The organism is Streptomyces coerulescens (assembly GCF_042657965.1).
In the GTDB taxonomy this organism is placed as follows: Bacteria; Actinomycetota; Actinomycetes; order Streptomycetales; family Streptomycetaceae; genus Streptomyces; species Streptomyces coerulescens.
Genome location: NZ_JBHSKM010000022.1, coordinates 241,438 through 294,328, shown reverse-complemented (window position 1 = coordinate 294,328; position 52,891 = coordinate 241,438). Strand labels below are relative to the sequence as shown.

Annotated in this window: 51 protein-coding genes; 37 read left to right on the top strand and 14 right to left on the bottom strand. The window is 71.9% G+C overall.

What is annotated here, in order from left to right:
* Positions 1-4,038: amino acid adenylation domain-containing protein (locus tag ACFPQ9_RS28760; RefSeq protein WP_380859462.1), on the top strand; the 4,038-nt coding region annotated here is incomplete at its 5' end.
* A 62-nt stretch (positions 4,039-4,100) separates the two neighbouring features.
* Here the strand turns inward: ACFPQ9_RS28760 and ACFPQ9_RS28755 are convergent.
* A complete protein-coding gene (locus tag ACFPQ9_RS28755) occupies positions 4,101-5,414 on the bottom strand; it encodes a hypothetical protein (protein ID WP_380859459.1) in 1,314 nt (437 codons plus the stop codon).
* A gap of 158 nt (positions 5,415-5,572) precedes the next feature.
* Between ACFPQ9_RS28755 and ACFPQ9_RS28750 the strand changes: the two genes are divergently transcribed.
* The 3 genes from ACFPQ9_RS28750 to ACFPQ9_RS28740 are packed head-to-tail and all read left to right on the top strand — an operon-like array spanning position 5,573 to position 7,387.
* Entirely contained in the window at positions 5,573-6,055 is a 483-nt protein-coding gene (locus tag ACFPQ9_RS28750; protein ID WP_380859456.1) for a hypothetical protein, read from the top strand.
* 6 nt (positions 6,056-6,061) lie between these two features.
* Entirely contained in the window at positions 6,062-6,451 is a 390-nt protein-coding gene (locus tag ACFPQ9_RS28745) for a BlaI/MecI/CopY family transcriptional regulator (protein ID WP_380859453.1), read from the top strand.
* Between the two features lie 60 nt (positions 6,452-6,511).
* Entirely contained in the window at positions 6,512-7,387 is an 876-nt protein-coding gene (locus ACFPQ9_RS28740; RefSeq protein WP_380859450.1) for a M56 family metallopeptidase, read from the top strand.
* A 53-nt stretch (positions 7,388-7,440) separates the two neighbouring features.
* Here ACFPQ9_RS28740 and ACFPQ9_RS28735 read toward each other — a convergent pair whose 3' ends face one another.
* The 6 genes from ACFPQ9_RS28735 to ACFPQ9_RS28710 all read right to left on the bottom strand — a co-directional run bounded on the left by ACFPQ9_RS28735 (position 7,441) and on the right by ACFPQ9_RS28710 (position 14,441).
* A complete protein-coding gene (locus ACFPQ9_RS28735) occupies positions 7,441-8,808 on the bottom strand; it encodes an aspartate aminotransferase family protein (protein ID WP_380859447.1) in 1,368 nt (455 codons plus the stop codon).
* 52 nt (positions 8,809-8,860) lie between these two features.
* Positions 8,861-10,396 carry a flavin-containing monooxygenase gene (locus ACFPQ9_RS28730; protein WP_380859444.1) on the bottom strand — a complete coding sequence of 512 codons (1,536 nt, stop codon included), beginning with the start codon at positions 10,394-10,396 and terminating at the stop codon, positions 8,861-8,863.
* On the bottom strand, positions 10,393-11,187 hold the full coding sequence (locus tag ACFPQ9_RS28725; RefSeq protein ID WP_380859441.1) for a class I SAM-dependent DNA methyltransferase: 795 nt from the start codon (positions 11,185-11,187) through the stop codon (positions 10,393-10,395). The genes ACFPQ9_RS28730 and ACFPQ9_RS28725 overlap by 4 nt, the downstream gene beginning before the upstream one ends.
* A 74-nt stretch (positions 11,188-11,261) precedes the next feature.
* On the bottom strand, positions 11,262-11,822 hold the full coding sequence (locus ACFPQ9_RS28720; RefSeq protein ID WP_380859438.1) for a class I SAM-dependent methyltransferase: 561 nt from the start codon (positions 11,820-11,822) through the stop codon (positions 11,262-11,264).
* A 183-nt stretch (positions 11,823-12,005) separates the two neighbouring features.
* On the bottom strand, positions 12,006-13,490 hold the full coding sequence (locus ACFPQ9_RS28715) for an MDR family MFS transporter (protein WP_380859435.1): 1,485 nt from the start codon (positions 13,488-13,490) through the stop codon (positions 12,006-12,008).
* Positions 13,491-13,496: 6 nt separating this feature from the next.
* Positions 13,497-14,441 (bottom strand): NAD(P)/FAD-dependent oxidoreductase, encoded by a 945-nt coding sequence (locus ACFPQ9_RS28710; protein WP_380859432.1) that lies wholly within the window; start codon positions 14,439-14,441, stop codon positions 13,497-13,499.
* Between the two features lie 83 nt (positions 14,442-14,524).
* Between ACFPQ9_RS28710 and ACFPQ9_RS28705 the strand changes: the two genes are divergently transcribed.
* Positions 14,525-14,980 (top strand): helix-turn-helix domain-containing protein, encoded by a 456-nt coding sequence (locus ACFPQ9_RS28705; RefSeq protein WP_380859429.1) that lies wholly within the window; start codon positions 14,525-14,527, stop codon positions 14,978-14,980.
* Positions 14,981-15,039: 59 nt separating this feature from the next.
* Here the strand turns inward: ACFPQ9_RS28705 and ACFPQ9_RS28700 are convergent, their stop codons facing one another.
* Positions 15,040-16,284, bottom strand: a complete 1,245-nt coding sequence (locus ACFPQ9_RS28700; protein ID WP_380859426.1) for a cytochrome P450 — start codon at positions 16,282-16,284, stop codon at positions 15,040-15,042.
* Positions 16,285-16,411: 127 nt separating this feature from the next.
* Here ACFPQ9_RS28700 and ACFPQ9_RS28695 point away from each other — a divergent pair, with 127 nt between their 5' ends.
* From ACFPQ9_RS28695 to ACFPQ9_RS28685, 3 genes are all read left to right on the top strand, one after another.
* Positions 16,412-17,542, top strand: coding sequence for a nitroreductase family protein (locus ACFPQ9_RS28695; protein WP_380859423.1), 1,131 nt, complete (start codon positions 16,412-16,414; stop codon positions 17,540-17,542).
* 67 nt (positions 17,543-17,609) lie between these two features.
* The gene (locus ACFPQ9_RS28690; RefSeq protein WP_380859420.1) at positions 17,610-18,815 is read left to right on the top strand and encodes an NAD(P)/FAD-dependent oxidoreductase; all 1,206 of its coding nucleotides are present in this window, start codon (positions 17,610-17,612) and stop codon (positions 18,813-18,815) included.
* A 52-nt stretch (positions 18,816-18,867) separates the two neighbouring features.
* Complete coding sequence (locus ACFPQ9_RS28685; RefSeq protein ID WP_380859417.1) at positions 18,868-19,692, top strand: ester cyclase; 825 nt, start codon at positions 18,868-18,870, stop codon at positions 19,690-19,692.
* A gap of 100 nt (positions 19,693-19,792) precedes the next feature.
* Here ACFPQ9_RS28685 and ACFPQ9_RS28680 read toward each other — a convergent pair whose 3' ends face one another.
* Together ACFPQ9_RS28680 and ACFPQ9_RS28675 are read right to left on the bottom strand one after the other, a co-directional pair.
* The gene (locus ACFPQ9_RS28680; RefSeq protein ID WP_380859414.1) at positions 19,793-21,052 is read right to left on the bottom strand and encodes a cytochrome P450; all 1,260 of its coding nucleotides are present in this window, start codon (positions 21,050-21,052) and stop codon (positions 19,793-19,795) included.
* Complete coding sequence (locus tag ACFPQ9_RS28675) at positions 21,052-22,305, bottom strand: NAD(P)/FAD-dependent oxidoreductase (RefSeq protein WP_380859411.1); 1,254 nt, start codon at positions 22,303-22,305, stop codon at positions 21,052-21,054. Before ACFPQ9_RS28675 ends, ACFPQ9_RS28680 begins: the two co-directional genes overlap by 1 nt.
* Positions 22,306-22,547: 242 nt before the next feature.
* On the opposite strand from ACFPQ9_RS28675, the gene ACFPQ9_RS28670 reads away from it, so the two are divergent.
* The 24 genes from ACFPQ9_RS28670 (at position 22,548) to ACFPQ9_RS28555 (ending at position 41,936) form a co-directional block, all read left to right on the top strand.
* Positions 22,548-22,979, top strand: a complete 432-nt coding sequence (locus ACFPQ9_RS28670) for an SCP2 sterol-binding domain-containing protein (RefSeq protein WP_380859408.1) — start codon at positions 22,548-22,550, stop codon at positions 22,977-22,979.
* A 34-nt stretch (positions 22,980-23,013) separates the two neighbouring features.
* Positions 23,014-23,943, top strand: coding sequence for an LLM class F420-dependent oxidoreductase (locus tag ACFPQ9_RS28665; RefSeq protein WP_380859405.1), 930 nt, complete (start codon positions 23,014-23,016; stop codon positions 23,941-23,943).
* Between the two features lie 47 nt (positions 23,944-23,990).
* On the top strand, positions 23,991-24,263 hold the full coding sequence (locus ACFPQ9_RS28660) for an acyl carrier protein (protein WP_380859402.1): 273 nt from the start codon (positions 23,991-23,993) through the stop codon (positions 24,261-24,263).
* 5 nt (positions 24,264-24,268) lie between these two features.
* Positions 24,269-25,543, top strand: coding sequence for a beta-ketoacyl-[acyl-carrier-protein] synthase family protein (locus tag ACFPQ9_RS28655; protein ID WP_380859399.1), 1,275 nt, complete (start codon positions 24,269-24,271; stop codon positions 25,541-25,543).
* The gene (locus tag ACFPQ9_RS28650; protein ID WP_380859396.1) at positions 25,540-26,676 is read left to right on the top strand and encodes a beta-ketoacyl-[acyl-carrier-protein] synthase family protein; all 1,137 of its coding nucleotides are present in this window, start codon (positions 25,540-25,542) and stop codon (positions 26,674-26,676) included. The genes ACFPQ9_RS28655 and ACFPQ9_RS28650 overlap by 4 nt, the downstream gene beginning before the upstream one ends.
* The gene (locus ACFPQ9_RS28645; protein ID WP_380859393.1) at positions 26,677-27,699 is read left to right on the top strand and encodes a beta-ketoacyl synthase N-terminal-like domain-containing protein; all 1,023 of its coding nucleotides are present in this window, start codon (positions 26,677-26,679) and stop codon (positions 27,697-27,699) included.
* Positions 27,696-28,466 (top strand): alpha/beta fold hydrolase, encoded by a 771-nt coding sequence (locus ACFPQ9_RS28640; protein WP_380859390.1) that lies wholly within the window; start codon positions 27,696-27,698, stop codon positions 28,464-28,466. Before ACFPQ9_RS28645 ends, ACFPQ9_RS28640 begins: the two co-directional genes overlap by 4 nt.
* Positions 28,463-29,464 carry an acyl-CoA thioesterase family protein gene (locus ACFPQ9_RS28635; RefSeq protein WP_380859387.1) on the top strand — a complete coding sequence of 334 codons (1,002 nt, stop codon included), beginning with the start codon at positions 28,463-28,465 and terminating at the stop codon, positions 29,462-29,464. Before ACFPQ9_RS28640 ends, ACFPQ9_RS28635 begins: the two co-directional genes overlap by 4 nt.
* Positions 29,464-30,666, top strand: coding sequence for a beta-ketoacyl synthase N-terminal-like domain-containing protein (locus ACFPQ9_RS28630; protein WP_380859384.1), 1,203 nt, complete (start codon positions 29,464-29,466; stop codon positions 30,664-30,666). Before ACFPQ9_RS28635 ends, ACFPQ9_RS28630 begins: the two co-directional genes overlap by 1 nt.
* Positions 30,660-31,634 (top strand): beta-ketoacyl synthase N-terminal-like domain-containing protein, encoded by a 975-nt coding sequence (locus ACFPQ9_RS28625; protein ID WP_380859381.1) that lies wholly within the window; start codon positions 30,660-30,662, stop codon positions 31,632-31,634. The genes ACFPQ9_RS28630 and ACFPQ9_RS28625 overlap by 7 nt, the downstream gene beginning before the upstream one ends.
* A complete protein-coding gene (locus ACFPQ9_RS28620; RefSeq protein ID WP_380859378.1) occupies positions 31,615-32,445 on the top strand; it encodes an SDR family oxidoreductase in 831 nt (276 codons plus the stop codon). The genes ACFPQ9_RS28625 and ACFPQ9_RS28620 overlap by 20 nt, the downstream gene beginning before the upstream one ends.
* Positions 32,442-33,614: a beta-ketoacyl synthase N-terminal-like domain-containing protein gene (locus ACFPQ9_RS28615; RefSeq protein WP_380859375.1), complete on the top strand. Its 1,173-nt coding sequence runs from the start codon at positions 32,442-32,444 to the stop codon at positions 33,612-33,614. The genes ACFPQ9_RS28620 and ACFPQ9_RS28615 overlap by 4 nt, the downstream gene beginning before the upstream one ends.
* 51 nt (positions 33,615-33,665) lie before the next feature.
* Positions 33,666-33,953, top strand: coding sequence for an acyl carrier protein (locus ACFPQ9_RS28610; protein ID WP_380859372.1), 288 nt, complete (start codon positions 33,666-33,668; stop codon positions 33,951-33,953).
* A complete protein-coding gene (locus tag ACFPQ9_RS28605; protein ID WP_380859369.1) occupies positions 33,950-34,366 on the top strand; it encodes a 3-hydroxyacyl-ACP dehydratase FabZ family protein in 417 nt (138 codons plus the stop codon). Before ACFPQ9_RS28610 ends, ACFPQ9_RS28605 begins: the two co-directional genes overlap by 4 nt.
* Positions 34,363-34,872, top strand: a complete 510-nt coding sequence (locus tag ACFPQ9_RS28600) for a 3-hydroxyacyl-ACP dehydratase FabZ family protein (RefSeq protein ID WP_380859366.1) — start codon at positions 34,363-34,365, stop codon at positions 34,870-34,872. The genes ACFPQ9_RS28605 and ACFPQ9_RS28600 overlap by 4 nt, the downstream gene beginning before the upstream one ends.
* 38 nt (positions 34,873-34,910) lie before the next feature.
* Positions 34,911-35,657 carry a 3-oxoacyl-[acyl-carrier-protein] reductase gene (fabG, locus tag ACFPQ9_RS28595; RefSeq protein ID WP_380859363.1) on the top strand — a complete coding sequence of 249 codons (747 nt, stop codon included), beginning with the start codon at positions 34,911-34,913 and terminating at the stop codon, positions 35,655-35,657.
* A gap of 88 nt (positions 35,658-35,745) precedes the next feature.
* On the top strand, positions 35,746-36,453 hold the full coding sequence (locus tag ACFPQ9_RS28590; RefSeq protein ID WP_380859360.1) for a 2-hydroxychromene-2-carboxylate isomerase: 708 nt from the start codon (positions 35,746-35,748) through the stop codon (positions 36,451-36,453).
* Positions 36,434-37,309: an alpha/beta fold hydrolase gene (locus tag ACFPQ9_RS28585; RefSeq protein ID WP_380859357.1), complete on the top strand. Its 876-nt coding sequence runs from the start codon at positions 36,434-36,436 to the stop codon at positions 37,307-37,309. Before ACFPQ9_RS28590 ends, ACFPQ9_RS28585 begins: the two co-directional genes overlap by 20 nt.
* Complete coding sequence (locus ACFPQ9_RS28580; protein WP_380859354.1) at positions 37,306-39,222, top strand: enoyl-CoA hydratase-related protein; 1,917 nt, start codon at positions 37,306-37,308, stop codon at positions 39,220-39,222. The genes ACFPQ9_RS28585 and ACFPQ9_RS28580 overlap by 4 nt, the downstream gene beginning before the upstream one ends.
* A complete protein-coding gene (locus ACFPQ9_RS28575; protein ID WP_380859351.1) occupies positions 39,219-39,506 on the top strand; it encodes a DUF6059 family protein in 288 nt (95 codons plus the stop codon). The genes ACFPQ9_RS28580 and ACFPQ9_RS28575 overlap by 4 nt, the downstream gene beginning before the upstream one ends.
* Positions 39,503-40,060, top strand: coding sequence for a sigma-70 family RNA polymerase sigma factor (locus tag ACFPQ9_RS28570; RefSeq protein ID WP_380859348.1), 558 nt, complete (start codon positions 39,503-39,505; stop codon positions 40,058-40,060). Before ACFPQ9_RS28575 ends, ACFPQ9_RS28570 begins: the two co-directional genes overlap by 4 nt.
* Before the next feature lie 4 nt (positions 40,061-40,064).
* Complete coding sequence (locus ACFPQ9_RS28565; protein WP_380859345.1) at positions 40,065-40,634, top strand: DUF5134 domain-containing protein; 570 nt, start codon at positions 40,065-40,067, stop codon at positions 40,632-40,634.
* A gap of 5 nt (positions 40,635-40,639) precedes the next feature.
* Positions 40,640-41,254: a TetR/AcrR family transcriptional regulator gene (locus tag ACFPQ9_RS28560; RefSeq protein ID WP_380859342.1), complete on the top strand. Its 615-nt coding sequence runs from the start codon at positions 40,640-40,642 to the stop codon at positions 41,252-41,254.
* Between the two features lie 94 nt (positions 41,255-41,348).
* Entirely contained in the window at positions 41,349-41,936 is a 588-nt protein-coding gene (locus ACFPQ9_RS28555; protein WP_380859339.1) for an NADPH-dependent FMN reductase, read from the top strand.
* Between the two features lie 19 nt (positions 41,937-41,955).
* Here the strand turns inward: ACFPQ9_RS28555 and ACFPQ9_RS28550 are convergent, their stop codons facing one another.
* Together ACFPQ9_RS28550 and ACFPQ9_RS28545 are read right to left on the bottom strand one after the other, a co-directional pair.
* A complete protein-coding gene (locus tag ACFPQ9_RS28550; protein ID WP_380859336.1) occupies positions 41,956-43,638 on the bottom strand; it encodes an IclR family transcriptional regulator domain-containing protein in 1,683 nt (560 codons plus the stop codon).
* A gap of 103 nt (positions 43,639-43,741) precedes the next feature.
* Positions 43,742-45,022 carry a M6 family metalloprotease domain-containing protein gene (locus ACFPQ9_RS28545; protein ID WP_380859333.1) on the bottom strand — a complete coding sequence of 427 codons (1,281 nt, stop codon included), beginning with the start codon at positions 45,020-45,022 and terminating at the stop codon, positions 43,742-43,744.
* A gap of 279 nt (positions 45,023-45,301) precedes the next feature.
* Between ACFPQ9_RS28545 and ACFPQ9_RS28540 the strand changes: the two genes are divergently transcribed.
* Both ACFPQ9_RS28540 and ACFPQ9_RS28535 read left to right on the top strand, forming a co-directional pair.
* Positions 45,302-45,946 (top strand): TetR/AcrR family transcriptional regulator, encoded by a 645-nt coding sequence (locus ACFPQ9_RS28540; RefSeq protein WP_380859330.1) that lies wholly within the window; start codon positions 45,302-45,304, stop codon positions 45,944-45,946.
* Between the two features lie 150 nt (positions 45,947-46,096).
* Positions 46,097-47,638 carry an MFS transporter gene (locus tag ACFPQ9_RS28535; protein ID WP_380859327.1) on the top strand — a complete coding sequence of 514 codons (1,542 nt, stop codon included), beginning with the start codon at positions 46,097-46,099 and terminating at the stop codon, positions 47,636-47,638.
* A gap of 426 nt (positions 47,639-48,064) precedes the next feature.
* Here the strand turns inward: ACFPQ9_RS28535 and ACFPQ9_RS28530 are convergent, their stop codons facing one another.
* Positions 48,065-48,604: a MarR family winged helix-turn-helix transcriptional regulator gene (locus tag ACFPQ9_RS28530; protein WP_380859324.1), complete on the bottom strand. Its 540-nt coding sequence runs from the start codon at positions 48,602-48,604 to the stop codon at positions 48,065-48,067.
* A 118-nt stretch (positions 48,605-48,722) separates the two neighbouring features.
* Here ACFPQ9_RS28530 and ACFPQ9_RS28525 point away from each other — a divergent pair, with 118 nt between their 5' ends.
* The gene (locus ACFPQ9_RS28525; protein ID WP_380859321.1) at positions 48,723-49,508 is read left to right on the top strand and encodes a dioxygenase family protein; all 786 of its coding nucleotides are present in this window, start codon (positions 48,723-48,725) and stop codon (positions 49,506-49,508) included.
* 11 nt (positions 49,509-49,519) lie between these two features.
* On the opposite strand, the gene ACFPQ9_RS28520 is transcribed toward ACFPQ9_RS28525, so the two are convergent.
* Positions 49,520-50,050 (bottom strand): GNAT family N-acetyltransferase, encoded by a 531-nt coding sequence (locus tag ACFPQ9_RS28520; protein WP_380859318.1) that lies wholly within the window; start codon positions 50,048-50,050, stop codon positions 49,520-49,522.
* Between the two features lie 201 nt (positions 50,051-50,251).
* Here ACFPQ9_RS28520 and ACFPQ9_RS28515 point away from each other — a divergent pair, with 201 nt between their 5' ends.
* Positions 50,252-51,250 carry a sigma-70 family RNA polymerase sigma factor gene (locus tag ACFPQ9_RS28515; protein ID WP_380859315.1) on the top strand — a complete coding sequence of 333 codons (999 nt, stop codon included), beginning with the start codon at positions 50,252-50,254 and terminating at the stop codon, positions 51,248-51,250.
* A 310-nt stretch (positions 51,251-51,560) separates the two neighbouring features.
* Positions 51,561-52,220: a TetR/AcrR family transcriptional regulator gene (locus ACFPQ9_RS28510; protein ID WP_380859312.1), complete on the top strand. Its 660-nt coding sequence runs from the start codon at positions 51,561-51,563 to the stop codon at positions 52,218-52,220.
* Positions 52,221-52,891 lie beyond the last annotated feature (671 nt).

The following is a 52,891-nucleotide window of genomic DNA, read 5'->3' as shown; positions in this document are numbered from 1 at the left end:
CTGTCGGAGTGGGCGGCGTTGTATGCCGATCCGGAGTGTGAGCTGCCGCCGATCGATGTCTCGTTCCGCGACTACTGCCAGGCCGTCGAGGCCGCCGGCGAGGACGAAAAGGCACGGGCGTACTGGCTGGACAGGCTCGACACCCTGCCCACCGCCCCCGAACTCCCGCTCCTCGCACCGCGGCAGGGAGAGCCGACGCGGTTCGTACGGCGGACCCGCACGGTGTCCCGGGAGCGGTGGACCCGGCTGAAGGAGAGGGCGCAGGCGCGGGGTGTGACGCCGTCGGTGCTGCTGTGTGCGGCGTACGCGGAGGCGCTGGCGCTGTGGGCGAAGGAGCCGCGTTTCACGCTGAACGTGACGATCGGCGACCGGCTGCCGCTGCACCCGCATGTGGAGCGGCTGATCGGCGACTTCACCAACCTCGTCCTCCTCGAAGTCGACACAGCCGGTGAGGGTTCCTTCGAGGCCCGTGCGCAGGCCCTCCAGCGGCAGCTCTTCCAGGACCTCGAACACCGGGCGTTCGGCGGGGTCCGTGTGATCCGTGAGCTGGCCCGCGAACACGGACCGGCCCATGCCGCGATGCCGGTCGTCTTCACCAGCGTGCTCGGCCACGAGATGCCGGGCGGCTCCGACGGAGTGCTCCCCGGGCTCGGCAGGCTGCTCGACGGTGTCTCCCAGACACCGCAGGTCCATCTCGACTGCCAGGTCCTCGAGATCGCCGGTGAGTTGATGATCAGCTGGGACGCGGTGGAGGCGCTGTTCCCGGAGGGAGTGCTGGACGCCGCGTTCGACGCGTACGTCTCCCTGGCCGAAGCTCTGGGCGACGACGAAGCCGTCTGGACATCGGCCGGCCCGGTGACCACGCCGGCCGAGCACAGGGCGGTGGTGGCGGAGGTGAACGCGACCGAGCGGCCGCTGCCGACCGGACTGCTCCACGAGCCCTTCTTCGCCCGGGCGGCACGGACGCCGCACGCACCCGCGGTCATCTGGTCCTCCGGACGACTCACCTACGGCGAGCTGGCCGGACGCGCCGGGTGGGTGGCGGACCGGTTGGCGGAGCTGGGGGTGCGGCCCGGCGAGCGGGTCGTGATCTCGATGCGGAAGGGATGGGAACAGGTCGCGGCGGTGCTGGGGGTGCTGCGGGCCGGAGGTGTGTATGTGCCCGTCGACCCGGCCCTGCCGGCCGAACGCATCACCTACCTGATCGAACACACCGAAGCCCGGGCCGTCCTCACCCAGCCCGGTCTGATGGAGGAACCCTGGCCGTCGGGCGTCCCCGTCGTGGCGATCACCGCGGAGGGCGCCGGGCTCGGGCCGGGCGGCCACACCGCTTCCCGGGCGGCGACCGACCTGGCGTACGTCATCTTCACCTCCGGGTCGACGGGCGTACCCAAGGGCGTGATGATCGACCACCGCGGCGCCCGCAACACGATCGAGGACATCAACGAGCGCATCGGGCTGACGGCCGAGGACCGTGTGCTGGCGGTGTCGAGCCTGAGCTTCGACCTGTCGGTGTGGGACGTGTTCGGCACGCTCGCGGTCGGTGCCGCCGTGGTGATGCCGGATCCGGGGTCGGAGCGTGACCCGGCACACTGGGGCGACCTCGTCGACGCCCACGGTGTGACCGTCTGGAACTCCGTCCCCGCCCTGTTCGAGCTCTACACCGAGCACCGGGCGCAGCACGGGCCCCGGGCCGGACTGCGGACGGCGATGCTGTCCGGTGACTGGATCCCGTTGTCGCTGCCGGAGCGGGCGTGGGAGACGTTCCCGGGTGTCCGCGTGATGAGCCTGGGCGGGGCGACGGAGGCGTCGATCTGGTCGATCCACCACCCGGTCACCGAGGTGGACCCGACCTGGGCGAGCATTCCCTACGGGACGGCGCTCGCGAACCAGACGATGCACGTCCTGGACGGCCGGCTGCGGGTGCGGCCGCCGTATGCGACGGGTGGGATCTTCATCGGGGGTGTGGGAACGGCGCTGGGCTACTGGAAGGACGAGGAGAAGACGGCGCGGTCCTTCGTCGTGCACCCGGAGACCGGGGAGCGGCTGTACCGTACAGGGGATCTGGGACGGTTCTGGCCGGACGGGACCATCGAGTTCCTCGGGCGTGAGGACCAGCAGGTCAAGGTCAACGGGTACCGGATCGAGCTGGGTGAGATCGACGCGGCGCTGACCGCGCACCCACAGGTCGGCGGAGCCGTCACCATCACCGACACCGCGGGCCAGGGCGGCAAACGGCTGGTGTCCTACGTGACGCAGGACGGCGCCGTGGACACCGCCGCACTCCGGGAGTGGCTCGAGGCCAAGATCCCCTCGTACATGGTGCCGCAGGTGCTGGTGGTGCTGGAGGAGATCCCGTTGACCGGGAACGGCAAGGTCGACCGCAAGGCCCTGCCGTCCCCGTCCCGGACGCAGAACACGGCCGTGCACACACCGGCGGCCACCCCCGTCGAGCACGCCCTCGTCCAGGTCTGGTCGGAGCTGCTCAACCCGTCCGAGCCGCTGTCCACCACGGCGAATCTCTTCGAACTCGGCGCCGACTCCCTGCTCGCCCTGCGCGCCACCGCGGGCGCCGACCGGCACGGGCTGCGTCTGCAGCTCGCCGACGTCTTCGCCCACCCCACCATCACCGGACAGGCGCTGGCCGCGGACTCGGCGTCGGTCGGCGCCACCCGGGACGACCCGGTCGGGCCGACCGGAATGACGCCCTCACAGCACTGGTTCCTCTCCCAGGACCTGCCGCGACGCCACCACTGGAACGACGCTTCCTTCCTGCTGGCGCTGCAGCGGCCGCTCGACCCCGCCGTACTGGCCCGGGCACTCGGCCGCATCCTGGAGCACCATGACGCGCTGCGGCTGCGCTTCGCCCAGGACGCAGGCGGCGGCTGGACGGCCCACGTGGCGCCGTGGGACGAGGCGGAGCAACTGCCCTTCGAGGTCCACGACCTGTCGCACCTGGACAGCCGGGCCCAGAAGAAGCGCAGCGTCGAGATCAGCGACGGGCTCCAGGCCGGCCTCGACCTCGGCCGCGGCCCGCTGCTGCGCATGGCCTACTTCGACATGGGGGACCGGCCGCACTGCGTGCTGTTCCTCGCGCACTGGCTGGCCGTCGACCACTACTCGGGCCGCATCCTCCTGGAGGACCTGCTCGGCTGCTACGCCGATCTGGAGGCCGGTGGTGAGGGGGCGCTGCCGCCGCGTACGACGTCGTTCCGGTCCTGGACCCACGGGCTCGCCGTGTACGCGAACTCCCCGGAGGTGACGGCCGAGTCCGGCCACTGGGCGAGCGAGGCCCGCCGGAGCATCGCGCCCTTCCCGGTGGACGACACGCAGGGCCCCAACTCGCTGGAGTCGCTGGAGAACGTCACCGTGCGCGTCGACCGCGACGTGACCGACGCGCTGGTGCGTCTGCTGCCCCGGCACATCAGGGCCGACCTGTCCGAAGTCCTGTGCTCCGCGGCACTGCGCGCCCTGCACGCCACATACCCGGACGACCCCGGTACCCGGCGGGTGCTCGTCGACCTGGAGCGGCACGGCCGCGACCTCCCGGTGCCGGGTGCCAACGTCAGCCGCACCGTGGGCCGTTTCTCCACGCTGGTACCCGTGCTGCTCGAGCTCGACCCCGCGCTGGCGCCCGACGAGGCGCTGCACCGGGTGCGCGACCAGGTCGACGCCCTGCCGGGCCGCGGAGCCGGGCACGGACTGCTGACGTATCTGTCCGACCGGCCCGAGGCCGAGGCGCTGCGCGGGCTGCCCGTGGCACAGATCGGCGTGAACTACCTCGGCCAGGTCGACGAGGTGTTCCTGCGCAGTGACCTGCTGAGCGTGCCGCGCATGGCCTACGGCAGGCAGCGCAGCGACACTGGCACCCGGTTCCGGGCCGTCGATGTGATCGGGTTCGTGGTCGCGGGCCGGCTCAACCTCACCGTGGGCTTCAGCACCAACCGGCACTCCGCCGCGACCCGCAAGGCGTTCACGGCGGCCCTCACGGACGAACTGGGCCAACTCGCCCGGTGGGTACGGCACTTCGAGGACTGAGGCGACAGGCGTGTGCCCGGGGACGAACCCGTCCCCGGGCACAGCCATGTGCGCGGGACGCGCTATGCGCTGAGCAGCAGTGTCAGCCCGCCCAGCGTCAGGGCGATCATCACCACGAACAACGGCACCTGCGGCAGCACCTTCCGCCCGCTCGGCAGCGCGCCCACGGCGGAGTCATGCGCCGCGATCACGCCGAAGACATGCCCGGTGACGACGGACACCACCTGCAGGAGCGACAGAACGATCGCCGACGGCAGCGCGTAGGCCACGGCGGTGGCGCCGCCGTGGTGGGTGGTGAGCGGTTCACCCGAGACGAAGAAGACGTCGACGAACCGCTGCGCCTCCACCATCAGCACCGAGGCGTAGTGCGCGAACACATAACCCACGGCGACCGGCACCAGGGACGGTGCCATCAGACCGGCGCCCCAGGAGGCACCGCGGGACAGACGCCGCGCGGCCCAGGCGCTCAGGCGCAGCAGGCCCAGCATCAGCAGGGCCGCCCCGAGCAGCCCGGCGGTGCGCGCCGGCGACGTGGGCAGCCCGTCGCTCACCGCCTTCCAGGCGCCGGTGTTGCCGAAGCTGTCGAACGCGGTCAGCGCCAGCATCACCGACACCAGAGCCGTCAGCCCAGGCTGCTCGCGCACCCCGGCCAGCCCGTTGAACGGGTTGCGCAGGACCAGGCGCCCGGACCCGTCACGGGAGCGGCCCAGCGGGGACATGGCGGCGACGAGTGAGGAGTACACCTCGAAGGTGTCCCCGCGCTCGAACCAGCGCGACCCGTACACCGTGGCGGCGATCAGCTGCACCGCTCCGTACGCCCACAGCCACAGCAGCACGGTCGACGTCGACTCGCGCCCCGGCGCGGCGAGTTCGAGCCACCCGAAGCAGAGCAGGCCGACGGCGGCGGGCCACACACCCACACGCTCCGGCAGCCGGCGCAGCCCCACGTCGGGCGGCACGCGGGTCAGCGCACAGACCACCTCGTGCACCGAGCGCAGCGGGTTCAGCAGCCGCCAGACGGGCCCCAGCAGCAGGGAGGCGGGCACGAGTCCGACCCAGAACAACACATAGACCATGCCGATGCCCAGTTGGTGACCGCCGTAGCCGGTCGTCAGAACCGTCAGCGTCAGCAGGGCCAGGGCCGCGCCCACGACCCGCAGCGTACGGCGCAGCAGCGGATGGTCGGCGGCGAGCGTCAGCGGCTCCGGAACCCTCCGCCAGACCCGGCGCTCGTCGAAGCGCCGCTCCTGCCAGCGCAGACGCAGGGCGTCGAAGGACGCGTACAGGGCCGTCGCCCCGGCGATCAGCGCGTAGGTACGGGGGATCGGGCCGGAACCGTGCCCGACCACATGGGCGAGAGTGAGGGCTGAGATCATGAGCCCACCCTGGGTGCCCCCGGGCGTCGTGGCCCAGACTCCGAGGGTCGCGCCTTCGGGTCCGGCGACGGCGAAATGCGGGGTACCCGATCGGGCAGTCCGATCGGACTCGCCGGTGTCGGTTCACGTCGTTAGGGTTCACCGGTCACGGTGGTCGTATGGAATCGACAGGCATGCGGGTGGCCGTCGGACAGCAGAACCTCGGCTCCCCCGGCACCGACCCCCTCGGCTGGCGCAGGTACATGGCCTTCGCCGGCGTGGTGATCTACCTCTTCGGCCAGGCGTACGACACGTATTGGCACGCGCGGAACGTCTCCTTCATCGTGGAACCCCCGAGTTCGCTGTGGACCATCCACCTCGGGATCTGGGTGGGTGCCGTCGTCACCATGGCGGCCGGTGCGACACAGCTGCGTATCTCCGGGTTCCGCGTGGCCGGTGGGCTGCTGGTCGTCGGCGGAGGCGTCGAACTCGCCGGCTACTTCCTGGACATGTGGAAGCACTCCCAGGGAACGTCACTCGACTTCTACCACGACCTGGTGTGGTACGGATTCGGGGTGGTGGTGATCGCCATGGTCCGGCTGGAGGCCATGCGCCGCAACCGTCTCGGTGCCGCCCGCCACGTGGATCGCACGGGACCGTGATGGCTCATGGACGAACACGAAGTCGACAAGCTCAGCAAGATCCTGGGGCCGCTCGGTGCCGAACTCCTCGTCGTGCTGTGGGAGTTCGACCGGCGCCTGACCGTTCGTCAGGTACTGGAGGAGGTGAACCGCGGGCGCTCGGAGCCGCTCGCCTACACCACGGTCATGACCGTCCTCAACCGGCTGAGCAAGCGCAATGTGCTGCGCCGCACGGCGGAAGGCCGTGGTTTCGCGTACGAGGCGATCGTGCGAGACGCGGCCGAACTCGCCGTGCGCGATGTCATCCGGGACCACGGCGTGTCCGCCGTGGCCCACTTCATCGACCAGTGCCAGTCGGAACCACAGCTCCGCTCGCGGCTGATGAAGCTCGTGCGGACGGATTCGGACGACACCTGACAACAGACGTGATGTATCGGTACGGGGGAGTGTTTCGAGTTGGTGAGGCTTCATAACGGCATGCCACGGACCATCACCGCCCGAACGGTGATGGCCGGGTGTGCCCTGATCGGGCTGGTCTCGCTCGATGTCCTGATCTACACGGTGTTACGGCTCTGGCGGCAGCGGCCGGAGGCCGGTCCGGGCCAGGGGGCCGCGGAGACGCTGAACGACGTCGTCCTCGGCGCCGGAGTCGCGGTCGCGCTGGTGACCGTGACGGTGGCCGCAACCGTCGGGGTCCGCGGGCTCCTGGCCACCTGGCGGGCCGGCCGATGGATCGACGAACACGCCCTTCCGCCCTGTGAACGACTGTCAGCGATCGCCCGGCGCGTCGGTGCGGGCGATAACGATGTCAGGCTGGTCCAGCTCGACGTCGACAAACCCATCGCCGTCACGCACGGCCTGCTGCGGCCGGTGGTCGCCATCAGCACCGGTCTGACCCGGCGCACGGCCGACGACGAACTGGCCGCGGTGCTCGGCCATGAAATGCACCACGCCCGGCGCCGGCATCCGCTGGGACGGCTCGTGGTGGAGACGGTCGCCTCGACTCTGTGGTTCGTGCCGGGCCCGCGCGTCGTGGCACACCACGTGAAGACGCGTCAGGAACTGTCGGCCGACCAGGCCGCCCTGGCCTTCGCCGCGCCCAGCGTCGTCGCGAGCGCCCTGGTGAAGTGCCTGCCCGATTCCGGCAGGCCGGGCATGGGCACGGGAATGGGCGGTGACACCGCGCTGGCCGCCCGCATAGAGCAACTGGAGCACGGCTCGAAGCGGTTCGCCAGGTTTCTGCGCTGCTGTCATCTGCGCCGCTTGCTGCTGAGCGTTCTCGTCCTGCTGGGACTGATCATGTACTGCCTGGTGGCGGCCGCCGCCGGGGACGCGTTCACGCCCTTCTGCTGACCCGCCGACCTCTTCCTCCGTCTCCCGCCCGCACGGGAGACGGAGGAACAGGCTCACGCCACGCGTGCGTCCGCGACGGTCAGTGCCTCGTCGATCCTGGCCAGACCCTCCCGCGCGTCCTCCTCGCTGATGTTGCACGGAGGCGTGATGTTCAGCCGGTTGAGGTAGAACATCGCGTTCACCCCGCGCTGCATCAGTGCCCCCATCAGCTCCGCGCCCTGCGGCGTGAGCCGGTCCGGGGTGTCGTAGTTGACGTACATCTCCTTGGTCTTCCTGTCCTTGATCAGCTCCAGAGCCCAGATCGCGCCGATCCCGCGGACCTCGCCGACACAGGGGTGGCGCTCGGCCATCTTCGTCAGCTCCGGCTCGAAGACCTCGCGGCCCAGCCGCGCGGCGTGCTCCACGACGCCCTCGTCGCGCATCGTGTCGATCGCCTCCACCGCCACCGCGCAGGCGAGCGCGTGGCCCGAGTACGTCGTGCCACCGGGGTACGGCGTCTTGCTGAAGGTCTCGACGATCTCGTCCGAGACGAGCACCCCCGACAGCGGTACATAGCCGGAGTTGACCCCCTTGGCGAAGGTCAGCAGATCCGGGCGCACGCCCCAGTGGTCGGCGGCGAACCAGGCGCCGGTGCGGCCGAAGCCGACCATGATCTCGTCCAGGATCAGCATGATCCCGTACCGGTCGCACAACTCCCGCACCCCGGCCAGGTAGCCGTCCGGCGGGACGAGCACACCGCTGCTGGTGCCGCCGACCGGCTCCAGCACGATGGCGGCGATGGTCCGCGCGCCCTCCAGGACGATGATCTGCTCCAAGTGCTCCAGCGCCCGCGCGCACTCCTGCTCCTCGTTCTCGGAGTAGAACGCCGAGCGGTACAGGTACGGAGGGAAGAACCGGACCACGCCCGCCGTACCGGTGTCGTTGCGCCACCGGCGCGGGTCACCGGTGAGCTGGATCGCCGTCGAGGTGGCGCCGTGGAACGAGTGGTGGGCGGCCAGCATCTTGAACCGTCCCGTGTGCAGCCGCGCGAGCCGTACGGCGTGTTCCACGGCCTCGGCGCCGCCGCTGGTGAACAGCACCCGGTTCAGGCCCTCGGGAGCCAGCTCCGCGATCTTGCGGGCGGCGGTGGCGCGCCGTTCCTCGGTGAAGTGCGGGGCGATGGTGCACAGCCGGTCGGCCTGGGCCTTGATCGCGGACACCAGCCGCGGATGCTGATGCCCGAGGTTGGCGTACACGAGCTGGGAGGAGAAGTCGAGATAGCGGTTGCCGGCGTAGTCCCAGAACCACGACCCTTCCGCTCCGGCCACCGGCAGGGCCATGTGCGTGCCCTGCTGCACCCAGCCGCGGAAGACATGCGCGGCGTCGTCGGCGGCGACCGCCTTGGCTGCTTCAAGTCCCTTGCCTGTCTCGGAAGTTGTCATGCGTAGCACGGTAGGGCGGGGCCCTACCTCCTCCTAGTTCCGTTCGGGCGAGCTAATCGGGTACGTGGTGCAGGTCACCGGTGCTTTCGGAGGGGTTCTCCGCGGCCGGCAGGAAGCGGAACGCGGCCGGGTCGGGGCGGGCCGTCAGCCGCTGGTAGAGCGTGGTGCGGTAGGGCCAGTTGTTGGTGAGCACCCCGTCCCCGGTCTTGAACCAGTTGGTGCAGGAGCCGGCCCACACGGTGCCCGCGGAGCCGTCGTCCACCCGGCGCTGCCAGGTGTCCAGCGCGTCCTGCTCGGCCTCCATGCCCCAGCCCTCGCCGTCGGCGGCCCGGGCCGCCAGCAGGGACACGCACCGGGCGATGTGGCCCGCCTGCGCCTCCAGGGTGAGGATCACCGAGTTGTGTCCCAGGTTGGTGTTGGGCCCGTACATCAGGAACAGGTTCGGGAACCCGGGCACGTGGATGCCGAGGTAGGCGCGGGCCCCGCCCCGCCACACCTCGTGCAGGGAGCGTCCCCCGCGGCCGGTCACCGTCATGGGGGCGAGGAACTCCGTGGTGCGGAAACCCGTGGCGTAGACGATCGTGTCGACCTCGCGGTGGACGCCGTCGGCGGTCTCGATGCCCTTCTCCGTGATCCGTGCGATGGGCTCCGTGACCACGTCCACATGGTCGCGGGCCAGCGTCGGGTACCAGTCGGAGGACAGCACGACCCGTTTGCAGCCCACGGCGAAGTCGGGCGTCAGCCGGGCGCGCAGCTCCGGGTCGGGGACGCCGGCCCGCATATGGCGCAGGGCCATCGTGCGCAGCATGGACCCGAGGAGCCGGTTGCCCCGCAGCGCGGGCAGCAGCACCGCCTCCGAGCGGCGGAACAGCATCGAGCGATAGGCGTGGTGGGCGGCCGGCACGGTGCGCAGCAACAGCGACAGCGCCGGGTGGAACCTGGCGTTCGGTTTGGGCAGCACCCAGTTCGCCGTGCGCTGGAACACCTGCAGCCGGCGCACCCGGTCGGCGATGGCGGGCACCACCTGCGCGGCGCTCGACCCGGTGCCGACGACCGCCACGGACCGCCCGTCGAGCGTGTGGGCGTGGTCCCAGTGGGCGGTGTGGAAGGCGGTGCCGGCGAAGTCCTCCGCGCCCGGCAGCCGCGGCACGTTCGGCCGGTGCAGCTGGCCCATGGCGGCGATCACCGCCTCGGCGGTGTGTGTCCGGCCGTCCGCCGTGTGCAGGGTCCAGTGCCCGGACACGTCGTCGTAGCGCACCGAGGTGATCTCCGTGCCGTACCGCACATGCCGCTCCACCCCGTTCTCCCGGGCGCAGGCGCGCAGGTACTCCAGCACCTCCGACTGCCCGGGATAGCGCACCCTGCTGTCGCGATACGGGGCGAACGCGTACGAGTACAGGTGCGAGGGGATGTCACAGCCCGCGCCGGGATAGGTGTTGTCCCGCCAGGTGCCGCCGAGGTCGCCGGCTTTCTCGAACACCGTGAACGAGTCGATGCCCTGCCGCTTGAGCTGCACGGCGGCGGCCAGGCCGGCGAAGCCGGCACCGATCACCGCCACGCGCACGGACGGGCCCTGACGTCCCGTCATGGCTGGACGGTGCCCGTCTTGCGGTACACCGAGACATGCGCCTGGCTCTCGGCGGTGAAGGCGCCGCTCGCCCAGTCCGCGTAGCGGTGCTCCAGGGTGAGCCCGGCCAGCCGGGCCATCAGGTCCAGCTCGCTCGGCCACACGTAGCGGAAGCGCACGGTGTGCTCCCGCTCGGTGTCCGAGTCCTTGAGGCTGTAGTGCGGGTACATGTGCTGCCGGACCGGGTCGTGGCGGGCGATGCCCAGATTGAGGCTGGTGGCGCCGGTGCGCGCCACCTCCATCTGCTGTCCGCTCTGCCGCGCCATCTCGAAGCGCGCGGTGTCGGGGACGAAGCCCTGGAAGACGAAGGCGCCGCCGTCCGGGAGGAGGGCCGCGGCACCGGCGAGGCACCGTATCTGGTCCTCCTGGGTGGCCAGGCTGTAGAGGGTGTTGAAGACGACGTAGACCAGGCCGAACGGGCCCTGTACGTCCGGTGTCACGAAGTCGCCGTGCACCAGCGACACCGTGTCGCTGCCGGGCTTGCCGCGCAGTCCGGCCAGCATCTCCTCGGAGGCGTCGATTCCGGTGACGTCCACGCCACGGGCGGCCAGCGGCAGCGCCACGCGTCCGGTGCCGACGCCGAGTTCGAGGACGCGCCGCTCCCCGGTGTCCTTCGCGACATGTTCCGCGAGGTCGGCGAGGAAACGCACGGTCGGCTCGGTGTCCTCCTGGAGGCGGACGATCCAGTTGTCGTAGATGTCGGCGAGTTCCTCGCCATAGCTGGTGGGGCCGTAGTTCTCCTGAGTGGTCATGCCGGGAGTCAACCTCCGAGGAGAGAAGGGGGGCCAGGCTCCATCGGCCTGGCCATCAAGGGCGGGTGGAGCGGTCAGTCGGCCGAACGGCGCACGGCGAGCCGGGCGAACGGCCGGAAGGGGAGCAGCGCGAAGGGGGGGACCATCTCGTGTTCCACCGCGGCGCCGGCGAACTGGGGGGCCTTGGCCACGGCACCGGTCGGCAGGGCGTCCGGCACCGAGCGGAAGTCGTAGACCACGAACCGGCCCCCCGGCCGCAGCACCCGGGCCACCTCGTCGATGGCGCCGGGGACGTCGTTCCAGTGGTGCAGGCTGAGGGTGGTGACGACCAGGTCCATCGTGCGGTCCTCCAACGGCAGATCAGCCGCGTCGCCGAGATGCACGGTGACGCGGCCGTCCAGCCCCTGGGCGGCCGCCCGGTGCCGGGCCCGGCGCACCATCGAGGGAGCGATGTCGAGGCCGTGCAGCGCCAGGTCCGGGCGCCTGCGGGCGGCGGTGAGCAGGAGGTGCCCGGGGCCGGTGCCGATGTCGAGGACGGCGCCGCCGTCGGGCACGCTCGCGGTCTCCGAGGCGGCCCGGTGGTACAGCCCGCCGAGCAGCCACCCGGAGAGCCGGTCGTACCAGACGCTGCTCATGCCCATCCCGCCGGGTTCCCGGTGGACGTGGCGGTGAACGGGCGCGAGGCGCATGAGGCCGCGGTGTCCCGTGTTCGGCGGACGGCGCATGTCGTTGTCTCCGGTGCGTGGTGGCGGTGAGGAGAGACCGGTGCGCGGCCTCTCCTCACCTGCGGGTGACGGTCTCGGGTTTCCGAAAGGGGGTCAGGCGGTGGAGGGCTCGGCCTCGGTGTCCGTCTTCTCCTGGGCGGGGCCGGGGTCCACGCGGGGCACCAAGGCCAGCAGCAGGAGCAGCAGCACGGCCAGCGGCACGCCCCAGACGAACACGTCCGGGATCGCTTCGGCGGTGGTGGCCGGGGCGACCGGGCCCTCGCCGACCTCGCGGGCCAGCAGGTTGCCGAAGAGCGCCACACCCACGGCCATGCCGAGTCCCCGGATGGAGAGGTTGGCCGCCGTGGTCGCCGCGAGGTCGGGGGGTGCCGCCGCGTTCTGCGACACCACCACGAGGTTCTGCATCAGCAGCCCGAATCCGGCGCCGAGGACCACCATGGCCCCGGCCGCGTAGAGGTAGTCCCGGTCCGGGTCGATCGTGGCCAGCAGCACGAACGCCCCGATCAGCACCACCGCGCCGGCCAGCAGGTACGGCTTGAACCGTCCGCTCTTGCCGGCCTTTCCGCCCGCGATCGCCGACACGACGATGAACGGGACGAAGTACGGGATCAGGGCGAGCCCGGCTCGGGTGGCGCTCCAGTCGTACGCGGTCTGCAGGAAGGTCGGCATGAACACCACCGACCCGTACAGCAGCATGCCGAGGACGGCCGTGGCGGGCAGGATCAGGCGCAGCGCGGGATTGGCGAACAGCCGCATCGGCAGCAGCGGGTTGGCGGCCCGCCTCTCCCACTGGACGAACGCCGTGAACAGCGCGACGCACGCCACGGCGAGACCGATGATCTGCACGGATGCCCAGTCGTACTCCCGGCCGCCCCACTCGGTGACCAGCAGCAGACTGACCACGGCGGCGACCACCAGGACCGCTCCGAAGTAGTCGACACGGTCCGTGGCGCCGGCCCGCGGCAGCCGCAGCGCGACGGCGCACAGCACGACGGACAGCACACCGATGGGTACGTTGATGTAGAAGATCCAGCGCCAGCCGGACCCGTCGGTGATGGCGCCGCCGACCAGCGGCCCGCCGACGCTGGCGAGCGCGAACACCGCGCCCGTGAGCCCCTGGACCTTCCCGCGCAGATGCTGCGGATACAGCTCCGACAGGGAGACGGTGGGGATCACGAACAGCGCGCCCGCGCCGATTCCCTGGACCACACGGGCGGCGATCAGCTGCGGCATCGACTGCGCCATGCCGCACAGCAGCGAGGAGACGGTGAACAGCACGACGGCGGCGATGAACACCTCACGCCGTCCGTAGCGGTCGCTGATCCGGCCGTAGAAGGTGCCGGTCGCCGTGGACGCCAGCACATAGGCGGTGACCACCCAGCTGAAGTTTCCGGCACCGCCGATGTCAGCGGTGATCTCCGGCAGCGCGATGGCCACGACGGTCTGGTCGAGCACGGACAGCAGCATGCCGAGGACCAGGGCGATCGAGGCGAGCGGTACGTTGCTGCGGTGGGTCTGTTCCTGGGCGGCGGTGTCCTGGGTGGACTCTTCCGGCCCAGCGGGGATGCTCTCGGTCATGTGCTCTCACGCCCTCCCGGACGCGAACGGGTTGGGCAGCTTGAACTCGGCGCTGAGCAGGTCCTGGTCGAGTATCGCCCCGGCCACCGTGCCGCTGGCGGCCGCCGCGATCACCGCGGCCATGGGCGCGGGCACCGTGGCGCGGCGCGCCATGTCGCCGGCCGCGTAGACGCCGGGCACGTTCGTCTGCGCGAACTCGTTCACCTCGACGCTGGCGTCGGGGAACGTGGCGCAGCCCAGGAGTTCGGCGAAGGGGGCGCGCTGATGCAGCACGGTCTTGATGAAGACGGCGTCCCGCTCCAGCGTCGTGCCGCCCTCGAAGGCGATGTGGCGCAGTCGTCCCGCCTCGCCCACCAGCGCGGTCAACGGCTCCGTCCGTATGGTGACGTCATTGGACTCCAGCACGTTCTGCAGCATCGGCTCCAGCGGTTCGCCGCCCGTGCACAGCACCATGTCCCCGGTGAACCGGCTCAGTTGGAGGGCGAGCCTGACCCGGTCGGGGCCGGCGCCGAGCACCGCGACGTTCTTGCCCGTGACCTCGTATCCATGGCAGTACGGGCAGTGGAAGGCCGACTTGCCCCACAGTTCGGTGGCGCCGGGCACGGGGGGCATCTCGTCGCGCAGCCCGGTGGCGAGCAGCAGCCGGCGGGACTCCGCCATCGAGCCGTCGGCGAAGGTCACCTCGAAGTGCTCGGCGGTCAGCCGGCGCACCGAGTCCACGGCCACGGGGCGCACTTCCACATGCGGGTAGGCGGCCAGGTTCTCCCGGCCCAGTTCACGCAGGGCGGCCGGCGAAGTGCCTTCGTGGGTCAGGAAGTTGTGCATCGCTTCGGCCGGCGCGTTGCGTCCGTCGTCGTTGTCGGCCAGCAGCACCGTGTGATGGGTCCGGCCCAGGGTCAATGCTGCCGACATCCCGGCAGGGCCTCCGCCGATGATGATGACGTCCTTCATGTCCATGTCGTGTGTCCGCTCCCATGTCGTGTGACGTGACTGATCGGCTTGACCTGGACCCAACTCTGCAAGTTAATGTCAACATGAAGTCAAGTGATGCGGAGCCGACGATGACCATCGGCGAACTCGCCGAACGGTTCGATCTGCGCACCCACGTCCTCAGGCACTGGGAGTCGAGCGGGCTGCTGTCCCCCGCGGAGCGGGTGAACGGCAGGCGCCGGTACACCAAGCGCCATATCGCCCGCGTCGCCATGATCGTTCGGGGCAAGGCCGCCGGCTTCAGCCTCGAACAGCTCCGCGACGTCCTCGACGCGGGGAACGTCGAAACCCGCCAGGCCCTGCTGCACGCCCACTACGAGGACCTGGAGCGGCGCATCCGCGAGATCGAGGCGTCGCGCACGCTGATCGAGCACGCGATGAGCTGCCGTGCGCACGACTTCACCGAGTGCCCCGGCTTCAGCCGGCTGGTGGAGTCGCTGAACGAGGGATCAGAGGCCGCGAAGGCGCACTCGGTGGAGCTGCGCGGGCACGTCCACTGACGCCGGCCGCCGCGGCGGCCGGCGCGAGGAATTCCGCCCGCGGAGGGTGACCGAGCGCCCTACCGGACTCCCGAGAACGACACCCGCATCCGCTCGGGACCCCGCAGAATCACATGCGGGCGGTACTCCAGGGACTCCGTCACCACCTGCGGGTCCTCCACCCGGGAGAAGAACGCCTGCAGCGCGAGGGCCGCCTCCAGCTTGCCCAGGTTCGCACCCAGACAGCGGTGCACCCCGCTGGAGAACGACAGATGGTCCAGCCGCCGGCCGGAGGCGCGGGTGATGTCGAAGCGGTCGGGGTCGTCGAAGACCTCGGGGTCGCGGTTGGCGGCCGCGGCCAGCAGCAGCACATCCATGCCGGCCGGAATCTCGAAATCGTCCAGCTCGATCGGCTCCTTCGCCATCCGGTGCAGGATCTGCACCGACGGCTCGAACCGGAGGATCTCCTCCACCGCCGGGAATGCGAGGGAGGGGTCCTCCCGCAGCAGAGCCAGCTGGTCGGGGTGGCGCAGCAGGGTCAGGATGCCGTGCGAGATCAGGTTGGCGGTGGTCTCGTGCCCGGCCATCACCAGCAGCGCCAGCGTGGCGAGCAGCTCCTTCTCGGAGAGCCGGTCGCCCTGCTCCTCCGCCTGCACCAGACGCGCCAGCAGACCCTCACCACGGGCGCCGCCGGACGCGATCAGGTCGCGGAAGTACTGGTAGAACGCGGCCCGGGTCTCGGTGTCCTCCTTGTCGATCTCCGGTGTCCGGTTCGCCGCCATCAGCGGGTCGAGCGCCCGCCCCAGCACCGTCGACCAGGTGCCGAAGATCTTGTGGTCCTCCGCCGGGACCCCGAGCATCTCGCAGATCACCCGCACCGGGACGGGATAGGAGAACACGCTCGGGATGTCGACGGGCGAGCCGGCCCTGGCCACCTGGTCCACCAGGTCGTCGACGATCTCCTTGATCCGGCCCTCCAGGCTCTGCACCATGCGCGGCGTGAACGCCTGGGTGACCAGGCCCCGCAGCCGGGTGTGGTCGGGAGGGTCGAGGAAGGTCATGACCTCCTTGCGCGACTCGACCGCGTCCGTACTGAGAATCCTGGAGTTGCCGCGGTCGGCGCTGGCCAACGGGGAGCGCAGCACGGTTTCCACGTCCTTGTGCCGGCCCAGCACCAGCAGCGCGCCGTCCATCGCGTAGAAGGGCGACCCGGCACGCATCAGATGCAGCACGGGATACGGGTCGGGGCGGTTCGCCGGGTCGAAGAAGGTGATCAGATGCTCTTCCGGGCTCCGCGCGGTGGAAGCCGTCGTCGTCTCCGTCATGGGCCCGAGGATCCGGTCACCGCCCGGCGGTCGACCAGCCGCCGACGCCGTGGTCGTTCGGGCACCTCGCATACACCCTCCAAAGGGCACTCCCCCCGCGTGCGCCCAGCCCCGAGGGTAGCCAGCCATGGGAACCGAACCGCTCGACCCCGGGACCGCGATGGCCGCGTACGCGGCACCGCCGCCGCGGGGAGCAGCTTTCGACGCCTGGCGAACCTGGGAGAGCCGGGACGGCGCGGACGGAGTGATCGCGGCGGGCATCCTGGCGGCCAACGCCCGTAACGTCCAGCCGTGGCGGTTCACCGTCGGCGACCACTCCACCCGGATCGACGTGTACGCCGACCTCGACCGGCGGCAGGGCGCACTCGACCCGTTCGACCGCGAACTCTACGTGGGCCTCGGCTGCGCCCTGGAGAACATGGTGCTCGCCGCCCGGGCCCGCGGACACCGGCCGGAGCTGAGCCTGATGCCCGACCCGGCCCGGCCCGAGCACGCGGCGACGCTCAGGCTCACCCCCGGCGAGCGGGTCCCGTCCGAGCTGTACGACGCCATACCGCACCGCCGCACCAACCGTGGCCCGTTCCTGCGTCAGTCGCTGCCGCGGCCACTGCTCGACGAGATCGCCGCGCTCGCCGGTGACGACTCCGGCGGTCCCGACCTGCTCTGGTTCGCCGACGGCGAGGGCCGGGAGGTGGTCGCGCGGCTCCTCGTCGAGGCCACCGAGGCCGTCATCGCCGACGAGGGGCAGTCGCTCGCCGGCCACCACTGGTACCGGGGCACCGACCGTGAGATCGAACGCAGCCGGGACGGGATGACCGTGGACACCCAGGGCATGCCGCCCCTGATGAGCACGCTGGGCAAGCGGCTGCCCGCGCCCTCGCGGCGCACGGCCGACCGGTTCTGGCTGCGCAACACACGCACCGTGCACGTGGCCACGGCCGCCGCCTTCGGAATGATCACCGTGGCCGACTCCGACGACAGGGCGCAACGGATGCGCGGCGGACGGCTGCTCCAGCGCATCCACCTGTTCGCCACCGCCAGGCAACTGGCCGTCGGCCACCTCAACATGATGACCGTCCGCGCCGACCGGGAACGCGAACTGGGCCTTCCGCCGCGCTTCGGCAAGGCGCTCGAGGAGCTGGTCGGCGACCCCGGCAGACAGACCCTCGTCACCTTCCGCATCGGTCGTCCGGGGCGTGCCGCCGGCACGAGCCCCCGGCGGCCGGTCGCCACCGTCCTCGGTACCGACGCCGGGTGATGCGCCGCTCCCAACCCACCGTACGGCGGACCCGCTCCGCCACCATGCCGAGGAGGCAGAGACCACCATGTACGACGCGATAGTCGTCGGTGCCCGGGTCGCCGGAGCGACCTCGGCCATGCTGCTCGCGCGGGCCGGCCACCGGGTCCTCCTGCTCGACCGGGCGACCTTCCCCAGCGACACCATGTCCACCCACTACGTGCACCAGCCCGCCATCGCCCGGCTCGCCCGGTGGGGCCTGCTCGACCGCCTCGTCGCCACCGGCTGCCCGCCGCTCGACGTGGCCCGCTGGACCCTCGAGGACGTCGGCATCACCGGTTGCGCACCGGCCGTCGACGGCATCAGGACCGCCTACGGTCCCCGCCGCTACGTACTCGATCACCTGCTGGTGAACGCCGCCACCGAGGCGGGCGCCGAGATGCGCGAACGCGCGAACGTCACCGGGCTCGTGTGGGACGGCGACCGGGTCACCGGTGTACGCATCAAGGGCGCGGACGGCCGGGAGATCACCGAGCAGGCCACCGTGGTGATCGGCGCGGACGGCATCGACTCGCTGGTGGCCCGGGAGTCGGGCGCCCGCAGGTACGAGGAGGCCCCCACCCTCAACTGCCTCTACTACACGTACTGGAACGGCCTCAAGGCCGACTACGAGGTCTACGTCCGTGGCCGCCGCGCCATCGGCGTGGTCCCCACGCACGACGACAACGTCATGATCGGCATCCAGTGGCCGCGCGCCATGTTCGACAGCGTGCGCGGCGACATCGAGAGCTCCTACCTCAAGGCGCTGGAGGACACCGCACCCGAACTCGCCCAGCGCGTACGGGAGTCGGAGCGTGCGGCGCGGTTCACCGGCACCGGCCGGCTGCCGAACTTCTTCCGCCGGGCCTCCGGACCGGGCTGGGCCCTGGTCGGGGACTCCGGCTTCCACAAGGACCCCGTCGGTGCCTTCGGCATCAGCGACGCACTGCGGCACGCCGACCTTCTCGCCGGGCTGCTCAACCCCGCGCTCGGCGGTGAACGCCCGGTCGACCAGGCGCTCGCGGACTTCGCCGAGCAGCGCGACGAGGACGCCATGCCCGAGTACTTCTTCAACCTACAGGCGGCCCAACTGGAGCCGATGCCCGAGCTGCTGAACGTGCTGCGGGTGATCCAGGACGACCAGGACCAGATCGACCGGTTCTTCGGCCTCATCGCCGGCAGCTACACCTGGGACGTCTTCTTCACGCCCGACCTCATCGAGCGCGCCGCGGCCCTCGCCGCCCAGGACGCCTGACCGCCGCATTCGTCGTACCGCACCCACGATCAGCAGAGAGGCAGACACCACGATGACCCAGACGCCAGGACGGCGGATCCGGCAGCTCTTCGAGGAGATCTACAACAAGCACGCCTTCGACCGCGCACCGGAGTTCTTCGCCCCCGACTACGTCAACCACCAGCCGGGCGCGGCCCCCGGCGTGGAGGGCCTGCAGACCTGGGCCACCACCATGCTCACCCTGGTGCCCGACCTCAGCTGCACCATCGAGCAGCTGGTGGAGCAGAACGACCGGGTCCTGGTGTACGTCCGCTGGCGCGGAACCATCGGCGGAACCGAGCAGGAGCTGTCCCAGCAGACCGCCAACCTCTACCGGCTGCGCGACGACCGGATCGCCGAGCACTGGAGCGTGTTCGACTACTCCGCCCTCTCCCAGTTCGGAATGACGCCGCCGGACCAGACCACCCAGGCCACCGGCGAGCCCGACTGGAACGCCGGCTCCGGCGAGCAGGAGAACATGCGGCTGGTGCAGCGGGTGTGGGACGAGCTGATGCACCAGCACCTGCTGGAGAAGGCCGATGGCTACTACCGGCAGGACTACATCCAGCACAACCCGTTCGCGGCGCGGTCGGGAAGCGGTCTGCAGGGCATGAAGGACTTCTTCGCCGGGATGTTCCAGCTCGCACCCGACCTGGTCGGCGACATCACCCAGATGATCGCCCAGGACGACCTGGTGGCCATCTTCTGCGTCTGGCACGGACACGAGGCCGCCTCGGGAGACGAGGTGCGTCTGCACACCTCCGACCTGCTGCGCATCGAGGACGGCCTGATCGCCGAGCACTGGGACGTCATGGACTACGCCGCCGTCGCCCGGTTCGGCGTGTCCGCCGAGGCCTGAGCGCAGGCACCGAGCACCACGCGCCGGAGGGGAAGACCAGGACTGGTCTTCCCCTCCGGTCGGTTCTTCCCCTCCGGTCGGTGCGGGATCCGGCGGAGCGCTACCCGGCGGGGCGCACGGTCATCGGCAGCCGGGCCAGGCGGCGTTGCATGAACAGCGGAAGCCACTCGGGTGCGTCGACGACGTCCGAGGCCAGCCGGACCGGCCAGTGCGCCAGCGCCTCAAGGAGCAAGGTGCCCTGCTGCTTGGCGAGCGCGGCACCCAGGCAGTAGTGCAGGCCGTGGCCGAGGGCGAGATGCCGGGCGCCGGGCCGGGTGATGTCGAAGCGGTCCGGGTTGTCGTAGACCGCCGGGTCCCGGTTGGCGGCGCCGATGAAGGTGAGGACGCGCACGCCCGCCGGCAGGATCCGGCCGCTGATCTCCACCTCCTCGGCGGTCCAGCGCCCGCCGCCCGCGGTGGCCAGCTGCAGCGGACTCTCGTAGCGCAGGACCTCCTCGGTGGCCGCGGCCGCCAGATCCGGGTGCTCGCGCAGCAGGTCCAACTGGGCGGGGTTGCGCAGGAAGGACAGAAACGCGCTCGCGGTGAACGCGACCAGCGTCTCGTGGCCGGAGATGAACACCAGGGCGGCGTTGGCGTGCAGCTCACTGCGGCTCATCGCGCCCTGCCGATGCGCCTCCAGCAGGGACGAGAAGAGGTCCTCGCCCGGGTTCTCGCCCCGCACACGGGCCAGATGGGCGAAGTAGTCGTCGAACGCCTCGTACGCCTCCACCGCGCTGTCGATCGAGGCGGGGGCGGCCGGTATGTCGGCGGCCGGCGACATGGCCTGTCCCCAGTCGCGGAGCTTGGGCAGATCCGCCCGGGGGATGCCCAGCAGATCACCGATGGCCTGGAGCGACACCGGGAAGGCCAGTTCGTCCACGACCTCCAGATGTCCGCGGCGCAGCGCGTCCGCGAGAATCCCGTCGGTCAGCCGGCGCGCGTCGGCGAGGACCCCGCCCAGGCGCGGCGAGGCGAAGGGGCGCCGGGTCAGATTGCGCAGCCGGGTGTGGTCGGGCGGGTCGGTGAACAGCAGGGTCCGGCTCATGGACCGCAGCGACTCCGGCACCACGGTGGCCAGCAGCTCGGCCACCGGATCGGGCGGCTGCAGACGCATCCGGGAGTCGGCGAGCACCGCCGTGGCGTCCGCGTGCGCGCTGACCACGTACGAGTCCAGATAGTCCCAGTGCACGGGCCCGCCCAGGGCCCTGATCCGCTCGTACTCCGGGTAGGGGTCGGCCCGGAAGGCGTCGTTGTACGGGTCGAAGTCCTCCAGCGGGGGCACCTCGCCGGACACGGTGTCCTGCCTGGACTGATAGGTCATCAGATTCCCTTCGTGCCGGTCAGCTCCGCCAGGGCGTCGGCGGGCAGTCGCCCGAGCATCGCCAGCAGGTTGTCGGGGGCGAAGAACTCCTCCGCGGGCACCGATCCCGCGATCATCCCGAAGAATCGGTCGGCGTCCTCCTGGTGCGTGGCGACGACCCGGACCAGTTGCCGGGTCATCGGGTCCAGATCGAAGCCGGCCGCCTCGCAGGTGAACTCGTAGATCAGCTCGGAGGCGGCGTTGCGGGTCCGCTCGTAGCCCGCGAGCGCGGACTCCCACTCCTCGGTGCCGGACCACACCCGGTCCACGGCGTCGGCGAGCAGCTCCGCGTCCCGCCAGGCGTCCGAGATGCCCTGCCCGGTGAGCGGGTCCTTGTGGTAGCCGGCGTCGCCCACCAGGGCCCAGCCGGGGCCGTACGGCTTGCGATAGAAGTTGGCCAGGTCGGCGGTGCCGCGGAACCGGTCGACACGCTCCGCGCCGTCGGCCATCTCGCGTGCGAGCGCGGGCGCCGCCTCGGCGATGGCCTTGTGGTAGTGGCCCTCGATGTCGCTGCGGTAGGTGGAGTAGAACGAGTGCGGGCGCGCCGCCTGGATGAGACAGACGTCGTCGTGGGTCGGGATCACCCCGATCTGCTTGTCCCCCATGAGGTACACCTCGTTGAGGTGCCGGCGCTCCGGTGACAGACCGCGCCAGTAGGAGTAGTAGACGACCGTCAGCGGCGGCCGCTCGTGGTACTTCTCGGGGCCCGTCTGCCGGGCCACCAGGGAGTTACGGCCGTCGGCGCCCACCACCAGCGCGGCGCGCGCGGTGTGCTCCTGGCCGCGGCACTGGTACCGCACCCCCGTCACGCGCCCGGTGTCGTCCTGGAGCAGGGAGCGCACGGTGCACCGCTCGCGCACCTCGGCCCCCGCCTCCCGGGCCGCGGCCACGAGCAGCGCGTCGAGCACGGTGCGGCGCGGTGCGAGCGCCATCCCGACGCCGTCGTACGGGGGAGCGAACCCCCGGACCGACAGGTCCTCGCCGAACCACCACACCGCCTCGGTGATCGGTGGGCAGCCGGTCGCGGTCAGCCGGTCGAGGAGCCCCCAGCGCCGCAGCCGGGCCAGACCGCTCGGCTGGACGTAGTGCGTCGAGACGGTGTCCTTGGGGAACGTCGCACGGTCCAGGACCAGCACGCGGTACCCCTTGCGGGCCAGCAGCATCGCCAGTGGCGATCCCGCGCAGCGGGCACCGACGACTATCACGTCGTACATATGACCTCCGCATGCGTGCGGGGCGGCCGGCGGGACGCCGGTGCCCCGCACAGCAAAGCCGCGCCGCCGGAAGTCCGAAAGGCCTGGGGGAGGTGCCCACTCGGGCAGCGCCTTCGGCCCGTCGGCCCGGCCGCTCCCGGCGGCGCCCGATCCACCGGCCTGACGGCCCTGTCTCCGCCCGCGGCCGCCCGGCAGCCTGAAGGCCGTCCGAGACACCGGCTCTACCGACACAGGAGCGTGCGATGCCCCTGGACACCCGCAGGTTCGAAGAGATCAAGGAAGCGGCCGGGAGCCGCAAGGAGGAGGAGGTCTTCGACTTCGCCCGGCAGCAGACCGGCGGTATCGCCGGACTGCTCGACGACGTGTTCGGGAACATGCCCGAGGCGTTCCGGGCCGACCGGGCCAAGGGGCAGGAAGCGGCCTTCCAGTACCTGATCAACACACCCGACGGGGTCTTCGAGTACTTCGTCGAGATCGCGGGCGGCAGCTGCCGGACCGGCCGGGGACGCGCGGAGTCCCCCAAGCTCACCACCACGGTGGGGCTGCCGACCTTCCTCAAGCTGCTCACCGGCCGGCTCAACGGCATGCAGGCGTTCCTCGGAGGCAAGGTCAAGCTCTCCGGCAACACCCTCTACGCCGCCAAGTTCGAGCACTGGTTCGAGCGCCCCGCCTGAGCAGACAGCGCCGCCACCGCCCTGGAGATGCCCCGTGAAGTTCGGTATCGCACTGCCCACCGTCGGTCCGCCGGGCCGTCGCCGCTACCTCCTCGACGTGGCGACGGCCGCCGACCGGATGGGGTTCGACTCCGTCTGGGTCAGCAGCCATGTCGCCCTGCCGCGGACCCGCCAGAGCACGTGTCTCTACCCCCGTGCCAAGACCGCCAACGCCTACAACTGGGGCGTGGCCTGGCTCGAACCCATCGCCGTGATGGGCGTGGTCGCCGGCGTCACCGAACGCGTGCGCATCGGCACCCATGTCATGGCGCTGCCCTACCGCAACCCCGTCATCCTCGCCTCCGAACTGGCCTCGCTCGACCAGCTCTCCCTGGGCCGTACCGTCCTCGGCGCCGGAATCGGCTGGATGGACGAGGAGTTCAAGACCGTCGGGGTGCCGCGCACCCAGCGAGGTGCCCGCACCGACGAGGCCATCGAAGTGATGCGCACCCTGTGGGCCTCCCGTCATCCCACCTCCTTCCACGGCCGGTTCACCGACTTCGAGGACATGTGGCTCGCCTCCCGGCCGCACAGCAGGACCGGGCCGCCCGTGTACGTGGGCGGCAACACCGACGCGGCCCTGCGCCGGGTGGCCAGGCTCGGCGACGGCTGGCTCGCGCACGAGCTGTACCCGGACGAGATCACGGCGGCCCGCGCCAAGCTCGACCGGCTCACCACCGAAGCGGGCCGTGACCCCGCCGACGTGGTGACCACCGTGCGTCGCGCGCTGGTGCCGCCCTTCGAGGTCATGGACTTCATGTCCGACCGGGTCAGCATCACCGGCACCGCGGACCAGGTCGTGGAGGAGATCGACGCCTACCGCCGGGCCGGGGTGCAGCTGATGGTCCTGGACCTGTCCATGCGTCCCGCAGAAATCGTCGAAACCATGGAGTGGCTGGTCAAGGACGTCCTCGTCCGGCTGTGACCGGCTCACGCCGCTTCCGCGTCCCACCCACCGACCCTGGAGAGCAGATGACCACGCCGGACAAGACCGTCGCCAGCCGCGAGGCGCGCAAGGCAAAGATCAAGGAGATCGTCTGCCGGATCCTGGAGATCGATCCCGCGGAACTCACCGACACCAGCCTGTTCAAGGAGGAGCACGACGCCGACTCGCTGCGGGCCATCGAGATCCTGGCCGCCCTTGAGCGCGAGTTCGACATCACCATCGAACAGGACGAACTCAGCCGCATGGTCAACCTCGACGGTGTGGAGTCGGTGGTGGACCGGGCACTTCCGGCGCGGTGAGCACCGTGACGACGAACAGGCCGCCCGAGGGCGGGCCGGGGCCGCGGCGGGTGGTGGTCACCGGTCTTGGCACGGTGACCAGCATCGGCATCGGTGTCGGGGAGTTCCTCGCCGGGCTGCGCGAGGGGCGCAACGGCGCGCGGCCCATCACCGCCTTCGACACCGAGGGGTTCGCCCACGCCAACGGCTGCGAGGTGGCGGGATTCGACCCCGATGAATGGATCACCCACACCTCCGCCGAGAACCTGGGCCGTGCCGCGCAGTTCTCCACGGCGGCTGCCGTCATGGCGGCACGCGACTCGGGAATGGACCTCGCCGAACTGCGCTCCCGCCGGTCCCTGGTGTGCATCGGCACCACCGACGGCGAGTCGGCCGATCTGGACCGGCTGGTCGCCGCCGAGCTCGCCGACGGGCCCGAGCACCTCGACACGACCGTCGCCCGCCGCACCTCCGCCGGCCGGCTCTCCTCCGCGGTGGTCGCCGAACTGGGCCTGACCGACGTCGAGGCCACCACCCTCGCCACCGCCTGCGCGGCCGGCAACTACGCCATCGGCTACGGGCTCGACGCGCTGTGCGGCGGCGACGTCGACGTCGCCCTGGTCGGCGGCGCGGACGCGATGTGCCGCAAGACCTTCACCGGCTTCTACCGGCTCGGCACCATCGCCCCGGAGGCCTGCCAGCCGTTCGACCGGAACCGCAAGGGCATCCTGACCGGCGAGGGAGCGGGCGTCCTGTTGCTGGAGACCCTGGAGTCCGCGCTGGCCCGCGGCGCCCGGATCTACTGCGAGGTGCTCGGCTACGGCCTCAACTGCGATGCCCACCACCCGGTCGCCCCCGACCGCGACAGCATCGCCCGATGTATCGAACTCGCCCACGGCAACGCCCGCGTCAAGCCCGGGGAGATCGACTTCATCTCGGCGCACGGCACCGGCACCAGGGCCAACGACGTCACCGAGGCCGCCGCGATCCGCCAGGTGTTCGGCGAGCGGCCGCCCAGCACCATCTCCATCAAGGCGATGATCGGGCACACCATGGGCGCGGCCAGCTCCCTGGCCTCCGCCGCCTGCGCCCTGGCCATCGCCGAGGGCTTCATCCCGCCGACCATCAACCACGTCGAGACCGATCCCGAGTGCGGGCTCGACTGCGTCCCCAACGAGCCGCGCGAGGCGGACCTGCGCGTGGTGCAGAACAACGCCCTCGCGTTCGGCGGCAACAACGCCGTACTGATCCTCGGCAAGTACGCCGAGGCCGAACCGGCGCTCGCGGGGGAGGCCCGATGAGCGCGCTGATCACCGGCATGGGCGCGAACTGCAGCGTCGGCGCCGACCGGGTCGCCACCTTCGACGCGCTGTGCGCCGGCCGCACCGGACTGGCGCCGCTGCGCGGCTTCGACCCGGCCGGGTTCCGGGCCCGCAACGCCTACGAGATCGACGACAGGCCCGCGCCCGGTGCGGATCGCCCGATGCGGCCCACCCGATGGCTCCTCGACGCCGTCGCCGAGGCGCTGGCCGACGCCGGTATGCCCGAGGACCTGACGGGCATACCGGTGGTCCTCGGCACCACCCTGCGTGAACTGCGCTCCGTCGAACTGAACTGGTGCGACGGCACCGCCTTCGACCCGGCCGACCTCCATTTCGGCACGGCACTGCGCCGCCGCTTTGACGCCGACCGCACCTACACCGTCGCCAACGCCTGCGCCGCCTCCCTGTACGCGCTGGGCATGGCCGTCGACCTGATCGACCTCGGCGAGGCGGACACCGTGGTGGTGGCCGGCGCCGACACCATCACCGAGAGCACCTACGGCATGCTCGACCGCGTCTACCACAAGGCACCCGACGCGGTACGCCCCTTCGACCGCGGCCGGCGCGGCATGCTCCAGGGCGACGGCGCCGCCGCGGTGGTGCTGCACCGCACGGCGCCGCCCGGGACCCGGCCGCACGCCCGGGTCAGGGGAGTCGGCGTCAACTGCGACGCCCACCACCCCTCCGCCCCCGACGCGGAGAACATCGGCCGGGTCATGCGCGATGCCCATGCCAGGGCCGGGGTGAAGCCCGCCGACATCGACCTCGTCATGCTGCACGGCACGGGAACCCCGCACAACGACGTCGCCGAGGCGCAGGCGCTCGTCGAGGTCTACACGGGCGTGGAGGACACCCCGCGGATGACCGCGATCAAGTCGATGATCGGGCACACCGCCGGTGCCTCCGGGCTGCACAGCCTGATCACCGCGGTGCAGTCCCTCGCCTCCGGCCGGGTGCCGCCCACGCTCGGCCTCGCCGACCCGATCGAGGAGATGGCCGGCTTCCGGCTGGGCGCCGAGCCGGTGGTCGACCCCGAACTCTCCCTCGCCCAGATCGACTCCTTCGGCTTCGGCGGCCTCAACGCCGTGGCCGTCGTGGAGAAGGTGGCGTAGATGGGGGCAGCGGAAGCGACGGTGCGCGCCGAGGTGTTGATCAGCGGGTCGGGCACCGCGCTCGCGGGAGTGCCCGGACCGGGCGCCCTGCTGGATCCGCCGGGCGGTGAACCCGGCACGGATCCGGTGGACTCGCTGCGCGGACCCGGCCTGCGGTACAAGGACCGCGCCACCAAACTGGCCCTGTGCGCCGCGCGGGACGCCCTCGCCGACGCCGGGCTGCTCGGCCGCGACGGGGAACTCACCGTGGACGGCGACGACTTCGGCGTGGTGGTCAGCAGCAACTGGGGCAACGTCGACACCGTCTGCGACGCCTCGGCCACCATCAGGCGCAGCACGTACAAGGCGACCAGTCCGATGCTGCTGCCCAACACCGCCAGCAATGTCACCGCCTCCTGGGTCGCCATCGCCCACGGTCTGCGCGGCGCCAACGTCACCCTGTGCAACGGCCCCACCTCCGGGCTCGACGCCGTGCACTGGGCCCGCACCCTGATCGCGGCCGGCCGGCTGCGGCGGGCCCTGGTCATCGGCGTCGAGCCGGTCAACGAGCCGGTGCGGCACCTGGTCGGCGACGCCGGGCCGTTGCTCGACGGAGCGGTCGCCCTGGTCGCCGAAGCCGCCGATGCCGTCCGGGCCCGCGGCGGCACCCCGCTCGCCCGCATCGGCCGCTACGCACGCTCGGGTGACCTGCCCCGTGCTCTGGCCGGCGCGCGGCAGGGCGAGAGCAGCCCGCCCGACGCGTGGTGGCTGCCGGAGCGCCCCCTGTCACCCGCGACCCCGGACACCACACGCCCGGCCGGTGTCCCCGCCCACGACCTGAGCGCACGTCACGGCCGCTGCTCGGGCGCGCTCGGAGTGCTGCAGTGCGTGGCCGCCACCGCCGAACTCGCCCGCACCGGAGGCGACTCGATGCTCGCCGCCGCGGGACAGGGGCCCCGCGCCGGCGGTCCCGGCGAGGACGACGCCGCCGCCGCGCTCGTACTGCACCGCGTGCCGCGGCCGCTGGGAGGAGCCACGTCATGAGCGCACTGCGGGTGACCCTGCTGCACGGCCTCGCGGGCAGCACACGTCTGTGGGACCGGTGCCGTGCCGAGGCACCCGAGGGCGTGCGGATGACCGCGGCCGACATCGACTGGCCTTTCGACGGCACCGCGCGCCCCGGCCTGCCCGGCGACCCCGCCCGGCTCGTCGGGCACGTGGCACGCGGCACCCGTGCCCAGGTGGTGGTGGCCCACTCGTTCGCCGCCAACGCCCTGCTGGAACACCTGCTCTCCCCGGACGCGTCGTCGCTGTCCGCAGCCGTACTCGTGTCCCCCTTCTACCGGCCGCGCCCGCAGGAATTCGACTGGGAGACGATCTCCTACTACTTCAACCAGTTCCATCTGATCCTCGAAGAGGGACTGCACGTCTCCGCGGGCGGCCGGCTCGACCCGGCGGTCCGGCACGCCATGGCCCTGCGCGTGCGGGAGACCATCGGCCCGTACGGCTGGATGGACTTCTTCGGGGCCTATCTGCGCACCCCCGCGCTACCGCTGCACCGCATACGGCTGCCCGTCCTGATCGTCACCGGCCGGGACGACCGCGCCGCGCCCGAGTCCGACGCGCGGAACCTGGCCCGCGCCCTGCCCACGGCCCGGCTCGACGTGCTCCCGTCCTGCGGGCACTTCCCGATGGCCGAGCGGGCCCGGTCCTTCACCCGGCTGCTCGGCGACTTCCTCGCCGCGCTGCCCGCCCCGTCCGACCGCTCCGCCGGCGCCCCGCCGGCCGACGCCCCGCTGGAGATGACGTGACCAAGGCACCCGTGTTCACCGCCCGTTCGCTGCCGGAGTCCGTGGACGCCCTGGAGCGCCCCACGACCGTGCACCTGCGGCCACGCTACGAGGGCTCCAACATCTGTACCTGGATCGGCTTCAAGCACGTCAACTACCTCGTCGAGGAGGCCGTCCTCGAGCATCTGCGGCACAGCGGCTGGGCCGCCGGGATGCTGTACGAGGACTTCGGGCTGTGCGTCGACATCGTGAGCATCGAGGCCGCGATCCTGTCCGCCACGCACATCGACGACATCGTCAGCGCGCGGGTCGTCGCCGAGGGACGGGCCGTCGACGGAGAGATCGCGCTGACCGTCGGGCTCGACGTGCACGGGCCCGCGACGCCGCTCAAGACGGTCTCCGCCAAGGTCCGGGTGGCGCTGCGGCACGACCCGCGCGGCGGCGGGGCCGCCCCCGTGCCCCAGGTGCTGGAGCCGTACACCGTCAAGGAGATCGACCGCGCCTCACTGGTCCGGATACCGGTCGCCTCCACCCCGCCGGCCACCGTCGCGGACGGGGACGCACTGCTCGCCGCACTGACCCAGGACGCCAACGCCTACGGCTGGAAGTGGCGCATCCCGTACTTCTACTGCCACTTCACCGAGCGGCTGCAGATGTCCGGCTACCTGCGCCTGATGGAGGAGGCCGTCGACCTCTTCCTCGCCGACCGCGGCATCTCCATCAAACGGCTGCTGGACGAGCAGAACTGGATCCCGGTGGTGCCGAAGAACTCGGTCGTCATGCTCGCCGAGGCCCGCATGGAGGAGGACCTCTACACCGTCCTCACCGTCGAGGACGTGTTCAAGCGGCTCATCTACACCGCCCGGATGGACTGCTACGTCCTGCGCGACGGCGTCCCCGTGCACACCGCGACCGGACGCATCACCCACGGCTACGCGGTGATCGAGAACCGGCGGGACTGGAGCCTGGTGGAGTTCGACGACCGTATGATCCAGCGGCTCAACGGGCAGCACGGCTGATGGATCCCGTTCTGGTCACCGGAGTCGGTGCCGTGACGTGCCACGGCACCGGAGTGCCCGCGCTGCGGGACGCCATGGCCCGTGCCGGGGCCAGGCAGCCCGACAAGGTGCCCGACCCGTGGGCGCGCATGGAGCTGCCCCTGATGTACCTGGTGCCGGAGCCCGCCCTCGGTACGGACGCGGGCGACGGCCCCGGACGCGCCGCCTCCTTCGCCGTACGCGCGGCGCACGAGGCCCTGGCCGGTGCCGGCCTGGCTCCGCGGGAACTGCGCGCGGGGCGGGCCGCGGTGGTGCTCGGGACCTGCATGGGCGCCATCGGTGACCGGGAACGGGACCACGAACCGGCCGTCGCGGGCCCGTCGGACGAGCCGGTCGCCACCCACTCATGGCGGCCCGACTTCGACGTGTCCTCGCGGCTCGCCACCGAACTCGGCGTCACCGGACCCGCGAGCAGCGCCAGCAACGCCTGTGCGGCCAGCGGCTTCGCGCTCGCCACCGCCGCGGACATGATCCGCTGCGGCGAGGCCGACGTCGTCGTCACCGGAGGCGCCGACGCCTACTCCCGTATCGCGCTCGCCAACTTCAACCGGCTCGGCGCCGTCGACGCCCAGGGCTGCCGGCCGTTCGCCGCCGACCGGGCGGGCACCGTCTTCGGCGAAGGCGCGGGCATCGTGGTGCTGGAGTCGGCGGCGCACGCACGGGCCCGCGGCGCCCGGCCGCTCGCCGAGGTCGGCGAGTCCGGCTGGAGCTGCGACGCCGGCCACCCCACCGCACCGGAGGAGAGCGGCGAACAGATCGTCCGCGCCCTGAGCGACGCCCTGGACCGCACCGACGTCGCGCCCGGCGACATCGGCTGTGTGATCCCGCACGGCACCGGCACCCGGCTGAACGACCGGGTCGAGAGTGCCGCCCTGCGTGAGGTGTTCGCGCCGGAGGCGGCCGTACCACCGCTGTACAGCCTCAAGGCGCTCCTCGGGCACACCGGCGGGGCCGCCGCCGGACTCGCCACCGTCGCCGCAACCCTGATCGTCGGACACGGCAGCGTCCCGCCCAACGTGCCCGTCGGGGCCCCGGATCCCTCCTGCGACGTGCCGCTGCCGGCCGTCGAGACCCCGCTCACCGGCACGGCCGTGCTGATCAACGCCTACGCCTTCGGCGGCAACAACATCTCCCTGGTGGTAAGGGAGGCGGCGACGTGCTGACACCGCGGCACCACGGTCACGACATCGTGGTCACCGGCGTGGCCGCCGTCGTCCCGGAACCCGGCGACCCGCCCGGCGCCTGGTTCGACGCCGACGCCGAACTCGGGCCGCGCGGCCACAAGTACCTTCCGCAGGGCGCCCGTTACCTGCTCGCCGCGGGCCGGCGCGCCCTGCGCTCCGCCACGACGCCCGAGGGCGTACCCCCGCAGCGCCGCGGACTCGTCGTCGGCACCAACAACGGACTCGCGCCGCTGTTCCGGGACATGGACCGTACGGTCGTCGACACCGGCGCCGAGCGGCTGCGTCCCGCGCTCGCCCCCTACTTCGCCGTCAACGTGCTCGCCGGACGGTTCGCCGCCGAACAGTCCTTCAAGGCCTTCAGCTGCACCCTCACCACCTCCGGTGTCGCCGGTGCCGAGGCGCTGCAGACGGCCGTCCGGGCACTGAGCCTGGGCCGTGCCGACCTGGTGGTGGTCGCCGCCGTGGAGGACCGGGCCGCCGCGGCAACGAAGGCGGGGCCGCCCCCCGAAGAGGGCGCCGTGGCACTGGTTCTGGAGCCGCGGGCCGCGGCCGAACGCCGGGGCGCTCCCGTGCGCGGCACCCTGCGCGCCGCCGGCACCTTCGTACCGCCGCACGTCAACGCTCCCGACGGAGCGCTCGGCCTCGCCGTCGACGACCTGCTGAGCGCGGTGCAGTCCGAGCCGCCCGCACCGGTCCACGCGGTCCTCGACGACTCGGCCCGAGGCCGGGCCGTCGCCGCACTGCTGCGCGCTCCCGCCCGGCGGGTGGCCGCGCGAGCCGGGTGCCTCGCCCCCCTGCTGAGCGCGGCGCAGCCGTTCACCGCCGGCGGCGGGCAGCGGGTCGTCGTCACCGCGACGGCCCCGGGGCACCTCGCCGCCGTGCACGTCCTCGCCGCAGAACTTCGACAGACCCCGTCAGGAGGCTTACGTGCGGAATCCACTGCGTGACCGCTGGTGCCTGGTGCTCGGCGCGTCGAGCGGCATCGGCCGGGCGACCGCCCTCGCCCTCGCCGAACAGGGCGCTCATGTCGCCGGGGTGCACTTCGACCGTGCCGAGGGCGCCCAGGCGGCCAAGGAGCTGGAGTGCACCCTGCGCGCCCAGGGCGTGCGGGCGCACCTGTTCAACGTCAACGCGGCGTCCGACCGAGGGCGGACCCGGCTGGTGCCCGCCCTCGCCGAACTCACCGGCGGTGCGCCGCTGCAGACCGTCCTGCACTCCCTGGCCTTCGGCAGTCTGGTGCCGTTCCTGCCCACGGACGAGACCAAGCAGGCGCTCTCCCGCCCCCAGCTGGAGATGACGCTCGACGTGATGGCCCACAGCCTCGTCTACTGGACCCAGGACCTGCTGGCCGCGGGGCTGATCGCCGAGGGCACCCGGATCTTCGCCATGACCAGCGCCGGCACCAGCCAGGTCCTGCCGAGCTACGGCGCGGTCTCCGCGGCCAAGGCCGCCCTGGAGTCCCATGTCCGCCAGCTCGCCTGCGAACTCGCCCCGCACGGCGTCGCGGTCAACGCCCTGCGCGCGGGCGTGACCATCACCCCCTCGTTGCTGCGCATCCCCGGACACGAGGAGTTCGTCGGCGAGTCGGCGGCGGGCAATCCGCACGGCCGGCTCACCACACCCGAGGACGTCGCCGAGGCGGTCGTCCTGCTGTCCAACGCCCCGTCGTCGTGGCTGACGGGCAACACGATCGGCGTGGACGGCGCGGAACTCGCCGCCGCCGGCGCCACTTGGAGCCGACGGGAGACGACCCGATGACCACCACCGTGCCCGAAACCGCCGCCCGCGCCACCGCACCCGGCGCCACCACCGTGATCTCCGAATGGTCGGTGCTCTCGCCGTACGGCATCGGCGCCGAAGTCTTCGCCGAGGGCGTCTCGGCGCGCCGCCCCGTCGTGCCCCGGCTCAACCGGGACGTCTGGCAGGCGCCGGGCGAGGCCTGCCTGGTGCCGGGCTTCGACATCGCCGGGCTGCTCGGCAGCCGCGGCACCCGTACCATGGACCGGCTCACCGGCCTCACCGTCGCCACCCTCGGCACCCTCCTGGAACCGAACGGCCGCCGCCGCCACCTCGACGAGCCGGAACACGTCGGCCTCGTCCTCGGCACCGGCTCCGGCAGCGTGCAGAGCACGATGGACTTCACCCGCGACGCGCTGACCGGCGCCAAGCCCTTCTACGTCGATCCGGCGCTGTTCCCCAACACCGTGATGAACCGCGCCGCCGGGCAGAGCGCCATCTGGTACGGCCTGAAGGGCCCCAACGCCACCCTGGCAGGCGGCCCCCTCACCGGACTCCAGGCCCTGCGCTACGCCACCCGGCTCCGCGAACGCGGCTACAGCCGGACGGTGCTGTGCGGCGCCGTCGAGGAGTTCTCCGAACAGCGTGCCTGGCTCGCCTGGCACACGCGCGGCGCGGAGCGCCGCCGGACGCCGCTGGCCGAGGCGTGCGCCATGTTCCTGCTGGAGGACGCCGACACCGCCCAGGACGCCGGCCGCACCCCGCGCGCCGACATCCTCGCCGTCCGCTTCGCCGCCGGTCCGCAAGGCGTCCGGCCCGCCCTGGAGCGCTGTGTGCGCGGCGCGCTCGAAGCGGCCGGCACAGCGCCCCACGAAGTCGCCTTCGCCGCGCCCTCGGGCCGCCTCACACCGCCCCCGGGCACCTGCCCCATGGGCTTCGGAGAGCAAGGCCGGGCCGACGACGTGGAGACGGTGGAGACCGCCGTGCTCGGCGACGTGCTCGACGGCGCGGACGTCGAGTACATCGGCGTGCGCGAACTGCTCGGCGACGCGTCCGCGGCCTCGGCGGGGACCCAGCTCGCCGCGGTCCTCGCCGCCGCGGCACACCGCCCCCGGCCCGGCGCCGCCGCCGTGGTGACCTCCGTCGACGACGACGGACTCGCCGCCTGTCTGGTCCTGCGGCTGCGGTGACCGGCAGCCCTCGTCCTGTACGCCACCCGAACCGGCAGTGAAAGGAACGTCATGGCAGAAGAGACCCGTACCGCCCCCGGCCCCGCGACCCACACCGACCTGGACAAGGAGCGGCTGCGCGGCCTGCTCGCGGAGATCCTGGACGTGGACGTCTCCGAGATCTCCGACCGGGCGCACTTCGTCGACGACCTCGGGGTGGACTCGCTGATGGCCCTGGAGATCACCGTACGGCTCGAAGCGGAGTTCCCCGTGAAGCTGGCCGAGGAGGAGCTGACACAGCTCGCCACCCTCGACGACACCTACGCGCTGCTCGACGCCAAACTGCGGGCCGCCTCATGACCGCGCCGGCCGTTCCCCTGCCCGTCTCGCTGCTCGGCATGGATCCCCGGTCGGTCACCCGCGACGGGGGCACGATGACCGCACACGCCACCGTCGATCCCGCGCACGAGGTGTTCCCCGGGCACTATCCGGGCTTCCCCGTGCTGCCCGGCGTCTGCCTCATCGAGTACGCCGACCGCAGCATCCTCCTCGACCAGCGGCGCCTCGGCCGCGACCTGGAGCTGGCCGCGGTGGAGCGCTGCCGCTTCCGGGAGCCGGTGTTCCCCGGCGATGAGCTGACCCTGCGCGTCGACTACGCCATGGACGACGACTCCGGTGAGCTGCGCAGCGACGTGCTGATCAGCACCGACCGGGGACGCGCCGCCGAACTGCGGCTCCTGCACCGTGCGGTGGGAACCGGGGCGACCGGATGAGCACATGGGCCGCAGACGCGGACGCCATCACCCGCATCATCCCGCACCGCTTTCCCGTCCTGCTGGTCGACCGCGTCACTCAGATCGACCCGGGGCGCACCCTGACCGCGCTCAAGGCGGTCACCGTGGGCGAACCCTGCTACCGCAGGGCCCCCGCCCACGGCGGCCCCGCCCGCTTCCACTACCCACGCCCGCTGCTCGTGGAGTCCTGGGCCCAGGCGGCGGTGCTGCTCGCCGTCTGGGACACCCCCAACCCCGATGTGACCACGGGGAAGGTCGAACTCGCCGGCGCCATCGACCGGATCGCCTTCCGTCGTCAGGTGCTCCCCGGGGACCTGCTGGAGCACCGGGTGCAGGTGGTCCGGGCGGTCGGGGACACCACGATCCTGGCCGGCGAGACCCGGTGCGACGGCGAACCCGTGGCCGAGATCGGCCACTTCATCGTCGCGCTGCGCCCGCTCGCCTCCGTCGCACCACCGCTCGCCACCGGCCGCACCGGCCACTGAGACCCGCCGTCCCGCAGCCCTTTCGAGGAGATCCCGCCATGTCAGCACCGGACCGTCTCGTCGCCCTGGTCAGCGGCGGATCACGGGGCATAGGCCGCGCCGTCGTGCAGCGGCTCGCCGAGACAGGCCACGACGTGGCGTTCTGCTACCGGGGCCGCGGCGACGCCGCCGAGGAGACCGCGGAGGCGGCAGGCAAGACCGGGGCCCGCGTCCTGCCCGTCCAGGCGGACGTCACCGACCCCGAAGCCGTCCGTGCCTTCGTCGCCGCCACCGAGAAGGAGCTCGGCCCGATCAGCACCGTCGTCGGCTGTGCCGGCGTCATCCGCGACAAGCCCCTGCTGATGATGGGCGACGACGACTGGCGCGAGGTCGTCGACACCAACCTCAACGGAACCTACAACGTCTGCCGCGCCGTCGCCTTCGGGCTGATGAAGCGCCGCGCGGGCAGCATCGTCACGCTGTCGTCCGTCAGTGGTCTGCACGGCAACGTGGGGCAGGCCAACTACGCCGCCACCAAGGCCGGGATCATCGGCTTCACCAAGTCCCTCGCCAAGGAGCTGGGGCGGCACGGCATCCGCGCCAATGTGGTGGCGCCGGGCTTCATCTCCACCGACATGACCGCCCCGTTGTCCGAGAGCACCGCCGAGAGCATGCGCACACGCATCGCGCTCGGCCGGTTCGGCGGTCCGGAGGAAGTGGCCGACCTGGTGGCCTTCCTGGTGTCGGAGCGGGCCACGTACATCACCGGCCAGGTGTTCGCCATCGACGGCGGCATCTCCCTGTGAGCCGGGCGGCAAGAGCCCCCGTCACCGGCGCCGGGTCCCGGCCCCGGCACCGAACCCCGACCCCACACAGTCCCGGAAGGCGAGGGCGATGACCACGGACAGGATCTTCTACTTCTCCCTGCGCAGCCCGTACTCCTGGCTGGCGCACCGGGAGCTGACGGCACGTCACCCCGAGGTCGCGGCCGCTCTGGAGTGGGTGCCCTACTGGGAGCCCGACGCGCACAGCGAACGGCTCCTCACCGAGACCGGGGACACCTTCGTCTACACGGCCATGTCCCGCCCCAAGCACTTCTACATCCTCGCCGACGTACGCAGGCTCGCCACCGCACGCGGTCTGAAGGTCACCTGGCCCGTGGACCGGAACCCTGTCTGGGAGGTCCCCCACCTCGCCTACCTCGCCTGCCGGTCGCACGGTCGCGGCGCCGAGTTCGCCGACCGCGTCTACTCCGCCCGCTGGCTGGAGGGCAGGGACATCTGCGACCCCGCGACCATGGCCGCCATCGGCAAGGAGATGGACCTCGACCCCGCCGAACTCGCCGGTGCCGCCGACGATCCCGCCCTGCGCGAGGAGGGCGCCAGGGCGCTGCGCCGCGCCGTCCGGGATGGCGTGTTCGGGGTGCCGTACTTCATCAACGGCCACGACAAGTACTGGGGCCTTGACCGCCTCGACGCCTTCCTCGGCACTCTCGGCCACGGGCCGGACGGTGACCCGCCGGCCGTCGGGGAGCCGCTCGCCGAACGGGCGCCCGACACGCGCGCAGGAGGTGACCTCGGCCATGGTGGGGGGTGCGGCTGACCGGACGGCGCGTACGCGCACCGCCGGTGTAACGGCCGAGGCCGGGGGATGGGTCTTCGGCTGGCACCGGCGCGGCACCGGCGACCCGGTCGTCCTGCTGCACGGGCTGCTCACCGACAGCCGGGTGTGGGAGCCCGTCACGGCGGGGCTGGCCGCCACCCGGACGACCGTCGCCGTCGACGCGCCCGGCCACGGCCTGGCGCCGCCGCGGAGGTCCGCGTACACCCTGGAGGAGGAGGTCGACAGGCTCGCGGACGCCTACCGCGGCGCCATGGGCGAGCGGCCCGCGGTGTGGGTGGGCCACTCCATGGGCGGTATGAAGTGCTGGCGCATGGCCCTGCGGCACCCCGCGCTCGTCTCCGCCCTCGTCCTGGTGGACACCCGCCCCGACGAGGAACCGGAGAACACCAGGCGCCCCTTCGAGGCGATGGTGGAGGCGGTGCTGGCGGACGGCATGAGCCCCGATCTCGCGGCCATGGTCGCCCGCCTCAACTTCCGCCGCGCCTTCCTCACCAGTGACACCGCGCGGCGGTGGACCGAGCACTTCACCACCCTCACCGGCGACCGCATCGAGCACGCCTGCCACTCCGTCTACCGGCGGGGCGACATCACCGACCGGCTGTCCGAGGTGAACGTTCCGGTGCTCGTGGTCCACGGCGCCGACGACGTCCCCATCCGGCTGCCCGTCGTGCGCGAGTACACCGCGCGCATGCCCGGCGCGCGGCTCGTGGTGCTGCCCGCCACCGGGCACACCCCGCCGATCGAACGTCCCGCCGAACTCCTCGACGCCATCCGCGAGTTCCTCGGCGACCCGATCGTTTCCCCCCGCCCCCCGACCGCCCAGGAGAACCCGTGACCACCCAGCGACCCGAGGTCCGTGAGACCGTCACCACCCCCCGGCCGCGCGACGTCCAGCTGCCGGAGGGCGCGGGCACTCTCCTGCTGATCACGCTCGACAACGGACTTCCGCCGCTCGGCCCCGCCATGCGGCCCACCACCTTCGGCCCCGAGGGGCTCGACCGGCTGGACGCGGTCCTCGACGAGGCGGCGGCCCGGGCCCGGACGGGCGACATCGCCGCGGTCGCGGTCACCGGCACCGCGTTCATGTTCAGCACCGGCGCGGATCTCGCCCTGGCGGCCGGCGTCACCGACCGCGAGGAGGCGGTGCGCACCCTGCGCCGCGGCCACCAGGTCTTCCGCCGTCTCGGCGAGCTGCCGGTGCCGAGCTTCGCGTTCCTCAACGGCGTCACCATCGGCGGCGGCCTCGAACTCGCCCTGCACTGCGGCTACCGCACCCTCTCGCGCGGCGCCCCCGCCCTCGCCCTCCCCGAGTGCTCGCTCGGCCTCGTCCCGGCCTGGGGCGGTGCCTGGCTGGCCCCGCGGCTGCTCGGCCCCGACCGGGCCGTCACCCTGATGCTGGAACACCCGCTGTCCGCCCGCCGCATGCTCTCCGCCACCGAGGCCCACACGCTCGGTCTGGCGGACGTCCTGCTGGAGCCCTCCAGGTTCCTCGACCGCTCGCTCGCCTGGGTCGCCGGCGTACTGCGCGGGCAGCACACGGTGACCCGGCCCGCGCCGGAAGCCTTCGCCGACCAGTGGGACGACGCGCTGACCCGCGCCGCCGGCCTGGTCGAGACCCACACGCACGGAGCCGTGCCCGCACCCCGCCGCGTCCTGGAGCTGCTGGAACTCAGCAGGACGGCCACCCGCGACGACGTGCTCACCGCCGCCGAGCAGACCGCGGCCGACCTCTTCGGCACCCCTGAGTTCCGCTCCAGCCTCTACGCCTTCCAGCTCACCCAGAAGCGCGCCGAGACGCACCCCGGGCGCCCCGATCCCCGCCGGGCCCGGCCGGTGCGCGGCGTGGGGGTGATCGGCGACGGGGAGCACGGTCTGCGGCTCGCGGCGATGCTGCTGGAGAAGCTGCGCATCCCGGTCGCCGTGTGCGTCCCCGACCCGGCCAGCCGGGACGCCGCGACCGGCGAACTGCGCCGCCTCCTCGACGAGGCCGCGTCCTGCGGCCGTATCCCGGCGGCGGACGCCGAGCGCTGCGCCGGGCTCATCAGCTGTGGCACCGCGGTGGACGTCGTCGCGGACGCCGACGCCGTCGTCGCGGCCCTGCCCGGCGGGCGGCCCGGCGAGGACGACGCCGTGCTGCGGCAGGCCGAGGGCGTCGTCTCCGAGGACTGCGTCGTCCTCGCCGTCGGCCGCCGCACGGTCGCCGATGTCGCCTCCGGGCTCAAGAACCCCGGGCGGGTGGTCGGCCTCGCCCTGCCCACTGCCGGCTCCGCTCCCGGCGCCGTGGAACTGACCCGGGCCGGAGCCACCGACACCGCGTACGCCACGGCGGGCGCACTCGTCGCCCGGCTGGGTCTGCCCTGTCTGCCCGTCGGCGACCACGCCGGGTCCGTGGCGGACCGGCTCCGGACCACGTTCGTGGGCGCGCTGCTCGACCGCGCCCGTGAGGAGGACCTCGACACGGTCTGCGCACCGCTCGCCCTGCCGACGCCGCCGAGCGTGCTGTGCGAACGGCTGCGCCGGGCCGGCGGCCTGGCCGACTCGGCGCCGGCCGTGGCGGCCACCGCCGACGACGCGCTCGACCACGCGCTGGCGGCCCTGGCCCGCGACATCGGCGCACTCGTCGCCGAGGGCACACTGGCCGGCAACGCCGACGCCGACCTGATCCTCCTGGCGAGCGGCGAGTGGCCCTTCCACCTGGGGGGCGTCACCCCGTACCTGAACCGGTCCGGCATCGCCGCACGCGGATGAGGAGCGTCCTGCCGTGGCGCTACCGGGCCCTGGTCCTGCTCAACGGCTGCTGGAAGGCGCTGAAGGCGTACGGGAGTTTGTGGATCGCCCCGGGCCATCCCGAGTACACCGCGCTGGTCCTGCGGTCAGGCGACCCGCCGCCGGGCCATCCGGAGCGCCGGGGCGCGGGGATCCCACTGACCGCTGAGGAGCGCGCGCTCGAACGCCGCATGTACGAGGACACCGGCGGCAAGCGGAAACGGCTTCCGCCCGGCGATGAGCTCCGAGGGAGAGGAACTCCGTGACCGACACAGACCGGCTGACCCGCGACACGCACGCGACCCGGCTGGCACTCGCGGCCCGCGACGGTGATGTGGACGCGGCAGAGCGCTTCGTCCGCTCCCTGCACCGCGACGTCTGGCGCTTCGTGGCCCACCTCAGCCGTGACCCACAGGTCGCCGACGACCTGACGCAGGAGACGTTCCTGCGTGCGCTCGGCGCGCTTCGCCGTTTCCAGGGCCGTTCGTCCGCGCGGACCTGGCTGCTGACCATCGCGCGGCGGGCCGTCGTCGACAGCAGCCGGTACGCGGCGTCCCGGCCACGCCTGTACGCCGTTCCCGACTGGGAGTCGATGGCCGAACGCTCCCAGCCGCGCGGCCTGCCCGGCTTCGACGACGGCGTCGCCCTGGGGCAGTTGCTCGACACCCTGCCCGAGGAACGCCGCGAGGCCTTCGTCCTCACCCAGTTGCTGGGCCTGCGCTACGCCGAGGCCGCTCAGGTCAGCGGATGCGCGGTGGGAACCGTGCGGTCCCGGGTGGCGCGGGCCCGGGCCACTCTCATCGAGGACCTGGGGGGTTGACCGCATGCAGCACGCGGCACTGTCCGGCTTCCCCGGCTGGTTGCTCGGGGCACTGTGCGCGGCCGTCGGCGCCTACTGTCTGCTCCGCGTGCGCACCGGGCCCCGTGCGGAGCGTGCCGAGATGACGGGCGACGCGCTGATGGGTCTCTCCATGGCCGTCATGGCGCCGCCGTCGTTGATGGCCGTCCTGCCCAGCTGGAGCGGCACCGTGTTCGCGGCCGTCTTCACCGCCGTCGGAGTGGCCGCGTTGGTGCTGTGGCGTCCGCCGCACCGGCGACTGCACCACGCCGTCGCCGCGTTCGCGATGGTCTACATGGCGTTCGCCATGCCGACGGGCGCACAGCACGCAGGCACAGGGCACGGTGACGGGATGGCGGTCGGTGTCGGTGTGCCGGCGCTCACCGGAGTGCTGCTGGCCTACTTCGCCGGCTACGTCCTCTATACCGGAGCCACCCTCGTGACCGCAGGCCCCGCGGACGCCCCCGGGCCGGTCCCGCCCCTCGGCACGTTCTTGACCAGGGCCTGCCGCATCGCGATGGCGGTGGCCATGCTCACCATGCTCGCGGCCCTCTGACCGCCGTGGGAGGCAGGCGCAGACAGGCTCGCGGCGAGCGCCGTATCGCGCAGCTGCTCGACGCGACGGCCAGCGTGTTCTGCAAGTCCGGCTACGCCGCGACCAGCATGAACGCCATCGCACGTGAGGCGGGAGTCTCTCCCGGCACGCTGTATCAGTTCTTCCCCAACAAGGAAGCGATCTCGGCGCGACTCGGTGAGCGCCTGCTGCGGCAGATGACCGAGGTGCACGGCCGGCTCGTGACCGACGCCGAGGCGGCACTGCCCCTGGAAGCGATGCTGGACGCCGTCCTTGATCCGATCCTCGAATTCAGCCTCGGCAACCCGGCGTTCACCGTGCTGGTCCACGAACCAGAGGGGCCGGGAGTCCTCCAGGCGGCCCTGCGCGGACAGGTCGAGGACGTGATCGCGCGCCGCGCCCCCGAACTGCCCCGCGAGCAGCGCGTGCGCGTCGCCACGACGGCGTTCGCGGTCCTCCAGACGGGGCTGTCCCTGGTCGCACGTCACGAGGGTGCGGAACGGGCCGCCTATGCCGACGAGCTGAAGGCGGCCCTGGCTCGGTATCTGGTGCCGGCCATCGGCGGCGAGGCCGGTCCGGTACGGCGGACCGGGCCCGCTTGACCTCAAGTTAGCTTGAGATTTTACGTTGCTTTCGCGGGCCCGGACACAGGTGCCCGCGATCACCTTTGCCGCCTACCGGAATCGAGGTACCCCCATGTCCCTGCCCCCGCTCAAGGTCGGCGTACTCGTCGGCAGCGTTCGGCCCGGGCGGTTCGCCGACCGGGTCTCGGGGTGGTTCCTGTCCGAGATCGGGCGCCGTGACGACATGGAGACGCATCTCATCGACCTGTCCGAGCCCGATCTCGCCGCCGAACTCAAGCTCACCCTGGAGCGGTCCGACGGCTCCGGCGACGCTCCGACCCTCGCCGAACGCATCGGCGGGCTCGACGGGTTCGTCGTCGTCACGCCCGAGTACAACCACGGGTACCCGGCGTCCCTGAAGCTCGCCATCGACTACGTCCACCGGGAGTGGCGGGCCAAACCGGTCGGCTTCGTCTCGTACGGCGGTATGGCCGGCGGACAGCGGGCCGTCGAGCAGCTGCGCCAGGTCTTCGCCGAGCTGCACGCGGTGACCCTGCGCGACACCGTCAGTTTTCACATGGCCTGGGAGCAGTTCGACGAGGACGGACATCCCCATGACCGGGACGGCACCGCCAAGGCCGCGTCCGTCCTGCTGGACCAGCTCGCCTGGTGGGGGCTCACCCTGCGCGAGGGCCGCGCCGCCAGGCCGTACGACGGCTGAGCCGGCGGATCACACCCCCTCACCCCACCGCGACCCCGCCGAACCGCCCCGCCACCCGCAGATCCCCCTCCACCCGCCCGGCCGTCTCCACCAGCTCGGGCAGCACCTCCCGTACGCACTCCTCCACCGATCGCCGAGCTGCGTGCATCGCCACGTTCAGCGCGGCGACCACACGGCCCGTGCGGTCGCGGACCGGTACCGCCACCGAGCGCAGGCCCGCCTCCAGTTCCTCGTCGACCAGGGCGTATCCGTGGGCGCGGACGTGGGACAGGGCGCTCTCCAGGGTCGCGGGGTCCGTGACGGTGCGCGGGGTCAGGGGGCGTAGCTCGCGCAGGGCCGACGACAACTGGCCGTCGCCCTCCGGGAGATCGGCCAGCAGCACCCGGCCCATCGACGTCGCATACGCCGGCAGCCGCGTGCCGATCGTGATGTTGACGCTCATCACACGGCTGGTGGCGGCCCGCGCGATGTACTGGATCTCCTCGGCCGACGGCGTCAGCACCGCCAGGGACGCCGACTCGTGGACCCGGTCGGCGAGTTCGGCCAGGTGCGGGGTGGCGATCTGGGCCAGGGACGTGCGGGACAGGGGCGGGTAGCCGAGGGACAGGACCCGGGGGGTGAGGGAGAAGGCGCGGTTGCCCGACGGGCGTACCAGGCCCAGGTGTTCGTAGGTGATGAGCGCGCGTCGGGCCGTCGCCCGGGCCAGCCCGGTCGCGTTGGCCACGTCCGTGAGCGTCAGCTCGGCCCGGCCCTCGCCGAACGCGGTCAGTACGGTCAGCCCGCGCGCCAGCGACTCCACGAACTCCCTGCCCAGTTCCTGCTTGGAGGCGCCGGTCCAGGTCGCGAGGCCCGCCGGAGCGGTCGCGGGGCGCGGCTCCGGTGCCTCGCGCAGCTGCCGCTCCATGTCCGCGACCGCCGTCCGCAGACGGGGCAGGAGCGTGTCGCGCAGATCGGCGGCGGTGTGCCGGCTGGTGTGGCTCACCACGTTCGCCACGCACGCGATACGGCCGCCCGCCCGCGGATCCCGTACGGGGACGGACACCGCGACCAGCCCCGGCTCGATCAACTGGTCGTCCAGCGCCCAGCCGTCCTTGCGCGCCCGCGCCGCCCGGCGTTCGAAGTCCTCGTCGGAGGAGGAGTGCGACTGCCACGGCGCGGCCGGGAAGCCGCGGTCGTCCGGGTCCGCCGCCCGGCGCTCGCGCCACGTCCGCCACTGCGCGTCCGTCCACTCCGTCGCGAACAGCGGGCCCGGCGAGGTGCGTTCGGCCGGGAGCAGGTCGCCGATGCGGAAGCTGAGGGACATCGCGCGGCGGCGGGTCGCCTGATGGATGAAGCGGATGCCGTCGCGGTCGGCGACCGCCAGGGACACCGACTCGTCCAACTCGTCGGCGAGCGCGTCGGCGTGGGAGGCGAGGAGGGCCGGCAGGGCGAGGGCGGCGAGGTAGGCGTTGCCCAGTTCCATCACGCGCGGGGCCAGCACGATGTCACGGCCGTCGAGGCGGACGTACCCCATGCGCGCGAGCGTGGACGTGATCCGGTCCACCGTCGAGCGCGCCAGTCCGGTGCCGCGCTCCAGAGCGCTCGCGCTCAGCGTCCCCCCGGCCTCGGTCAGCCGCCGCAGCACCGTCACTCCCCGGATCAGCGGCGTGACCGCCTCCGTGGGCACAGCACGGTCGTCGTCCAGGGTCGTCTTCGCGGGCATCGGCTCTCCGTACGGCGTTCGCGGCAGCCTCAACCGTAATCCGCCCCGGGCACGCACGCGGCGACCTGGGCGTACGCCGGCCCACCGATATCCCCGCCCACCCCTACCCCCGACTGATCCGCACCCGATAGCTCCCCGTCAGCTCCGCCCCCAGCACCGTCACCCGCACCCCCCGCTCCTTGTCCCGGAACTCCTCCCCGGGGCCGAACGTCGCGTCCGAGAGCTCGGCGTGGACGTTCGGGCTGCGGGTGCAGCCGCCGCTGTCCTCGTGGGAGTCCTGGACCCGCACCGGGCCCATCCCGGTGTCCACGTCCGCGTCGACCCGGTAGATCAGGACGCCGGGGCGGCACACCGACTCGTCGTTGCCCTCGCGGGTGCGCAGTTCGAGGGCGTAGCCGGTGCGGCGGCTCAGCGGTACGAAGACCAGCTTCGGGCCGCCCTCGCGGGCCAGCGGGGTCAGGGAGTACTCGGTGGTCCCCCGGTTCGCCGCGCACCGCACCTGTGCGCCGTCCAGCCAGCCCAGCTTCCACTTGTGCCAGCCCAGCAGGTCGTTGTTGGCCCCCCAGTCCTCGCTCATGATGTCCCAGTGCCCGACCGCGCCCCCGCCCTCGGCGGTGTAGAGGTCGGGCAGGCCGAAGACATGGCCGTTCTCGTGGGGGAGGACCCGGTAGCCGGTGCGGTGGTAGGTGCCGGAGCCGTCGTCCTGGCGGGAGTAGACGAAGGAGGCGTTGGCCACCGAGACGCCGTCGGCGACCGGGGCATCGGTGTTGCCCGCGAAGGTCACCGACAGGACCGTGTCCAGGGCCGACGGGCCGGCGTTAGGGGTGACCAGGACGTTCAGGAAGTCGTACTCCCGGAAATCGACCTTCGGATCGGCGGCGACCACGATGTCCTGGACCAGCCGCCGGTACCCGGGGTCGAAGGGCGCGCCGCGCTCTATGCCGTAGGCCCGGAAGGACTTGGGCATCCGCAGCCAGCCGGGTATCGGGGTCTTCGGGCGGTAGTCGAGGCGGCCGTAGGAGCTGGTGCGGTACCAGTCCTGGGTCTGTGGGAAGAACTCGTCGAAGCGGTCGAGCGCGCGGCCCGGACCGGGCGCGTCGGGGAAGTCGACCATGACGGTGAGTGCGTGGACGGTGCCGGTGGAGCGGGAGTAGCCGCGGGGTGTCGGCATTCCTTCCGACATCTGGATCGTCGGCCGGCCGGTGATCATGCAGGGCTTCAGGGCGGAGGGGTGCTCCGGCGAGATCGGTCCCGCTCCCGCCACCGTCGACGATCCCGCCGTGAGGTTCCCGGTGCCTGCGGAGGTGCTGACCGCGAAGGTCAGGGCTGTCACGGAGACGAGGGCGGCGACACGGCGGGGGCGTATCCGTCGGCTCGGCTGCATGCATGGGCCCTTCAGTCCATGGCAGCCCGCCCCGACTGCGTGCTGCACCCTCTCGATCACCCTGTGTCGAGGGGGGAGTGCACGCCCGTTGGAAGAGCCCGAACGTGGGTTCTTCGGCTATAAGTATGTGATTCAGGTCACATGGAATCTTTTCCATGGCCGGAAATAACCGGGGATCCTCTCCCCGTTTAGCCATGTGTCCGAGCGAAACGGGGAGAGCGTCCCCGGATCGCCACCCGGCGGCAACAACCGCCGCCCCAGCAGCATCAGGAGTACGCCGTGCAGACCGTGACCCCCGTAGCGCGCAAGGCGCCCCGGCCGCGTGCCGACGCCCTGCGCAACCGGGAGCGGATCGTCACCGCCGCCCGGGAGATGTTCGTCGAGTTCGGCCCCGATGTGCCGCTCGACGAGATCGCCCGCCGGGCCGGCGTCGGCAATGCCACGGTGTACCGCAACTTCCCCGACCGCGACGCACTGGTCCGCGAGGTCGTCTGCTCCGTCATGGACCGTACGGTCGCGGCGGCCGAACGCGCGCTCACGCAGACCGGGGATGCCTTCGAGGCCCTGGAACGCTTCGTGCACACCGCCGCCGACGAGCGGATCAGCGCGCTGTGCCCGATGGTCCAGAGCACGTTCGACCAGAACCACCCGGACCTGGAGGCCTCGCGCGAGCGGTGCGAGCGCCTCATCGGGGCGATCATGGACCGCGCCAAGGCGGCGGGCCAGCTCCGCTCCGACGTGGACGTCGGCGACGTCATGATCGCCGCGGCCCAGCTCAGCCGGCCCATGGCCGGAACCGGGTGCGACATCGCCGACCGCTATGTCCACCGTCATCTCCAGCTGTTCCTGGACGGACTGCGGGCCCCGGCCCGTTCGTCCCTGCCCGGCACGGCGCTGACCATGGAGGACCTGCGCAAGGCCTGACCTGACCGCTCAGTTCCGAGCAGCACGGCAGTCACCACACCGTACGTAGCCGTTTCTTTCGATCCCTGCATCTCACCGGCCGTCACAGCCGACGAGCCGTCCCCTTCTCTTTCACTTTTTCCGTCACGAAGTCCCGAAGTGGGTATCCCCATGTCTGAAACAGCCGCGAAGGCTCCCGGCAGCGCCCTCGGCGCCGCCGATTCCAATCGCTGGAAAGCGCTCGCGTTCATCGCGATAGCCCAGCTGATGGTCGTCCTCGACGCGACCATCGTGAACATCGCCCTGCCCTCCGCCCAGCAGGACCTGGGCATCTCCGACGGCAACCGGCAGTGGGTCGTCACGGCCTACGCCCTCGCCTTCGGTGGCCTGCTGCTGTTCGGCGGACGTATCGCCGACCTCTGGGGCCGCAAGCGCGCCTTCGTCGTCGGTCTGGGCGGCTTCGCCGCGGCCTCCGCGCTCGGTGGCGCCGCCACCAACGAGGCCATGATGTTCGGCGCCCGTGCCCTGCAGGGTGCGTTCGGCGCGCTGCTCGCCCCGGCCGCGCTCTCCCTGCTCGCCGTGATGTTCACGGACGCCAAGGAGCGTGCGAAGGCGTTCGGCATCTACGGCGCCATCGCCGGTGGTGGCGGTGCCGTCGGTCTGATCCTCGGCGGATTCCTCACCGAGTACCTGGACTGGCGCTGGACGTTCTTCGTCAACATCCCGTTCGCCGTGGTCGCCGCGGCTGGTGCCTGGTACGTAATCCGTGAGCCCGAGGGCGGCCGCAACCGCTCCTCCCTCGACATCCCCGGCGTGATCCTGTCCACCCTCGGTCTGGTCTCGCTGGTCTACGGCTTCACCCGCGCCGAGTCCGACGGCTGGGGCGACCCGATGACCGTCGGCATGTTCGTCGCCTCCGGCGTGCTGCTGCTGGCCTTCGTCCTCGTCGAGGCCAAGGTCAAGGCCCCGCTGCTGCCGCTGCGCGTGGTCACCGAACGCAACCGCGGCGGCGTGTACCTGTCCCTCGGCCTCGCGATCATCGCGATGTTCGGCCTGTTCCTGTTCCTGACCTACTACCTGCAGATCGTGAAGGGCTACTCGCCGGTCAAGACCGGCTTCGCCTTCCTGCCGATGATCGCGGGCATGATCGTCGGGTCCACCCAGATCGGCACCCGTCTGATGACCCGGGTCGCACCGCGGCTGCTGATGGGCCCCGGCTTCCTGGTCGCCGCCCTCGGCATGCTGCTGCTGACCCAGCTGGAGATCGGTTCCTCCTACGCCGCGCTGCTGCTGCCCGCGATGGTGCTGCTCGGCCTCGGTATGGGTACGGCGTTCATGCCGGCCATGTCCCTGGCCACCCAGGGCGTCAAGCCGCAGGACGCCGGTGTCGCCTCCGCGATGGTCAACACCTCCCAGCAGGTGGGTGGTGCCATCGGTACGGCCCTGCTGAACACGATCGCCGCCTCGGCGACCACGTCCTACATCGCCGACCACATCGGCGGTGCGGCCGGCAGGTCCCAGCAGCAGCTGGTCCAGCTGGAGGGCATGGTGCAGGGCTACACCAGCGCCATCTGGTTCGCCGTCGGCATCCTGGTCGTGGCCGCGGGCATCGCGCTGACCTTCGTCAACGCCGGCCGCCCGGGCGGCTCGACGGTGGCCTCCTCCGGGGAGGGCGCCGAGGACGAGGTGCCGGTGCCGGTCGTCGCGCACTGAGCGCTCCGCTGGAAGTGCCGGGTCATGTCGTCGCTCGTCCGCGGCGCCATGGTGGCTGGTCGCGCAGTTCCCCGCGCCCCTTCAGGGCGTTGCCGAACCGCAGTCGATCCGGCCCGCGCCGAGTCGCACGACGACGACCGTCCGGTCGTACCCCCTTCGGGACCAGTAGGACCAGGCGTACGTACGGGGATGGGGACGCTCCGTACGTACGGCCTTCAGGACCTGCCCCGGCCTGGGGCCTGTTCCGAGTTGCCCGTCTGCGCCCCGACGCCCGGCACGCACCCTCGCTGCACGGCGCCACAGGTCAGGTGGCTCCGCCACATGACCTGCGACGCCGCACACCGAGGGCACGCACCGAACGCCGCTGCGCCCGCGCTGCGCGCGGACGACGGAGCAACTCGGAACAGGCCCCACTGAATGAGCGGTTCAGCGGAGCCAGGGCAGGTCCGCACCCGCTTCCGTCGGCTGCAGGCCCTCGGCGACGATCCGCATGATCTCGCCGAGGGCCTTCTGCTGTTCCCCGGTGAGACGGTCGAACATCGCCTGGCGCACGGCCTCCACATGGCCCGGCGCGGTCTCCTTCAGCACCTCCATGCCGGCGTCGGTCAGCACGGCGAACTGGCCCCGCTTGTCGTCGGGGCAGTCCTCACGCCTGACCCAGCCGTTCTTCTCCAGCCGGGCGATGGCGTGCGAGAGACGGGAGCGGGTGATCTTCGCGTACATCGCGAGCTCCGTCATCCGCAGCCTGCGGCGCGGCGACTCGGCGAGCTTGACCAGCAGGCCGTAGTAGATGTGCGGCATGCCCGCGTCACGCTGGAGCTGGCGGTCCAGGTGGTCCTCCAGCAGGGTGACCGCGTCCAGATAGGTGCGCCAGACCCGCTGCTGCTCATCGGTGAGCCAGCGGGTCTCCTGCGTGGGTGCGGACGAGGCGGACGCGGGCGGCGCGGAGGTCGGTGCCGTATTCATGTACTCCACTGTACGAGAGCTCTCCTTGAAATTTTAACTACCCGGACGTACGGTTTGGGCAAGGAATCTTTAGACTTAAAGCATCTGAGGCTTCAGGTCTCCGGAGGGAGTCGTCGTCATGTCCGCCGTCACACAGGAGCGCATGCCTGCCCTCTACCTCAGCCACGGCGCCCCGCCCCTGGCGGACGACCCGATCTGGCCCGGCGAACTCGCGGCCTGGTCCGCCGGGCTGCCGCGCCCCAAGGCGATCCTCATGGTCTCCGCCCACTGGGAGGAGGCCCCCCTCGCCATCGGTGCCACCGAGCGCGTTCCTCTCGTCCACGACTTCTGGGGCTTCCCGGAGCACTACTACCAGGTGACCTATCCGGCCCCCGGCGCCCCCGAGCTCGCCGCGTCCGTACGCAAGCTGCTGCGCGCCCCCGGCACCCCCGTGCAGGACATCCCGGACCGCGGCCTCGACCACGGCGCCTACGTCCCGCTCGTCGAGATGTACCCCGAGGCCGACATCCCCGTCCTCCAGGTCTCCATGCCGACCCTGGACCCCGTCCAGCTGATGGAGATCGGTCGCAGACTGGCCCCGCTGCGCGACGAGGGCGTGCTGATCGTCGGCTCCGGCTTCTTCACCCACAACCTGGCCGCGCTGCGCCAGGGCGGCATCCCCGCCTGGTCCGTGGAGTTCGACGACTGGGGCCGCCGGGCCCTGGAGAGCCGCGACTTCGACGCCCTGCTGGACTTCCTGCACAAGGCCCCGGCCGGCCGCTACGCCCACCCGCGCACCGAGCACTTCGCCCCCCTCTTCGTGACGCTGGGCGCGGCGGACGCGGCCGGTGATCAGGAGACGCAGAGGTCGGTGATCGACGGTTTCTGGATGGGACTGGCGAAGCGGTCGGTGCAGTTCGGCTGAGAGGTCCCGGCTCAGAGGTCCTTCTCGTACCAGGCGACGTCCCAGTAGCGGCCGAACTTGCGGCCCACCTCGCGGTAGGTGCCGACGTGCCGGAAGCCGAACCGCTCGTGCAGCCGCACGGACGCCTCGTTCGGCTGCGCGATGCCCGCGTAGGCGCGGTGCAGGTCCTCGCCGTCCAGGGCCTCGAACAGCGCCTTGTACAGCAGGGTGCCGATGCCGCGCCGGCCGGCGTCCGGCGCGAGGTAGATCGTCACCTCGACCGAGGTCGCGTACGCGGGCTTCGGCCGGTGCGGGCCGGATGTGGCATAGCCCAGAATCCGCTGTGAGTTGCCCGTGGAGTCCCGCTCCGCGGCAACCATCAGGCGGTACGGGCCGTCTTCAGGGTGGGAGAGCAACCAAGGGCGGCGCTCTTCCGGCGTGAACACCGCGGTGTCGAAGGTGATCGGGGTCTCGCGTACGTAGTGGTTGTAGAGGGCCGTGAGGGCATCGAGGTCACTCTCGACTCCCGGCCTGACCTGCACCTCTGTACGTCCCGACGACATCGGTCCTCCCTTGTGGCCGAGCAGGATACTGCAAGATCAGAAAAATAGAGGGGCGCCTTGGGAATTCTGTCCTGATTCCAGTCGTTGTTTCCATCGAACGGCGGGCACTCGACAAGAGTCCCGAACGTTCACGAACCACCCGCCCGCCCTCCCCTGCTCTCGAGTGCGCTCGAGCGGGGGCCCCACCGCAAGGGAGCACGCATGGCAACCCGTGCCGTCGCCCGTCGTCAGTCCGCCACCGGCGAGACCACCGACGCGGCACGCAGTGTTCGCGCCCATGGCGGCGAGATCGCGGACCGCGACCTGGTCGGCATGTACCTCGACGAGATCGCGCGTACGCCGCTTCTCGACGCAGCCAAAGAGGTCGAGCTGTCGCAGGTCATCGAGGCGGGTGTGTTTGCCAGGCAGGTCCTCGACGGGTACGAGGAGGCCAAGGCCGACGCCACCCGTGACGAGCTCGAAGCCCTGGTCGCCGAGGGAGAGCGCGCCAAGGACATCTTCATCCGCTCCAACCTCCGCCTGGTCGTCGCGGTGGCCCGACGCTACCCGCGCAGCGGCCTGCCTCTCCTGGACCTGATCCAGGAGGGCAACGCCGGTCTGGTGCGCGCGGTGGAGAAGTTCGACTACCGCAAGGGCTTCAAGTTCTCCACGTACGCCACCTGGTGGATCCGCCAGGCCATCACCCGCTCGATAGCCGACCAGTCCCGCACGATCCGCCTCCCCGTCCACCTGGTGGAGGAGCTGGGCCGTATCCGCCGAGTCCAGCGCGAGTTCAACCGCGAGCACGGCCGGGACCCCGAGCACACGGAGATCGCCACCGAGCTCGGCTCGACGCCCGAGCGCGTCGCGGACGTCCTGGACTGGGCCCGGGACCCGGTCTCGCTGAACATGTCGGTGGACGACGAGGGCGAAACCCAGTTCGGTGACCTCCTGGAGGACACCTCCGCCGTCTCCCCGGAGCAGTCGGTCCTCACCCTCCTGCGCAGCGAGGAACTGGACGACCTGATCGGCCGCCTGGACCAGCGCACGGCGTCCATCATCAAGATGCGCTACGGCATCGAGGACGGCCGGGAACGCACCCTGACCGAGGTGGGCAAGGAGCACGGCCTGACCCGCGAACGCATCCGCCAGATCGAGAAGCACGCCCTGCTGGAACTGAAGAAGCTGGCGCGCAGCACCGGCTTCGACGCCGCCGCCTGACGGCGGGGGCGTACGCCCGGTGGCCAAAGACCGCGCAAACATGGCGATGTAACGCCGCTTCAATGCACATGCCACCGGGAACAAGACCTGCGGGCAAGGGAGTTCAACCCGACCGACCACCACAGACCAAGTCCCGACGCACTCCCCCCGGCGCCGGGACTTCCCACGAGCCGGGCTTCGGCGCCTATCCCCCCTGGGTGCCGGGGCCCGGCTCTCTTCGCACGCCGGACGGGCGGGTCACCCCGTACCTGAACCACGGGGTGGCCCACCCGGATGGCAGATTGTGCCACATGGGCATAGCCTGCCGAACGTGAGCAGCCCCACCCCCGCACGACCTTCGGCCACCTCGTCCCCCTCCCTGACGGAGCGGCGCAAGGCGGCGACCCGTATGGAGATCGCCCGCGCCGCGGCCGCCCTCTTCGTGCGGCAGGGTCTGCGGGCCACCCGGGCCGAGGACATCGCCCAGGCTGCCGGCATCGCTCCGCGCACCTTCTACCGCTACTTCGCCACCAAGGAGGAGGCGGTCTCCCCGCTGTACGCGGCCGGCGCCGACCGCTGGACCCAGGCGGTCCGCGACGCCCCCGCCGAACTCCCCGTCCCCCAGGCCCTGGAACACGCCCTGCGCCACACCCTGACCCCGGGCGGGGGAGTCTCGGAGTCCTCCTGGCAGTGGGCCCGCACCCTGGTCCGCCTGGCCACCTCGAACCCCGCCCTGCGCAAGGTCTGGGCCGAGGTCTGCCATGACTCGGAGTCAAAACTGGCCCAGGCCCTGGCCCGGAGAACCGGCACGGACAACGTTGCCGCCCTCCACTTCGCCGCGGCGGTGGCAGCGGCCTCCATCCGCGTGGCCGTAGAGACCTGGGCCGCGGGAGACGCCCCCGCACAGGGCCCCCAGGGCCCGGCAGCCCAGGCCCTGCGCAACCTGGCCGCACTGAGGAACTTCCCGTGGGAGGACATCGCGGGGGCCTGAAGGACAGGCCGCCGTACGTCGTCTGCGGACCCGTAGTGGCCGATCGCGCAGTTCCCCGCGCCCCTGGGGGGGTGGCAGTCGCCCGGCGGCTGAAGGGCGGGCTGTCGTGCGTCGTGTGCGGGCCCGTGGTGGCTGGTCGCGCAGTTCCCCGCGCCCCTGGGGGGTGGCAGTCGCCCGCGCCGAGACGGACCCGCGGTCGCCGACGGCGTAAGGGGACGTGCCGGGGGGTGTCCGCCCGCAGCGGCGGGCGTCAACGCAGAGCACCGTCCTGAGACGCGGCAACCGCCCGACCGAGGACGGACACCCCCCGGCGCGGCCCCGACCCACCCCACCACCGCAGGCGCTACGCGAACCCCCACCCAGACAAGCGGGCCGCCGCAGGCATCACGCCCCGGCCCGACTCAACCGCCCACCCCCCGGCGCGGCCCCGACCCACCCCACCACCGCAGGCGCTACGCGAACCCCCACCCAGACAAGCGGACCGCCGCAGGCATCACGCCCCGGCCCGACTCAACCGCCCACCCAACTCCCGCACACACCGCACCAGTTCCTCCGGCGACTCCACCACGAACTCGCAGCCCACCATCGCCAACCGCACCGCCATCCACTCCACGGCATCCCCCACAGTCCCCTGCAGCCGACACCCCCCCCCCCCCCCCCCCCCCCCCCCC

Bases quoted from the DNA above. Each gene is read 5' to 3' on its own strand.
- ACFPQ9_RS28755 (WP_380859459.1), bottom strand. From the start codon at position 5,414: ATGATCTCAGCCCTCACTCTCGCCCATGTGGTCGGGCACGGTTCCGGC.
- ACFPQ9_RS28750 (WP_380859456.1), top strand. From the start codon at position 5,573: ATGGAATCGACAGGCATGCGGGTGGCCGTCGGACAGCAGAACCTCGGC.
- ACFPQ9_RS28745 (WP_380859453.1), top strand. From the start codon at position 6,062: ATGGACGAACACGAAGTCGACAAGCTCAGCAAGATCCTGGGGCCGCTC.
- ACFPQ9_RS28740 (WP_380859450.1), top strand. From the start codon at position 6,512: ATGCCACGGACCATCACCGCCCGAACGGTGATGGCCGGGTGTGCCCTG.
- ACFPQ9_RS28735 (WP_380859447.1), bottom strand. From the start codon at position 8,808: ATGACAACTTCCGAGACAGGCAAGGGACTTGAAGCAGCCAAGGCGGTC.
- ACFPQ9_RS28730 (WP_380859444.1), bottom strand. From the start codon at position 10,396: ATGACGGGACGTCAGGGCCCGTCCGTGCGCGTGGCGGTGATCGGTGCC.
- ACFPQ9_RS28725 (WP_380859441.1), bottom strand. From the start codon at position 11,187: ATGACCACTCAGGAGAACTACGGCCCCACCAGCTATGGCGAGGAACTC.
- ACFPQ9_RS28720 (WP_380859438.1), bottom strand. From the start codon at position 11,822: ATGAGCAGCGTCTGGTACGACCGGCTCTCCGGGTGGCTGCTCGGCGGG.
- ACFPQ9_RS28715 (WP_380859435.1), bottom strand. From the start codon at position 13,490: ATGACCGAGAGCATCCCCGCTGGGCCGGAAGAGTCCACCCAGGACACC.
- ACFPQ9_RS28710 (WP_380859432.1), bottom strand. From the start codon at position 14,441: ATGAAGGACGTCATCATCATCGGCGGAGGCCCTGCCGGGATGTCGGCA.
- ACFPQ9_RS28705 (WP_380859429.1), top strand. From the start codon at position 14,525: ATGAAGTCAAGTGATGCGGAGCCGACGATGACCATCGGCGAACTCGCC.
- ACFPQ9_RS28700 (WP_380859426.1), bottom strand. From the start codon at position 16,284: ATGACGGAGACGACGACGGCTTCCACCGCGCGGAGCCCGGAAGAGCAT.
- ACFPQ9_RS28695 (WP_380859423.1), top strand. From the start codon at position 16,412: ATGGGAACCGAACCGCTCGACCCCGGGACCGCGATGGCCGCGTACGCG.
- ACFPQ9_RS28690 (WP_380859420.1), top strand. From the start codon at position 17,610: ATGTACGACGCGATAGTCGTCGGTGCCCGGGTCGCCGGAGCGACCTCG.
- ACFPQ9_RS28685 (WP_380859417.1), top strand. From the start codon at position 18,868: ATGACCCAGACGCCAGGACGGCGGATCCGGCAGCTCTTCGAGGAGATC.
- ACFPQ9_RS28680 (WP_380859414.1), bottom strand. From the start codon at position 21,052: ATGACCTATCAGTCCAGGCAGGACACCGTGTCCGGCGAGGTGCCCCCG.
- ACFPQ9_RS28675 (WP_380859411.1), bottom strand. From the start codon at position 22,305: ATGTACGACGTGATAGTCGTCGGTGCCCGCTGCGCGGGATCGCCACTG.
- ACFPQ9_RS28670 (WP_380859408.1), top strand. From the start codon at position 22,548: ATGCCCCTGGACACCCGCAGGTTCGAAGAGATCAAGGAAGCGGCCGGG.
- ACFPQ9_RS28660 (WP_380859402.1), top strand. From the start codon at position 23,991: ATGACCACGCCGGACAAGACCGTCGCCAGCCGCGAGGCGCGCAAGGCA.
- ACFPQ9_RS28650 (WP_380859396.1), top strand. From the start codon at position 25,540: ATGAGCGCGCTGATCACCGGCATGGGCGCGAACTGCAGCGTCGGCGCC.
- ACFPQ9_RS28645 (WP_380859393.1), top strand. From the start codon at position 26,677: ATGGGGGCAGCGGAAGCGACGGTGCGCGCCGAGGTGTTGATCAGCGGG.
- ACFPQ9_RS28640 (WP_380859390.1), top strand. From the start codon at position 27,696: ATGAGCGCACTGCGGGTGACCCTGCTGCACGGCCTCGCGGGCAGCACA.
- ACFPQ9_RS28630 (WP_380859384.1), top strand. From the start codon at position 29,464: ATGGATCCCGTTCTGGTCACCGGAGTCGGTGCCGTGACGTGCCACGGC.
- ACFPQ9_RS28615 (WP_380859375.1), top strand. From the start codon at position 32,442: ATGACCACCACCGTGCCCGAAACCGCCGCCCGCGCCACCGCACCCGGC.
- ACFPQ9_RS28610 (WP_380859372.1), top strand. From the start codon at position 33,666: ATGGCAGAAGAGACCCGTACCGCCCCCGGCCCCGCGACCCACACCGAC.
- ACFPQ9_RS28605 (WP_380859369.1), top strand. From the start codon at position 33,950: ATGACCGCGCCGGCCGTTCCCCTGCCCGTCTCGCTGCTCGGCATGGAT.
- ACFPQ9_RS28600 (WP_380859366.1), top strand. From the start codon at position 34,363: ATGAGCACATGGGCCGCAGACGCGGACGCCATCACCCGCATCATCCCG.
- fabG (WP_380859363.1), top strand. From the start codon at position 34,911: ATGTCAGCACCGGACCGTCTCGTCGCCCTGGTCAGCGGCGGATCACGG.
- ACFPQ9_RS28590 (WP_380859360.1), top strand. From the start codon at position 35,746: ATGACCACGGACAGGATCTTCTACTTCTCCCTGCGCAGCCCGTACTCC.
- ACFPQ9_RS28585 (WP_380859357.1), top strand. From the start codon at position 36,434: ATGGTGGGGGGTGCGGCTGACCGGACGGCGCGTACGCGCACCGCCGGT.
- ACFPQ9_RS28575 (WP_380859351.1), top strand. From the start codon at position 39,219: ATGAGGAGCGTCCTGCCGTGGCGCTACCGGGCCCTGGTCCTGCTCAAC.
- ACFPQ9_RS28565 (WP_380859345.1), top strand. From the start codon at position 40,065: ATGCAGCACGCGGCACTGTCCGGCTTCCCCGGCTGGTTGCTCGGGGCA.
- ACFPQ9_RS28555 (WP_380859339.1), top strand. From the start codon at position 41,349: ATGTCCCTGCCCCCGCTCAAGGTCGGCGTACTCGTCGGCAGCGTTCGG.
- ACFPQ9_RS28550 (WP_380859336.1), bottom strand. From the start codon at position 43,638: ATGCCCGCGAAGACGACCCTGGACGACGACCGTGCTGTGCCCACGGAG.
- ACFPQ9_RS28545 (WP_380859333.1), bottom strand. From the start codon at position 45,022: ATGCAGCCGAGCCGACGGATACGCCCCCGCCGTGTCGCCGCCCTCGTC.
- ACFPQ9_RS28535 (WP_380859327.1), top strand. From the start codon at position 46,097: ATGTCTGAAACAGCCGCGAAGGCTCCCGGCAGCGCCCTCGGCGCCGCC.
- ACFPQ9_RS28530 (WP_380859324.1), bottom strand. From the start codon at position 48,604: ATGAATACGGCACCGACCTCCGCGCCGCCCGCGTCCGCCTCGTCCGCA.
- ACFPQ9_RS28525 (WP_380859321.1), top strand. From the start codon at position 48,723: ATGTCCGCCGTCACACAGGAGCGCATGCCTGCCCTCTACCTCAGCCAC.
- ACFPQ9_RS28520 (WP_380859318.1), bottom strand. From the start codon at position 50,050: ATGTCGTCGGGACGTACAGAGGTGCAGGTCAGGCCGGGAGTCGAGAGT.
- ACFPQ9_RS28515 (WP_380859315.1), top strand. From the start codon at position 50,252: ATGGCAACCCGTGCCGTCGCCCGTCGTCAGTCCGCCACCGGCGAGACC.